The 57671-nt window shown below is 35.2% G+C and carries 54 protein-coding genes, 7 pseudogenes and 1 other annotated feature (1 of these 62 cut by a window edge); of the genes and pseudogenes, 54 read left to right on the top strand and 7 right to left on the bottom strand.

The window, feature by feature from the left end; translation table 11 throughout:
• Positions 1-715 precede the first annotated feature (715 nt).
• From NSQ92_RS11590 to NSQ92_RS11450, 29 genes and pseudogenes are all read left to right on the top strand, one after another.
• Positions 716-1075: a recombinase family protein gene (locus NSQ92_RS11590; RefSeq protein ID WP_341152801.1), complete on the top strand. Its 360-nt coding sequence runs from the start codon at positions 716-718 to the stop codon at positions 1073-1075.
• Positions 1047-2336 carry an IS21 family transposase gene (istA, locus tag NSQ92_RS11585; RefSeq protein WP_061801336.1) on the top strand — a complete coding sequence of 430 codons (1290 nt, stop codon included), beginning with the start codon at positions 1047-1049 and terminating at the stop codon, positions 2334-2336. Before NSQ92_RS11590 ends, istA begins: the two co-directional genes overlap by 29 nt.
• Positions 2336-3094: an IS21-like element helper ATPase IstB gene (gene istB / locus NSQ92_RS11580; RefSeq protein ID WP_061801337.1), complete on the top strand. Its 759-nt coding sequence runs from the start codon at positions 2336-2338 to the stop codon at positions 3092-3094. Before istA ends, istB begins: the two co-directional genes overlap by 1 nt.
• A 52-nt stretch (positions 3095-3146) precedes the next feature.
• A pseudogene (locus NSQ92_RS11575) lies at positions 3147-3391 on the top strand (recombinase family protein); the annotation flags it as partial.
• A 293-nt stretch (positions 3392-3684) separates the two neighbouring features.
• Positions 3685-4605: a DNA/RNA non-specific endonuclease gene (locus tag NSQ92_RS11570; protein ID WP_341152800.1), complete on the top strand. Its 921-nt coding sequence runs from the start codon at positions 3685-3687 to the stop codon at positions 4603-4605.
• 5 nt (positions 4606-4610) lie between these two features.
• Positions 4611-5090, top strand: coding sequence for an immunity protein YezG family protein (locus NSQ92_RS11565; RefSeq protein ID WP_093726036.1), 480 nt, complete (start codon positions 4611-4613; stop codon positions 5088-5090).
• 643 nt (positions 5091-5733) lie between these two features.
• Positions 5734-5933 (top strand): annotated as a pseudogene (locus tag NSQ92_RS11560) (recombinase family protein); the annotation flags it as partial.
• A gap of 462 nt (positions 5934-6395) precedes the next feature.
• A pseudogene (locus NSQ92_RS11555) lies at positions 6396-6976 on the top strand (polymorphic toxin type 15 domain-containing protein).
• Between the two features lie 14 nt (positions 6977-6990).
• A complete protein-coding gene (locus tag NSQ92_RS11550) occupies positions 6991-7545 on the top strand; it encodes a T6SS immunity protein Tdi1 domain-containing protein (RefSeq protein ID WP_341152799.1) in 555 nt (184 codons plus the stop codon).
• Between the two features lie 429 nt (positions 7546-7974).
• Positions 7975-8753, top strand: a pseudogene (locus NSQ92_RS11545) (recombinase family protein).
• A gap of 153 nt (positions 8754-8906) precedes the next feature.
• Complete coding sequence (locus NSQ92_RS11540) at positions 8907-9182, top strand: hypothetical protein (RefSeq protein ID WP_235850450.1); 276 nt, start codon at positions 8907-8909, stop codon at positions 9180-9182.
• Positions 9183-9476: 294 nt separating this feature from the next.
• Positions 9477-9941, top strand: a complete 465-nt coding sequence (locus NSQ92_RS11535; RefSeq protein ID WP_061796299.1) for a hypothetical protein — start codon at positions 9477-9479, stop codon at positions 9939-9941.
• Between the two features lie 552 nt (positions 9942-10493).
• Positions 10494-11006, top strand: a complete 513-nt coding sequence (locus NSQ92_RS11530; RefSeq protein WP_061796297.1) for an Imm6 family immunity protein — start codon at positions 10494-10496, stop codon at positions 11004-11006.
• 222 nt (positions 11007-11228) lie between these two features.
• Positions 11229-11771, top strand: coding sequence for a T6SS immunity protein Tdi1 domain-containing protein (locus tag NSQ92_RS11525; protein ID WP_341152798.1), 543 nt, complete (start codon positions 11229-11231; stop codon positions 11769-11771).
• Positions 11772-12347: 576 nt separating this feature from the next.
• A complete protein-coding gene (locus tag NSQ92_RS11520; RefSeq protein WP_095257194.1) occupies positions 12348-12821 on the top strand; it encodes a toxin-antitoxin system YwqK family antitoxin in 474 nt (157 codons plus the stop codon).
• A gap of 70 nt (positions 12822-12891) precedes the next feature.
• Complete coding sequence (locus tag NSQ92_RS11515) at positions 12892-13431, top strand: hypothetical protein (RefSeq protein WP_341152797.1); 540 nt, start codon at positions 12892-12894, stop codon at positions 13429-13431.
• Positions 13432-13735: 304 nt separating this feature from the next.
• Positions 13736-14176, top strand: a complete 441-nt coding sequence (locus tag NSQ92_RS11510) for an SMI1/KNR4 family protein (protein ID WP_095320923.1) — start codon at positions 13736-13738, stop codon at positions 14174-14176.
• Positions 14177-14631: 455 nt separating this feature from the next.
• A pseudogene (locus NSQ92_RS11505) lies at positions 14632-14803 on the top strand (IS1595-like element ISSpps1 family transposase); the annotation flags it as partial.
• Positions 14804-14909: 106 nt separating this feature from the next.
• A complete protein-coding gene (locus NSQ92_RS11500; RefSeq protein WP_095257361.1) occupies positions 14910-15455 on the top strand; it encodes an SUKH-4 family immunity protein in 546 nt (181 codons plus the stop codon).
• A 435-nt stretch (positions 15456-15890) separates the two neighbouring features.
• Positions 15891-16103 carry a bacteriocin immunity protein gene (locus NSQ92_RS11495; protein ID WP_341152796.1) on the top strand — a complete coding sequence of 71 codons (213 nt, stop codon included), beginning with the start codon at positions 15891-15893 and terminating at the stop codon, positions 16101-16103.
• A 559-nt stretch (positions 16104-16662) separates the two neighbouring features.
• Complete coding sequence (locus NSQ92_RS11490) at positions 16663-17151, top strand: cytoplasmic protein (RefSeq protein WP_341152795.1); 489 nt, start codon at positions 16663-16665, stop codon at positions 17149-17151.
• A 252-nt stretch (positions 17152-17403) separates the two neighbouring features.
• Positions 17404-17889, top strand: coding sequence for a hypothetical protein (locus NSQ92_RS11485; protein WP_341152794.1), 486 nt, complete (start codon positions 17404-17406; stop codon positions 17887-17889).
• A 272-nt stretch (positions 17890-18161) separates the two neighbouring features.
• Positions 18162-18536: an immunity 22 family protein gene (locus NSQ92_RS11480; protein ID WP_061796294.1), complete on the top strand. Its 375-nt coding sequence runs from the start codon at positions 18162-18164 to the stop codon at positions 18534-18536.
• Positions 18537-19097: 561 nt separating this feature from the next.
• Positions 19098-20279, top strand: a complete 1182-nt coding sequence (locus NSQ92_RS11475) for a GTP-binding protein (RefSeq protein WP_235844419.1) — start codon at positions 19098-19100, stop codon at positions 20277-20279.
• Between the two features lie 35 nt (positions 20280-20314).
• Positions 20315-20464, top strand: a complete 150-nt coding sequence (gene rpmG, locus NSQ92_RS11470; protein ID WP_016203575.1) for a 50S ribosomal protein L33 — start codon at positions 20315-20317, stop codon at positions 20462-20464.
• Positions 20465-20532: 68 nt separating this feature from the next.
• Positions 20533-20802 carry a 30S ribosomal protein S14 gene (gene rpsN / locus NSQ92_RS11465; protein ID WP_047940556.1) on the top strand — a complete coding sequence of 90 codons (270 nt, stop codon included), beginning with the start codon at positions 20533-20535 and terminating at the stop codon, positions 20800-20802.
• A gap of 72 nt (positions 20803-20874) precedes the next feature.
• Positions 20875-21231, top strand: a complete 357-nt coding sequence (locus NSQ92_RS11460) for a hypothetical protein (RefSeq protein WP_047940557.1) — start codon at positions 20875-20877, stop codon at positions 21229-21231.
• Between the two features lie 325 nt (positions 21232-21556).
• The gene (locus tag NSQ92_RS11455) at positions 21557-22516 is read left to right on the top strand and encodes a LacI family DNA-binding transcriptional regulator (RefSeq protein ID WP_047940558.1); all 960 of its coding nucleotides are present in this window, start codon (positions 21557-21559) and stop codon (positions 22514-22516) included.
• 253 nt (positions 22517-22769) lie between these two features.
• Positions 22770-22968 (top strand): annotated as a pseudogene (locus NSQ92_RS11450) (transposase); the annotation flags it as partial.
• Between the two features lie 174 nt (positions 22969-23142).
• Here NSQ92_RS11450 and NSQ92_RS11445 read toward each other — a convergent pair.
• From NSQ92_RS11445 to murQ, 4 genes are all read right to left on the bottom strand, one after another.
• Positions 23143-24156, bottom strand: coding sequence for a MupG family TIM beta-alpha barrel fold protein (locus tag NSQ92_RS11445; RefSeq protein ID WP_172866202.1), 1014 nt, complete (start codon positions 24154-24156; stop codon positions 23143-23145).
• On the bottom strand, positions 24153-25517 hold the full coding sequence (locus NSQ92_RS11440; protein ID WP_144546345.1) for a PTS transporter subunit EIIC: 1365 nt from the start codon (positions 25515-25517) through the stop codon (positions 24153-24155). The genes NSQ92_RS11445 and NSQ92_RS11440 overlap by 4 nt, the downstream gene beginning before the upstream one ends.
• A 102-nt stretch (positions 25518-25619) precedes the next feature.
• A complete protein-coding gene (locus NSQ92_RS11435; RefSeq protein ID WP_047940562.1) occupies positions 25620-26474 on the bottom strand; it encodes a MurR/RpiR family transcriptional regulator in 855 nt (284 codons plus the stop codon).
• Between the two features lie 21 nt (positions 26475-26495).
• Entirely contained in the window at positions 26496-27395 is a 900-nt protein-coding gene (murQ, locus tag NSQ92_RS11430) for an N-acetylmuramic acid 6-phosphate etherase (protein ID WP_095322230.1), read from the bottom strand.
• A 202-nt stretch (positions 27396-27597) separates the two neighbouring features.
• Between murQ and NSQ92_RS11425 the strand changes: the two genes are divergently transcribed.
• The 9 genes from NSQ92_RS11425 (at position 27598) to NSQ92_RS11385 (ending at position 37554) form a co-directional block, all read left to right on the top strand.
• A complete protein-coding gene (locus NSQ92_RS11425) occupies positions 27598-27981 on the top strand; it encodes a PH domain-containing protein (RefSeq protein ID WP_061796286.1) in 384 nt (127 codons plus the stop codon).
• 92 nt (positions 27982-28073) lie between these two features.
• Positions 28074-28205, top strand: a complete 132-nt coding sequence (locus tag NSQ92_RS11420; RefSeq protein ID WP_341152793.1) for a hypothetical protein — start codon at positions 28074-28076, stop codon at positions 28203-28205.
• Positions 28206-28224: 19 nt separating this feature from the next.
• Positions 28225-28761, top strand: coding sequence for a DUF5694 domain-containing protein (locus NSQ92_RS11415; RefSeq protein WP_341152919.1), 537 nt, complete (start codon positions 28225-28227; stop codon positions 28759-28761).
• Between the two features lie 127 nt (positions 28762-28888).
• On the top strand, positions 28889-29791 hold the full coding sequence (locus NSQ92_RS11410; protein WP_095320918.1) for an alpha/beta fold hydrolase: 903 nt from the start codon (positions 28889-28891) through the stop codon (positions 29789-29791).
• Between the two features lie 122 nt (positions 29792-29913).
• A complete protein-coding gene (locus NSQ92_RS11405) occupies positions 29914-30759 on the top strand; it encodes an alpha/beta fold hydrolase (protein WP_047940565.1) in 846 nt (281 codons plus the stop codon).
• Positions 30760-30818: 59 nt separating this feature from the next.
• Entirely contained in the window at positions 30819-32912 is a 2094-nt protein-coding gene (locus NSQ92_RS11400; RefSeq protein ID WP_341152792.1) for a class I SAM-dependent methyltransferase, read from the top strand.
• Positions 32913-33051: 139 nt separating this feature from the next.
• Positions 33052-33234: an H-type small acid-soluble spore protein gene (locus tag NSQ92_RS11395; protein ID WP_371000768.1), complete on the top strand. Its 183-nt coding sequence runs from the start codon at positions 33052-33054 to the stop codon at positions 33232-33234.
• A 357-nt stretch (positions 33235-33591) separates the two neighbouring features.
• Entirely contained in the window at positions 33592-34953 is a 1362-nt protein-coding gene (locus tag NSQ92_RS11390; protein WP_341152791.1) for a 3' terminal RNA ribose 2'-O-methyltransferase Hen1, read from the top strand.
• Positions 34954-37554, top strand: coding sequence for a polynucleotide kinase-phosphatase (locus NSQ92_RS11385; protein WP_341152790.1), 2601 nt, complete (start codon positions 34954-34956; stop codon positions 37552-37554).
• 91 nt (positions 37555-37645) lie between these two features.
• Here NSQ92_RS11385 and NSQ92_RS11380 read toward each other — a convergent pair.
• Positions 37646-38199 (bottom strand): annotated as a pseudogene (locus NSQ92_RS11380) (class I SAM-dependent methyltransferase).
• Positions 38200-38413: 214 nt separating this feature from the next.
• Here NSQ92_RS11380 and NSQ92_RS11375 point away from each other — a divergent pair.
• The 12 genes from NSQ92_RS11375 (at position 38414) to NSQ92_RS11320 (ending at position 50529) form a co-directional block, all read left to right on the top strand.
• Entirely contained in the window at positions 38414-40396 is a 1983-nt protein-coding gene (locus NSQ92_RS11375) for a methyl-accepting chemotaxis protein (protein WP_061796274.1), read from the top strand.
• Positions 40397-40460: 64 nt separating this feature from the next.
• Positions 40461-41378, top strand: a complete 918-nt coding sequence (locus NSQ92_RS11370; RefSeq protein ID WP_095320913.1) for a CobW family GTP-binding protein — start codon at positions 40461-40463, stop codon at positions 41376-41378.
• A 207-nt stretch (positions 41379-41585) separates the two neighbouring features.
• On the top strand, positions 41586-42509 hold the full coding sequence (locus tag NSQ92_RS11365) for a permease (RefSeq protein WP_341152789.1): 924 nt from the start codon (positions 41586-41588) through the stop codon (positions 42507-42509).
• A gap of 18 nt (positions 42510-42527) precedes the next feature.
• Positions 42528-43307: a TIGR03943 family putative permease subunit gene (locus NSQ92_RS11360; protein WP_341152788.1), complete on the top strand. Its 780-nt coding sequence runs from the start codon at positions 42528-42530 to the stop codon at positions 43305-43307.
• Between the two features lie 472 nt (positions 43308-43779).
• On the top strand, positions 43780-44598 hold the full coding sequence (gene thiM, locus NSQ92_RS11355; RefSeq protein WP_341152787.1) for a hydroxyethylthiazole kinase: 819 nt from the start codon (positions 43780-43782) through the stop codon (positions 44596-44598).
• A 4-nt stretch (positions 44599-44602) separates the two neighbouring features.
• Complete coding sequence (gene thiD, locus NSQ92_RS11350) at positions 44603-45403, top strand: bifunctional hydroxymethylpyrimidine kinase/phosphomethylpyrimidine kinase (protein WP_061796266.1); 801 nt, start codon at positions 44603-44605, stop codon at positions 45401-45403.
• A 12-nt stretch (positions 45404-45415) separates the two neighbouring features.
• Positions 45416-46075, top strand: a complete 660-nt coding sequence (gene thiE, locus NSQ92_RS11345; RefSeq protein WP_095257213.1) for a thiamine phosphate synthase — start codon at positions 45416-45418, stop codon at positions 46073-46075.
• 199 nt (positions 46076-46274) lie between these two features.
• A complete protein-coding gene (locus NSQ92_RS11340) occupies positions 46275-46409 on the top strand; it encodes a YjcZ family sporulation protein (RefSeq protein WP_082138229.1) in 135 nt (44 codons plus the stop codon).
• A gap of 316 nt (positions 46410-46725) precedes the next feature.
• Positions 46726-48009, top strand: coding sequence for an ammonium transporter (locus NSQ92_RS11335; protein WP_047940575.1), 1284 nt, complete (start codon positions 46726-46728; stop codon positions 48007-48009).
• 175 nt (positions 48010-48184) lie between these two features.
• Positions 48185-49168 carry a DUF294 nucleotidyltransferase-like domain-containing protein gene (locus NSQ92_RS11330; protein WP_095257214.1) on the top strand — a complete coding sequence of 328 codons (984 nt, stop codon included), beginning with the start codon at positions 48185-48187 and terminating at the stop codon, positions 49166-49168.
• A 1-nt stretch (position 49169) separates the two neighbouring features.
• Positions 49170-49898, top strand: coding sequence for an exonuclease domain-containing protein (locus tag NSQ92_RS11325; RefSeq protein WP_047940577.1), 729 nt, complete (start codon positions 49170-49172; stop codon positions 49896-49898).
• A gap of 43 nt (positions 49899-49941) precedes the next feature.
• Positions 49942-50529, top strand: coding sequence for a GNAT family N-acetyltransferase (locus NSQ92_RS11320; RefSeq protein WP_095257215.1), 588 nt, complete (start codon positions 49942-49944; stop codon positions 50527-50529).
• Positions 50530-50851: 322 nt separating this feature from the next.
• On the opposite strand, the gene NSQ92_RS11315 is transcribed toward NSQ92_RS11320, so the two are convergent.
• Entirely contained in the window at positions 50852-51205 is a 354-nt protein-coding gene (locus NSQ92_RS11315) for a hypothetical protein (RefSeq protein ID WP_095257216.1), read from the bottom strand.
• 421 nt (positions 51206-51626) lie between these two features.
• Between NSQ92_RS11315 and NSQ92_RS11310 the strand changes: the two genes are divergently transcribed.
• The 3 genes from NSQ92_RS11310 to NSQ92_RS11300 all read left to right on the top strand — a co-directional run bounded on the left by NSQ92_RS11310 (position 51627) and on the right by NSQ92_RS11300 (position 55234).
• A complete protein-coding gene (locus NSQ92_RS11310) occupies positions 51627-52379 on the top strand; it encodes a DeoR/GlpR family DNA-binding transcription regulator (RefSeq protein WP_047940581.1) in 753 nt (250 codons plus the stop codon).
• Positions 52376-53284, top strand: coding sequence for a 1-phosphofructokinase (pfkB, locus tag NSQ92_RS11305; RefSeq protein ID WP_047940582.1), 909 nt, complete (start codon positions 52376-52378; stop codon positions 53282-53284). Before NSQ92_RS11310 ends, pfkB begins: the two co-directional genes overlap by 4 nt.
• Positions 53285-53356: 72 nt before the next feature.
• On the top strand, positions 53357-55234 hold the full coding sequence (locus NSQ92_RS11300; RefSeq protein WP_095257217.1) for a PTS fructose transporter subunit IIABC: 1878 nt from the start codon (positions 53357-53359) through the stop codon (positions 55232-55234).
• An 82-nt stretch (positions 55235-55316) separates the two neighbouring features.
• Here NSQ92_RS11300 and NSQ92_RS11295 read toward each other — a convergent pair whose 3' ends face one another.
• Positions 55317-56606 (bottom strand): MFS transporter, encoded by a 1290-nt coding sequence (locus tag NSQ92_RS11295; RefSeq protein ID WP_095257218.1) that lies wholly within the window; start codon positions 56604-56606, stop codon positions 55317-55319.
• 168 nt (positions 56607-56774) lie between these two features.
• Here NSQ92_RS11295 and NSQ92_RS11290 point away from each other — a divergent pair, with 168 nt between their 5' ends.
• Positions 56775-57416: an MOSC domain-containing protein gene (locus tag NSQ92_RS11290; protein WP_144546363.1), complete on the top strand. Its 642-nt coding sequence runs from the start codon at positions 56775-56777 to the stop codon at positions 57414-57416.
• Between the two features lie 59 nt (positions 57417-57475).
• Positions 57476-57671: a binding site (T-box leader), on the top strand (it continues 53 nt past the right edge of the window).

Here is a 57671-nt window from a genome sequence, read left to right as displayed (position 1 = left end):
AATTTTAAACATGCTCGATAGCTTAAAATTAGGATTAGTAATAGATTACTCTATATAGCTAACTATAAGCACTTGATTGCCTTATTAGGCAACAGGTGTTTTTGTTTTTTTGTTAGAATTTTAACTTTAGACGACATTGGATTATTCTTTACTGAAATTCATAGCTCATGAAGGTAGTACCATCATGGAGTATTGATTTAATATTTGGATTTTGTAAGATGTACGATAAACAGGCGAGATGACATTTTAAGTGGTAGGAATACTTATGATACTGCAAAGCACTTAAACTAAAGAGAATGACAATGCTCGTAATGCTAAAGATGGTATCGATACGGATACATAAAGATAGTGAATAATAAAAAGTGAAGATTTTTGAGTGAGACAATAAGAATATGATTTGTTTGAGAATCGAAAGCTCATGATGGTTGTACCGTGATGGAGTATCGTTTTAATACTTGGATAGTAAGAAAAGTACGATAAATAGGCGAGATGACATTTTATATGGTAGGGGTAGTTATGACATGGATTGGCTAACAAACTAACGACAATGACAAAGCTCGTGGCGATAACCAATGGGTAACGTAAAGAGGTGCTGTTTTATTGTATAAGAAAATTAACTTATGGTTGTATTTTTACTAGAGACGGTCGGATAATACTCGCTATTCGTTAAAAAACGTTACAAAAATTAAAATTTATGTAACGGGAGGGGGAAAAGTTGAACGTTGTTGGGTATATACGAGACTCCACTCAAAGGCAGGCAAGAGATAGGGATAGCTTGAAATATCCAGAAGATGAAATTAAAACATATTGTGAAGAACAAGGTTTTAACTTGGTACATATTTTTAGAGAGGAAGGAATAAGTGGCGCAAAACTGAATGAAGAAGCATTTGAAATAGACAGGGTGGGCTTACAGGAGATGTTGGCTCACCTTTCGTCTGTCCAAATTAATTATGTTAGAAATGCTATTTTAAATATGTACAATAATGCTTGGATAAATATGTACAAATTTGCTTTCATTTTACATACTAGTCTTGAGGTGACTAGTCATGTATATATCATTAAATGTCGATGTTAATTTTGAGATTAATAGTCTTTCAGACTTACCAAAATTCAAACAAATAATGGAGCATATGAAAATGAAAATTAATAAGAGTAAATTGGCTGAAGAACTTGGAGTAGATCGACGAACAGTTGAGAAATATCTAAATGGTTTTGTCCCCAAGAGGACAAGAAAAAAGTCCTCAAAAATTGATGAATATTATGAAGTGATCGCTGCTCTTTTATCTGAGGATTCTAAACAGGTGTTTTATTATCGGCGGGTGCTTTGGCAGTACTTAAAGGATAATCACGGTTTAGACTGTGGTGCTTCGACCTTTCGAGCCTATATCGCTCGAATACCTGAATTTAATGCTTACTTTGTGGAGGACAAACGTATTGCTTCTCCGAAGGGGACGGTTCGCTATGAAACTCCGCCAGGTAAACAAGCTCAATTAGATTGGAAGGAAAATATTCAATATGAAACAAAAGATGGCGAGCAGGTCGAGATCAATGTAGCTGCGCTTATTCTATCTACTTCAAGATTGCGAGTATTCCACTTGAGTATTTCCAAGTCACAAAGTACGCTGTTTTCCTTTCTAACAGAAGCTTTTGAAACGTTTGGCGGTGTTCCTGAGGAACTCCTTACGGATAATATGAAAACAGTGATGGATGAAGCAAGAACGGAACATTATCCGGGTAAAGTGAATGCAAAGTTTGAGCAATTCGCAAAAGACTTTGGCTTTAAAGTGAAAGCCTGTATCGCTGGCAGACCAAGGACAAAGGGAAAAGTCGAAACGACAATGAAATTGTTAGACGAAATTCATGCCTATCAAGGACAATTCTCTTTAGAGGAACTGCATCAATTTATACAAGAGTTAGCCAACAGAGTGAATCACCAGATTCACCAAGGGACAGGAAGAATACCAATGATTGAATATAAAAAAGAAAGGAACCACTTACTCCAGCTACCAACTGATAAAGTAAGAGATTCCTATCGCATTAAGCACACACAAGTAAAAGTCAATGCATCCAACATGATCTCCTACAAATCAAACCAGTATTCCGTACCACCAGAATATCAAGGAAAGAAAGTAGGTTTACAAGTGTATGATAACAACTTATGGATTTATTATAACATGAAACTTATTGCACAGCATCCAATCAGCAAAGCGAAGCTAAATTATCAGGAAGCACATTATAAAGCAGGTTTGGCTGTTTCAGCCCCTTACTATAACTATCCGGAAATCGATGATTTGGCAAAGAAAAATCTAGCAACGATTGGAGAAGTGTATAAATAATGAATCTATCCACTAATTATCAACAATTATTAAGAAACCTAGAGTATCTAAAGCTGAAGCAAATGACTCTACATTTAAATGAAGTAATTGATTTCGGAGTCCAGAACCAGCTGTCATTTATTGATACGTTAATCAAGTTAACCAACTATGAAATTGATGTGCGAGAACAAAATATGACGCAGTCGATGGTAAAGGTGGCTGCATTTCCACATATGAAAGAAATAAAAGATTTTGATTTCACTTTCCAAACCTCAGTCAATCAGCAACAGATTCAAGATTTTCTAACCTTTCGCTTTATTGAAGAGAACGAGAATATTGTTTTCTTAGGACCAAGTGGTGTTGGCAAAACACACTTGGCCACCGCCATAGGGATTGCGGCAGCAAAGAAAAGAACAAGTACCTATTTCATTAAATGCCATGATTTAATTCAGAATTTAAGACGAGCACGATTGGAGAACCGCTTAGAAACTCGTCTAAAACATTATACAAAATATAAACTATTAATCATTGATGAGATTGGTTATTTGCCAATTGATCAAGAAGATGCGAAATTATTTTTCCAACTGATTGACATGCGATATGAAAAGCGCAGTACGATCTTAACAACGAACGTAAACTTTAAGGCATGGGATGAAGTATTTCAGGAGCCTAAGCTGGCAAATGCCATCTTAGATCGCATCTTACACCATGCGAAGGTTGTGACAATGGTGGGAAATTCCTATCGTTTAAAGGATCATTTAGTGCAAGAAAACGAGTGATTTTGTACATCCTTAAACGAGCGAAAATGTACATATTTGTGTTGACATTTATAATTATGTGGTGGTGCTGAACACAAGCTGATTATGGCGGTCAGACATTGTAAAGGTGTTGATACAACGAGAGCTAAAGAAATATGGATGTGATATTAAAAGCATTGAACATCATTTTACAGTATCCATAAAAAAGATCCAAACGACTTTTTGGTAAACAGCTTAATGGAATTGTTAGATCAATACCAACGATTTGAAATTGCCCTTAAATTAACGAAAGGAAGAAACAAGAAGGCAAAGGAAGGTATTCCCCCTATTTCCAGAAACAGCATGATGAGAGTCGATCGGAACGATATTTGGGGGAATCTCACCCAAATTATATGGGGAGTAAGCTATAGACTTAGCCGCGTCATTCGGGAAACGTATCGGTCCCCCAGCCTTCTATTTAGTCTGTTTGACGATACAGATCCGGAAGAAAAAGAGCGAAGCAGATATAATAAACAACAGCTGGAAAGCATTCGAAATGTAGTTATAAAACGATCCCGTAATCGTCCTTGAATCGATGGAGCAGTCTATAACCCGCCGAAAAAGAAGGGATCATGTATGTATCGGGAAGTGCAGCCACTTCCTTCCTCCCATATGTCGGCCAAGCCAAATACCTTAAGCTGTTAAAAGGAGAAAAAAGTAAAAATAAAGCCAACGGAATCCGTTCAGCCGTCTCACGAAAAACAACAGAATCGCTCCAACGGATCGATGGAAGTAAGAAAGAGAACAGCCTATGGCCTAATGGCATAAAAAATAGTGGAAAACAATATGTCCAAGAAGTTACCCACTTCTTTAGACAAAACTTTATGCCCAATCCGTCCTTGCAACTAAGTACAGCGAATCAGGCTCCTATCAATGTGTGGAGCAGAGTCACGATAGAAAATCGGATAGATTCAATCGTTCCAGCCTCTTTGAGGAAAGTGGAAGGGAAGGGGACTACTAAGGGTACGGGTAATGGTAATATAGTCAACGAAGTTAAAGAAATTGATTTTGGAAAGCACATAATAAAAGGTGAAAATGGTAAGAAACAACTACTCCCAAATACTAAGTACGTAACCAATGATAACTACAAATATACTACCGATGAACTTGGACGTATTGTAAATGTAGATGCTCCCGAACTTGTATTGAAAAAGGCTAATAGAAATAAATACGCTCAGGCAAATGTAGGGGGAAGAGACAGATTACCAGATGATGATGGCGGACATTTAATAGGAGCACAATTTAATGGTCCTCCTGATATTGATAATCTTGTACCACAAAATAGTCAAATTAATAGGAGGGGGGGAGTTTGGTACGAAATGGAGACTGAATGGGCCAATGCATTGAAAGAGCTACCACCCAAGAAAGTCTCTGTTAGTATTGAACCGATCTATTCTAATAATTCAATGCGACCAGATTCCTTTATGGTCGAATATGAAATTGAAGGCCAATTTCCAGTGATCCACGAGATTGCAAATAAATCAGGAGGCTGATATTGATGAGTTTTGAAACAGAATTAAACGAGTTATATAAAGAAATTGCACAACAGGTTAATGATATGATTCCAACTGAATGGGATAATTTCTATTTTAATGGTGAAGTTAAGGAAGGAGAAGGAGGAGTTTTCTTCTTTTTTACGCCAAAAGGTGAGGAACAACACATTTTTTCACATTATATTCCAAAATTATATAGTGTAGATAAGAGGGCTTATAATAAAGAACTACATAAATTATTTCAACTTACTGTTGAACTCCAAAAAGTTTTTACTGATAATGACCAAGAACCTTGGTTTTCAGTGACATTAATATTAAATGATACAGGTAAATTAAACGTACATTTTGATTATACAAATTGGCATGAAAGTGAATTTGGTCCAACAGATAGAATTAAGTATTTTGAATATAAATATATAAGTCAAAACAAAGAACAGCTAGATTTTGATTTATTAGAGAGAATGAAGGAATTTGAAGAAAAGTAAACTATAAAGCACTTGGTTGCCTTTTAGGCGACAGGTGCTTTTGTTTTTGGTGAAGTAAGAACAACATGAATGAGACCAGTTTGAAATTCAAAGCTCATGAAGGTAGTACCATAATGGAGTATTGATTTAATATTTGGATTTTGCGAGAAGCACGATAACCAGACGAGATGACATTTTACATTCCAAGAGGACTTATGATACTGCAAAACACACAAACTAATAGTATGACAAAACTCGTAATGATAAAGGGGTAACGATACAGATACATAAATCTAGTGAATAAAAAGAAAGTGAGAATTTTTGAGTGAGACAAAAAGAAAATGATTTACATGAAAATCGAAAGCTCATGATGGTTGTACCATCAAGGAGTATCGTTTTAATACTTGGATAGTAAGAAAAGTACGATAATTAGGCGAGATGACATTTTATATGGCAGGGGTAGTTATTACAGGGAATGGCTAAAAAACTAACGAGAATGACAAAGCTCTTGGCGATAAAAGGTAGGTTACGTAAGAAGGTTACTAGTTTAGCATCAGGCAGACAAAAATTGGGTTGTATTTTTACTAGAGAGGGTCGTATAATACTCGCTATTCGTTAAAAAGCGTTACACAAATTATAATTTATGTAACGGGAGGGTGAAAAGTTGAACATTGTTGGGTATATACGAGTCTCAACTCAAGGTAAGGCAAGAGATGGATATAGCTTGAGATATCAAGAAGATGAAAATTAAGCGTTTTGTAAAGAACAAGGCCTGAACTTGATTATATTTTTAGAGAGGAAGGAATTAGCGGCGCCAAATTGAATGACGAAGCATTTGAAATAGACAGGGTGGGCTTACAGGAAGAAAGAGAGCGAAGCAGATATAATAACAGCAGCTGGAAAGCATTCGAAATGTAGTTATAAAACGATCCCGTAATCGTCCTTGAATCGATGGCGCAGTCTATAACAGACACCGCCGAAAAAGAAGGGATTATGTATGTATCGGAGAGTGCAGCCACTTCCTTCCTCCCATATGTCGGCCAAGCAAAATACCTTAAGCTGTTAAAAGGAGAAAAAAGTAAAAATAAAGCCAACGGAATCCGTTCAGCCATTTCACAAAAATCAACAGAATCGCTCCAACGGATCGATGGAAGGAAGATAGAGAACAGTCTATGGCCTAATGGCATAAAAAATAGTGGAAAACAATATGTCCAAGAAGTCACCCACTTCTTTAGACAAAACTTTATGCCCAATCCGTCCTTCCAACTAAGTACAGCGAATCAAGCTCCTATCAATGTGTGGAGCAGAGTCACGATAGAAAATCGGATGAATTCAATCGTTCCGGCCTCTTTGAGGAAAGTGGAAGGGAAGGGGACTACTAAGGGTACGGGTAATGTAAAACACTTAGATGATGTACCAAGAATAAAAGAAGTTGAAGTTAATTTTAAAAGAAATGATAAACATGACTTCGAAGAGTTTGCAAGACAATTGAAAGACCAGAAAAAGGTATGAATGAACTAACAGTTGATGAGTATTTAAAAAATCGTGAGAAGTATATTGAACAAGGGCGTGCAATTGAAGGTAACGCTGCACAACAAGCGACTCGAGAAAAAGCTTTAAATAAAAAAATAGAAGAATTATTTGAAAGTGGTATGTCTTGGGAAGAAGCTGAGATAAAAGCAAATAGTTGGTTGAAAACGCAAGCAGCACTTCACAATCCAGACCAAATAGCTGGAGGTAATCCGCTAAATATTGGTGGTATGGGAGATAAAAGAATAAACTCATCAATTGGATCACAGTGGAAATATAGAATCGATATTGTGGATGAACAAATAGGGGAACTAGCTAAATTAATGACACCTGAGCAGCGAAAGAGTACCTATTTAAATGTTAAGCTTACACATTAGAGGAGGTTTGTAATTTGAGCTTATTCAAAGATTTTAAGAAAGTAAGTGAAGTAAAGGAGTGTACAATTAATAAATATAAAAATATACTTCCAGAAGCTTTGATTGAAGCATGGAAAACATATGGGTATGGTACATTTATGAATGGGTATTTAAAAATAATTAACCCGGATGAATTTAGCTCTTTAGTAAATGACTCTTATTTAAGAAGCAAAGGAACAATACCTATTTTCAGTACATCCATGGGTGATGTTATACTTTTTGAAAAGGATGAAAACCAAGAGTCCTATCTTGTAATGATTAACTATCGAAAAGGTAAAACAAAAGTGGTAGCTTCAAAATATTCCTTGTTTCTTAGATTTTTAGAGGAAGAGACGTTTGGACAGAAGGCATTAGATTGGCTTCCTTATCCAGAAGCAATAGAAAAATATAAAGAACCAGAGTATGATGAATGCTTTGGCTATACACCTTTACTAGGTTTAGGTGGAGCAGAAAAAGTAGAGAATCTAAAAAAAGTCAAACTGAAGGAACATATTCTTATTATTACTGAATTTATGGGACCAGTTCAGTAATATTCGGGAGTATGTTATAGAATTTACCATAAGCACTTGATTGCCTTATTAGGAATCAGGTGTTTTTGTTTTTTTATAAATTTTAACTATGGACGATATTGGATATTGCTTTACTGAAATTCATAGATCATGAAGATAGTATCATCATGGAGTATTGATTTTATATTTGGATTTTGTGAGAAGTATGATAAACAGGCGAGATGACATTTTAAGTGGCAGGAAGACTTAATGATACTGCAAAACCCACAAACTAACGACAATGACAAAGCTCGTGGCGATAAACAATTGGAAACGTGAAGGGGAGTCCATAAGCTGCGTTGGTTTAATAAATTGTGGGTTGAGTTTTTATTAGAGAAGAACCTATAAATACTCGCTAGTCGCTAAAAAGCGTTACCTAAATTTAAATTTTCGTAACGAGAGGGTGAGAAGTTGAACGTTGTTGGGTATATACGAGTCTCGACACAAGGGCAAGCAAAAGATGGATACAGCTTGAAATATCAAGAAGATGAAATTAAAGGGTATTGTAAAGAACAAGGCTGGAACTTGATCTATATTTTTAGAGAGGAAGGAATTAGCGGCGCCAAACTGAATGACGAAGCATTTGAAATAGACAGGGTGGGCTTACAGGAGATGTTGGCTCACCTTTTGTTTGTCCAAGTTGATTATGTGGTAGTACTGAACACAAGCCGATTATGGAGGTCGGATATAGTGAAGGTACTCATACAACGAGAGCTGAAGAAATATGACTGTGACATTAAAAGCATTGAACAACCTATGTACAGTATCCATAAGAAAGACCCCAATGACTTTTTGGTAAATGGCTTAATGGAGTTATTAGACCAATATCAACGGCTTGAGATAGCGCTAAAGCTAACAAAAGGAAGAAACAAGAAAGCGAAGGAAGGTGGATATGCAGGAGGAAGGGCGACATTTGGCTATACCAAACAAAAGGGGGAAAAGGAACTAAAAAAAATACGCAATGGGCATGCAGAAGTAGTGAAACGGTTATTTGAATTGAAAAACTTACACAGAAAATGGTCACTGTCTAGGTTGACAGAAGCTTTGAATGAAGAAGGGTATCAAACAACCCAGGGGAAAGCATTTACGAAAGAACAAGTGAAGCGAATATTAGACTGAGAAAGTTTTTTATAAAGGGATATATATACGGACAAATACAAGCAAATGGTAAACATGAAGCAATAATTTAAATGGTTACTTAAGAGACTCATTTTCTTATATATTCCTATGTAAAGGTGAAAATGGATAGGCTTTCGTACCAAAGCGCACCGATAGGTGAACGCTCGAACTAAGGTTGCCGGCATTTTTATTCAATCATTGACAACTGAATAGGAGGATGAACCATGCATGAAAAACAGAAACACATTTATGTGGGTGTAGACTTACATAAACAGCACCATGTGGCAGTGATTATTAATTGCTCCCATTCTTTATTAAGTACTAATTTAGATATTCCTAAGGGTACGGGTGATGTTACTCCTAAAAAGAAATCTGTACCAGATTTGCTTAAAGAGCGTTGGGAAGCAGGTAATAATTTTAATAAGGAAAATCGTCCTCGTTTCCCTTATAATGATGAGGTAGAGTTGGAAGCAAAAGAAGTAGGGGTAAAAAGTAAGTAGTTGTCTCAAATGCACCCAACAAGGAAATAGTATCGAGAAAATTTACTCAACTTAGTGAAGTGCAAGAAAAAAACAGCTAAGTGTTACTTAAATGAAATCACAAAAAACATTCTTCGGGTTCTAAAATAACAAATGGGACTTTTAATTCTAACGCTTTCAAAGAAGGGCGACTTAAAGTGAATTAATATTAGAAATACCTGTACAAAATAAACCAATTCAGCAAACAATTCTTGATGAGGCAACAAAAAGCAGGATTATTATTAGGGATATTAAGGGGAAGGTGTATAATTGACTATGAAAATTTATTATTGTGACGAATGGTCGGACATCAAAAAGAAGCCTTGGAACATACTTGATGTCCGTACTGCATACACATACCATCAAAAACAAGAACCATATACGGCGGTATTATTAGAGGATGAGAAACCTAAGTATATTGTAAATGTTACAAATGAATGGGTTTCGTTAGGGTTTTATGATGACCTGATTCGTAAATATTTAAATTATGATTTTGAAGTTATGAGTGATGGTAAGATTTTTTTAAGAACAGCCATGTATTGGGAATATGATGATGAAACTGACATAGAAGTAAGCACCTTGATTTTGGGCTTCCGAGAAGATGGCTTTATAGCAATGGAAAAGAGAGATTTAAAGACCGGTTCAGTCGAGGAGCGCGAAACTAGCGATATCCTTGAAAGAAACTGGGATGTATTTCCTGAATTTGGTCATTACAATTATTTGTGTAAAGAGGAAAGATAACGTGTTTAGAGTACTCTAATGCTTAAATTAGTTATACGAAAGGGGTTTACGTGTACATAAAGCAAGTGAATTAAAATACAATTAAGATATTTGAGTTGGACAAAAAGAGCAATGATATGTTTGAAAAATAGAGACTTCATGAAGGTACTGCACATCATGGAGTTTTATTTTATATAGGATTGATAAAAAAGTACGAAAATTGGATGATTTGACATTTTACATGGTGTGGGGGACTTATGATACTGCAAAACCCGCAAACTAAAGACAATGACAAAGCTCGTGGCGATAAACAATAGGGTAACGTGAAAGTGTGTTCTGTTATTAATTTAGCTTAGCTTATTAATTATAAGTTGTATTATTACTAGAGATGGTCGTATAGTACTCGCTATTCGTTTAAATAGCATTACGAAAATTAACATTTATGTAATGAGAGGTTAAAATACGTTAAGATAAAATCGAAGTAACATCAGAAATGGGTGAAAGCATAAAAATAACTAGTAGGCTTAATTTAATGATTAAAAATGGAGAATAATGATTAGTGGGAGGTTAATTATGGAAAATGCTAACTTTAGTAGTTTAACAGAAGATGGTAAAGTAATATTTTTCCTTGGACTCTCAGAAAAAGTTTTGTCGGTATTTTCTCGCAAGGAAGATCAAATGTTAGCCCAAGAAGTTATATATAAATGTTGGGAATGGCTAAAAGGGAAAGAAAATATAGGGGTTATTCTTTATGAATTATTAGATAATGAGGAAAATGGTATAACAATAATTCAAGAAATGTCAGATAATGAAACAGACGTCATAGCTTGGAATTGTGTTATTGATGCAGTTGCTTATATTAGTAGAAAAGCATTTGAAAGAGAAGGTGTCAAATATTATCCAGAACCAATAGCTTTAGTTGATGATACATTAGTAGACCATTTTATGGATTGTTTTGGAAAATGTGTAGAGAATGCAGATAGTTATATTCAAAGAATAAATTTTTTATTGGATAATTATAAGAATGGGAATATTGCGAATGATTGGCGGACAGAAATTTTAAAGGAATTACAACTATACAATTAACTATGACTCTATTATTATATGAACTTTCTTGAAAAGTGGTACAGAAACGGTCGATGCGATTATACACGATCCAGTAATCGTTCTTGAATCGATGGAATCAAGTAAGAGAACATCCTATGGCGTAACGACATAAAAAATAGTGGAAAATATTATGTCAAGAAGTCATCAAAGAATACTTATTTGAATATAAAGTTGACACATTAAATTAAGGGAGCATTTTAATTGGATACCTTTGAGAATTTTTTAAAACATCATACTGTTGATGAAAGGATTATCTTAAAATATAAAGATAAACTTCCGGGAGAACTGATAGAAGTATGGTATAAATATGGTTTTGGAACATTATTAAACGGTTTTTTAAAATTAATTAATCCAGATGAGTATTTGGATATTTTAGAAAGATGTTATAGAAGGTACGAGCAAGCAATTCCAATTTTTACGACCTCGATGGGTGATATTATCGTGTGGGAAAAAGATAAATATGTTAATTTGTTGAACTTTAGGAAAGGACTCGTACAAATTGTTTCATCTGGCTTTAATTTCTTTTTTGATGATTTAAAGGATAATGACTTCATAAATGATGAATTACGGTGGGAACCATACCCTAAAGCTTATAGTAAGTATGGTAGACCTGATTATGACGAATGTTTTGGATACACTCCTTTACTAGGTCTAGGTGGATCTGAAAAAGTAGAAAATCTAAAAAAGGTAAAAATAAGAGAACACATTCTTATTATTACAGAATTTATGGGACCGATTAAATAGAACCAATCTCAAGATAAGCACTTGATCACATTTAAGGTATCAAGTGCTTGTTTGTATGTAATATGCTTAGTTAAGCGAATGAATAATACTGCTTGAAATAGAGACCCCATGATGGCAATACCATTATGGAGTACGGTTGTAATACTAACTAAAGATACGGGCTCCTTTTTGTAAAGCACTTAAACTAAAATGAATAATAATGCACGTGCGCTAAACAATGGATAACCAAAAAAGGTTACATAATTTACAATTTCTGCAACGGTAGGGTGAAGAGGTTGAACGTTGTTGGGTATAGACGTGTTCAACGTAAGTACAAGCAAGAGATGGATAAAGTTTTAAATATCAAGTAAAGGAAATTAAAGCCTACTGTGATGAAAACGATTTGATGGATGTTTTTAGAGATGAAGGAATTAGTGGCGAGGTCTGATGCGAAGCTGGAAGAATTTATGGTATATTTAATCCGTGCAAGGAAGCTCAATAATTTCATGCCAAAAGGGTACAAAAAGCAAAAGATAAGATATCCACACTATGCATACATCATAGCCTGATCTTAATATATACTAGAGGTGCTTAATTATGGAAAATGATAGTAAATATACAAAGGATTTTGTCTTGAAAAACGGTGTAAACTTTGATGATTTATGGTTTACTTCATATAGTGACGAGATTCTTGATAACCCTGAAGATGAAGGTGGAAAGCCATTTACCGGATTAGCATTCGAACTGTACGAAAATGGGAATCTAATTTATTTTTGTTTCTATAAAGATGGATTAGCTCATGGTTTAAATCGCGAATTTTATGAAAGTGGAAAAATAAAATGTGAAGAGTACTTTAAATATGGACTAGTTAATGGAAAAAGTATTTGTTGGCATGAAAATGGAAATGTTAAATCGACAAGTGAAGTCGAGTTATCAATTGAATTGAACTATAAAGAATGGGACGCCAATGGAAAACTTATAATGGAAAAGGAATTAGAACAAGATAAAGAAAATGCGCAATATGCTATTTTATTAACAAGAAGAGAAATAAATCGTAACTTAGGTAGGTAAGAAATCATTGAATAATAGATTTGTTTCAATTTAGAATATAAACATTTTGCAAAAATAGAATGAAAAAGTGGTGTTTTCGTTGTTATTAAAACCGGAGTATGCCCAAAATATAATAGTCGGGGTAAAAACTTCTTCTCAATTCTCATGGTATCTAACAGAAAGAGATGTTTGGATACTAGATATAGTAAAATATAAAAAATTATATGAAAGAAATGGATTTAGTTTTGATATGGACTTTGCTCTTTCTCTAAGAAATAACATTTCAGTTGTAAATGAAAAGACTTATCGTCTCTATTTACAAGAATATACTGATTATATCGTACCGTCTTCAGAATTAAAAAAGTTAGTTGATCATCAAGATTATGGAAGTACTATTCTAGAATTGAGGCCATCATTATTTATAGACTTTAATCAAAAAAAGCTTCTCTCCCTTTATCCTGAGCTATTACCTTTTGAAAATTATGTTCCTAATAATTGGACAGGGATTCGTGATGATTTTACTAGTTATATTCCTGAAGAGGATAGATACTGGATTTTTGATAATATTAATTACATAGACAAACTTTTTAATGAGAAAGAGAGTAAAGGAAAAATAAACCTCAGAAGATGATAGGTAATAGATAAAATTTATCACTTCTGGACATTGACAGTAATAGGGAGGCCAAATAAATACTTACTAACAATTTTCAAGATACTTTTAAAAAACACAGAAGATTCTATTCTAAAGTATTAATTAGATATAGTTATAAAGAAGGGTTGTAAACAAAAGCTAGGAATTGAATTTGCAGATGAAATACAAAAGAAGAGTTAGCTAAATGATTGTACTAACACAATTAATATTCCTAAATGCGCATCAAGCTGGTATACATGAAAAGCCCAAAAGCAAATACCCTATGTATAGGAGGTAAAAAATAATGAGCTATGAATTTATTAAGACAAACCAAGAAAATAGTTTTTATCCAGTGGCTGAAAACAAAATAAAAGAGGCTGAGAAGGCACTTAATTTAAAATTCCCTAATGAGTTAGTTCATTTTTATAGAGAGGTGGGCTACGGTTTTATTAAAGGTTCAGAATTTAATATTAATCGAATTATGGGTCCCTATTCTGTAAGAGATTTTCGATTAAGAGTTAATGATTTTGAGTTTTATCCCGACATAGAAATCTATGAAGAATTTGAGAATAATAAACTAATATTTTTTGAAGGCAGTGAATCAGCATTAATGTCCATCGAATTGAATGATAATAATAGAAATCCAGTTTATTATTATGACGTTCAAATTGCCACTTCTCTTGAAGAATTTTTAAGAAAGATGGAAGAAAATGATAATTATTACTTGGAGTTACTACCTGATTAAAGAACGGTAATAAAACATATCTTGAATGTTTTTACGCCTTCTTTAATTTATAATAAATTAACTGGTATTTTAGGCATTACAATGGAAAAATTCAGCAAACAAAATTTGGTCATAGAATAAGTCATTTATTGGTGGAGAGTATTTAACTATCCACAAGCAAAAATTGATAAAGTAAAAAGCAATTGCAGATGGAATGGAATTTGGTTTAGTAGTTTTCAAGGGTGCTGGACTTGTGGTAGAAACTAAAGATGTACCAGAAATTCTCTGGTTAAAGTAATGTCAAGGCACAATTTGAATGGCTAAGATACCCTAATTGGAAGAAGACCAGAAGGTATGATTTGGCACCAGATAAAATGAACCTAGTACCTTTTGGAATACACAGAATAATTATTCATAATGATGGCAGATTCAATGGAATGTAGGCAGATGCCCGAGATAATCAAGATAGTTGGTATACTCATGTTACTGCTTTTTATTGGGGGCATAAAGTGTTTTCTGCACGCGCTAAAGAAAAATATAGGTTTATTTAAAGGAATAGTAGAAATGGATGAAACCTATTTCTGGGAAAGTCAAAAAGGTCAAAAGGATATTAAAAATCACAAATTTAGAAAACGTGGTGGTTCTTCTACTGTTGGTATCCATAATATGGAAAATAGATTAGGGGCTGGAATAGATGATGAAACTGCAAGAAGGCTGGATACCTTTATAAAAGATTCAAGAAGGTGAGAGAATGGTGATGACACCAGAAGAATTTATTAATAAATGGGATTGTATTAAGAATGGCCCACTGAACAAATTTAAAGAAGTAGATTTAATGAATACATATTTTTCGGATGAAGTTAAGAGGTTTTTGTCTATAGGAGGTCTACCGGAGACTCCACCGCCGTATTTGGAATTTACTTCGTCCCAATTTAAACCTATTACCGATGTATTTGATATGCCAGAACAGTTTCAAAAATATTGGGTTTTAGGGTCAACTGGTTCGGGGAATCCAATCTGTATAACGGAGAAGGATGAAAACATAGTGTCACTTACTAATGGGGATAATTATAAAGTGATATTTGTTAATTCATCTCTGAATCAGTTTGCAGAATGTATATTAGCTTATGTATCCATGATTGATAAAGCAATAGAGATTAACGGAGAGGATGCCTATATTGATAACGATATACCTAAAGTAGTAATGGAGTGGCTAAAAGGGGAACTAGAGAAAATTGATAGTAAGTGTATGGAAGCAGGATTCTTTTGGTCTACTGAGTTTGAAAATCTATTTGAATAACCTCTCGCGTATAGGAAAATCCTTAAAATGTAATAGCTTTAAATTAGACAGAAGTCTTCAAACCCACACCAAACTTATATAAAAAGAGTCAATTAGTGTAATGCCAAGGAGATAAAACTGTTAGGTAAGCAATTTAATTCTTTGATAATTTTAGAAAAAGAGATTTAGAAGACTGTGGAAAATCATAGACTTACAAAGGAGTCTAACAACCGTAATATTTCAAGGATGTTAGAGGGAAATACCTCTATTGCTCCTATAGTAGAACATTATGGTAAACATAAATCATATATACTTACATAAAAGCTTATAGATAAGGGTAAAGAAGTGTTCAAACTTGATAATTTAATGATTACTTCATCAAAAATACACTAAAATATTTAAAAAACTGCTTATCAATTTGGAAAGAAAGGGCAGTAATTTAGGAATGGTAGAAAAATGAGTAAAAAGTTATCTAAAGATGAGTTAGTTGAACTAGTAAAAAAATTATGTAATCCTAAGCAGTCAGATGAAAAGGTAAATGAATATATAGAAATTTTAGAAGAAAATGTTCCTCATCCTGCTCCGAGTGACTTAATTTTTTGGAATGATGAGGATTTATCTCCAAAAGAAGTAGTAGAGATTGCCTTAGCATATAAAAAAGAGAACTAATCGGTAAAGGGGTTGATTGCATCGCAAAAGCCCCATACAATGATTTGATTAATATAGAGGCTAAGCGTTACGGTAATCCTAAATGGCATAACATGTAATGAAGTTATCAGAAATATTCGAGTATCTACACAAGGTCAAGCAAGGGGTGGATATAGCATTGCATATGAAACGATGAAGAAGACGAAACAAGGTAATCGAAAGTGATATGACATCGGCCATTATTTTTAAATATTCCTAAAGTTATAGATAAGGCAAATAGACTTATTCCATGTCCTTCTGGAAACCCTATCTCACACGATCCTAGGAAAAAATTTACTAGAGTTAATGGGGTTACCCGGCTCTATAAGTTGGCTAGGTTATCAAGCAAGATATAAAATTCCTACTCCATAAAATAAACTTCCAGTTATTAAAAATGAAAATGAATGACTTTACAAATGGTGTATTTTTACCTATACCTTTTGACGATGTTAGTAGTCTATCTAGACATAGTGGCTTTCAAAGCAATTTATAACAATATTGTAAGAAAAATAGAAGAATTAAGGGAAAGGTGGTTATCTAAATGAAATTGGGTGAAAACACTCAATTAGTAGAAGAAGTAATGGATTTTATTCGTCATAATAAGATGTTTAATATGATTAACTTTCATGTAAATAATTTAGAGGTAATAAATAATTTCAAGGAAGCACAAAACCTTGCCTGGTCTCAGGACTCAAGTGAAGTTGATACTGTATGGGAAAATGTTAAATCACAGGAAGCAGGAAGTATTGTTCAAAAGGTATATGATTTGGATTTAGTAACTGAACAAGATGATTTATATGATTTTTTTAATGACTATAACAATTACTCGAACGACTTTCTTCCTTTTGATTATATTGATATTAATGAGGAAGTTGAGGGTGACCTCATGATGTGTGCATTAAATCGATTAGTTAATGGGAAAACAGACAATTTTTATGAAAAAATCTTTGAGATTTATAAGCAAGGAGGGTGGCCATGTGGGTGGAAGGGGTCATACCCGATTGGTGAAATTATTGTGTATGTGCCTTAAAATAAAAAAATTACAAATCTTGATTGGCAAAGTGCCTTTTCAAGGTTTTTTTTAATTTATAATAAATTAAACTGATATTTAGTGAAACGAAAAGAAAATTTTGTTTGAGAACGGAGAGCTTAGAATCCTAGTACCATCAAGGCATTATATTTTAAGTGGTTTGTGAAAATAAGACGATAATTAGGTGAGATAACATGGTACATGCAGGTGGATGGGGTAACCGTTGACTTTGAGAAAGGTGGTATAAAAGTAATGAACTATGGTGTATTTAATAATTTAGTTGAAGAGGTAATTCGGTTCTCGAAAAATTTCCAGAGCGAACTTACTAATAATATTACCAATAAAATTGTTATTATTAATGATATAAAAAAAGCAGAATATTTAGCTTATGATGAGATTTTTGGTGAGGAAGAGTATAATTGGAAAGATATCAGAGAATTGGAAATGAGTGAAGTTTGGGAGACTTATTACGCAATGTCAGAAAAGGAAAAGCCTAAAGGATTGGAAGAATTATTAGAAGTTATTGCTGGTAATGTGAGCAAAAACTCATTTAAATATAGTATATTTTATAACGATGTTGTAGCTGATCTTACTAATTGTGCGATTAATCGAGCGATAAACGGAAAGAATAAATCTTTTTTTGAAGATTTGTTTGAGATATATCAACTTGGTGCCTTTTCTTGCGGTTGGAATGGTGCTTATCCAGAAGGAAAAATTATTGCTTATAAATTGGATTAAAAATAAAAAAATAGAAAGAAAAATGCACGTTAACATAGAAAATCAGGAGATTTACATGAGTAGAACTTAGTTTAAAGGGTTCCTCAATTTAAGTGTGGATATATTTAATACTGAAGAGATTAAAGATATAAGAACAACTATATCAGATGTCAATCCCGATTATGTAGGGGGAAGCCCCGTTAGAGCACATGATAAATGTTAGCAGTAATAGATTAGAGGGTGGAGTTATGTCTCTGCCTCATACTTTAAGACTAAAATAGGAGGCTACTATAATGGAAAAACAAGGGTGGGTTTCAGTTTGGTTAGGGAATATAAACGATGAGGACTCAATAGGAGAGTATGTAGATTTAACTTATGATGAGGATGGCGAGTCTGTCCCATCCCAATTCTTTATCGATTTTAAGATTGATGTGGATGAAACAGATGAGGATACGATAGAAAAAGAAGTGTATAAGAATAGTAGTAGTGATATTGCAGCATTATTAGATGGGTGTTCGTATGAAGAAATTGTCATCCCAAAAATCCAGAAAAGTATAAATCTAAAGAAATCATATAATGCTGTGATTTTAATATATAATTTTCAATATCAAAATGAAATTAGCTCAACAGGTGCTTTTGATTTTATTACAGCTACAAATTATGAGTAAGATAAATTTTAAAGATATGGAAAATTGATTTAGTTAATGGTCAACTCAGAAATTACTTATCTCTTTTTAGTAGCCCTATGTTTTACCTTACTACATTAGAAGTTAAAAGAAGGAAGTGCAAAATGGTATGTTGAAAGATATACCGACTTATATCATGCCAGGTCAACCACAAACATAGCTAGTTAATCGTTTTGGTGGAGGTTGAAATTAGCAGACAAGTCATGCTGATGGTTCCTATAGAAATTGCGGTTTTTCTATCCCAATTGCTTACTTTTTTGATCAAGAGGGAAATGATTTATTGCTTTCTAAAGATGATATTCGCACTAGAATTTTTGATACAGAGACTAATAGTATAAAGATAGCAGAAGAAGGGGAATTTAACATAAATTTTAACTTCCCTTCCGTAACTAAATGTCACTCCTAATAAAAAAGTATATAATAAACACTTGCAAATCGTAATCATTTCGTTTTATTATAGAATAGTTATTACTTCATCAGAAATAACTAAAGTGTAAAGTTTAAATCGGAATGATAACGATTTGTTTTTTAGGAGTGAGAGTATTGAATAATAAGAAAATCCCTGTTACTGTTTTAAGCGGTTATCTCGGGTCAGGCAAAACTACTTTGCTAAATCATATTCTATCCAATAGGGAAAGCCTAAAGGTGGCTGTGATTGTCAATGATATGAGTGAGGTAAATATTGACGCTTCATTGGTGAAACAGGGCGGTTTTTCAAGAACGGATGAAAAATTGGTGGAAATGCAAAATGGTTGCATCTGCTGTACACTTAGGGAGGATTTAATAATTGAAGTGGAAAAGCTTGTGCAATTAGGTGATATTGATTATATCGTAATTGAATCAAGCGGAATTAGCGAACCGATTCCGGTTGCGCAAACATTTACATATGTAGATGAGAGTGTAGGGATTGATTTATCGCGATTTTGTCAGTTAGATACGATGGTTACAGTCTTAGATGCTCATCGTTTTTGGCATGATTATGCATCTGGTGAAAGTCTTTTAGACCGAAAGCAAGCAGTGGGTGAAATGGCTGAAAGAGAAATAGCAGATTTGTTAATTGATCAAATTGAATTTGCGAATGTCATTTTGTTAAATAAAACGGATTTAGTTTCGGAAAGCAAACTACAGGAACTGAAAGCAGTTATCCAAAAATTTAACCCGGAAGCCAAAATTATAGAAAGTGAATATTCCAGAATTCCTTTAAATCAAGTTTTAAATACTCAGTTATTTGATTTTGACGCTGCTAGTCAAGGTGCAGGCTGGATAAAAGAATTAAATGAAGAGCATATTCCAGAGACAGAGGAATATGGAATTTCTTCCTTTGTGTATCGTAGCAATAAACCTTTTCACCCTGTGAGATTAATGCAGTGGTTGCAAGACTGGCCAGTTGAAGTAGTTCGGGCGAAAGGATTTATTTGGCTGGCCACGAGAAATGATATTGCCGGATTACTTTCCCAAGCTGGACCGTCCTTAACCATACAAGAAGCGGGCATGTGGGTAGCAGCTTATTCGGAAAGCGAGCAGAAAGAAGTTTTAGAGGAAGATGCAGATTTACAAAAACGTTGGGATCCTCTTTACGGAGATCGCATGACAGAGTTAGTGTTTATTGGGATTGGCATGAATCAACAGCAAATGGAAGAAGAGCTAGATGCTTGTTTATTGACTGATATGGAAATGAAAAAGGATTGGACTAAATTTATTGATCCACTGCCTGCGTTTTTTTGAGTAAAAAAATTCAATTTTATTAGGAGGAAGAAAAAATGAGAGTGAAAATTACCTTAGCATGTACAGAAACAGGAGATAGAAATTATATTACAACCAAAAACAAACGAAATAATCCAGACCGTATCGAGTTGATGAAGTATTGTCCGCGTTTAAAAAAGCGCACTTTGCACAGAGAAACAAAATAATTTTTTTATAGTTATTAAATCGTAATCATTTCGTTTTATGTAATTCAAATGTATTGGAGGAAGCAGAAATGGCAAAAAAGTCGAAAGTAGTAAAAGAAAAGAAACGCCAAGCCATGGTTGAAAAATATGAAGCGCTTCGAATGGAATTAAAAGAAAAGGGAGGCTTGGAAGCACTTAGAAAGCTACCAAGAGATTCCTCACCGACTCGTTTGAAAAATAGATGTGAAGTGACTGGTAGACCAAGAGGGTACTTAAGAAAATTTAAAATGTCCCGCATTGCTTTTAGAGAATATGCCCATAAAGGACAAATTCCAGGAGTGAAAAAATCAAGCTGGTAATGAATAGAAAGAAAAGTCGTCAGCTTATGGGTTTGACGACTTTTATCTACACAAAAAATGGAGGAATCAGAAATGAATTCCGTTAATCCTGTATTAGTGCAAATTTTTTATCGAAGCGCGATTGCAAATATGCCAGAAAAAAAACGGGAAATTTATCAATACATAACGACTAAAGAAGAAGAGTTAGAGAAGATAGCTGTGAGCGAGAAACAGTTTATGGAGCTAATGGTTAACCATTCCCCATTTAAAGAGGCGTCTAGTTATTTTTCCCTCAGTTTGTCAGCAATTAAGGAGATTATGGATGAGGCCCAAGCAGAAATCGATTTAATGATTATGACCAGAATTAATCAAATGAGATGGATTAATTACTCCAAGACTGATAGAAAAGCACGAAAAAATAAAAAATGGACATTTGTATTTGTATCCTAATTTTTTTATAATGGCACTCTTATTTAAATAGGATACATTGGAAAAATATACATAGATCTACCATGCTTATCTGTTTTTTCACATTAACCTGGTATGCGTTTCATCCTTTACACTTTAAGCAAATAAGATAAGCGGGGCAGAAATTTATTTTGCTTCTATTTTATAGCTTAGCTTATGTTTGCTTAAAGTCGTCTGGACAATCAATGGATGTAACATAAATTTCATCTTTTGCAGGCTATTTCATTGGGGTATACAGAAAAGACCAGAAACTGTATTCTTAATATATAAGGTAAAAAAGATATTGGGTTTTGAAAAGGTGAAAAGTATGACAAACATTAAAGATCTAGCAAAGATGGCTGGTGTTTCTGTAACAACTGTTTCCCGTGTCCTTAATAATCATCCATATGTAAGCAAGGAAAAGAGAAATGCTGTACTAGCGGCAATTAAAGAAAGTAATTATGAACAAAATATTAATGCAGTTCATTTAAGTAAAGGAAAAACACAAATGATTGGTGTTGTCCTTCCTTTTTCTGACCATCCTTATTTTGCGTTGCTGTTAAAAGGGATAGCAAAACAAGCGCTGGAGAATAATTATAAACTCGTATTGTTTCAGACGGATTATATGGAAAGCAGGGAATTAGAGGCATTACAAATGTTGAAGCAAAAGCAAATTGACTCCCTCATCATTTGTTCGCGAACTTGCGAATGGTCTGTAATTCAAGAATATCTTTCCTATGGAACAATTGTTTTGTGTGAAGACACAAAGGGGAAGGAAGTTTCTTCTACATTTGTTAACCAGTATAAAATTTTCAAAGAAGCATTAGCATTTTTATATAAAAAGGGGCATCAAAGAATCGGCTACTGTATTGGAAGAAAAACTGGTCCAAGCAGCCAATTACGTGCAAATGCCTATAAAGAGTTTCTTTCGGAACATCAACTTCCTTATTGTGAAGAATATATTATCGATCACTGTAATTACTTTGAAGATGCCAAAATAGTGATGGATCATTTACTGCAAATGGATAATCGTCCGACTGCATTAATTGTGACAAGTGATCAAGTTGCAGCAGGAATTGTTATCTATTGTCAAAAACAAGGAATCAAAATTCCAGAAGAGCTTGCGATAATAGGTTATCATAACGAATCTATTGCAAAACTGATGGAAATATCTACAATGGAAATTCCGCTTTTAGAGATGGGAAAGAACTTATTTCAACAAGCTATTAGCAAAGAAATAACGAAAGAGGAAATGTTTTTTCGTTTTATTGAAAGAACTACTGTATAAACAAGTTGTTCTTTAGCTGCAAATAAAAACATCTTAAACAAGCATTTTGGGATGTCAGACTGTAGACAAACTCCTTGAAATTTGAGGTTTTGCCTATGGTCTTTTTTGTGTCCTCTTCTAATAGGGTATTGATTTCTTCTACAGGGGTTCGCTTTTCATGGGGCGAGTTCTGGTTTTAAAATATAGGTAGATAATTTTTAGAGGTGAAGTCATGCTTTCCAAACATTCTTCTATTCAAAGAAATCTTGCTTTAGATCACCTTCGACATAAACAAGTTATCAGAAAAATTTATGCAAAAAGAAACGATTGAATGTGTTTTCGCAGATGGAAAAGAAAAGCATGGTATGCGATGGACAACTTTAAGGGGGCTTAAAAAATTGTCTATGCAGGCGATGCTTATTTTTGCATCCATGAACGCCAACTGGACTTGGGTGAGTCTGGTAACAGCTTAAGAAGAGCATAAAGAAGAAATCAAAATACAATAAAATAACGAAAAAGACCCTAAATTACAAAAGGGTTCAGAATGAAAACATTCTGATTCCCTTTTGTCGACAAACTGTCACCCCAAGCAAGCATTTGGGATGTTTTTATATTTTGTAACTTGCCTCTTTACAATTTTGCTCTAATTAGGAGTAAACAGGAACAAGTTTTATTTTTTGACTAGGTTTTAGTAAGGATAGAAGCGGTATATCTGTATCAACCACCTTTCCGATAACGTTGACTCGCTCATCTGCTGGAAGATCACACAGGGTGATTTGTATTTCTCCGCGATAGCGTCCATAAAGGTCATTATCTCTTGTGATTGTGCCGGCTGGACGTGCTTCTGTGTTCTCCGGGTAGATATTTTCTAGACTTCTCGTATCTAGGAAGCGGAGAACATCTCGGGAAAGATCAGGACGAAGCTGGAACTCGCCTTCTTGGTAACCCTGGATGCGGATGGAGACATAATGATGCTGGTCAAAATCGATTAATTTATGAAGTAGTGCTTCACTGACTCCATAATCACCAATGTAAACATCCTCAACCCCTGCTAGAAATAACTCTAATGCAGCATGATATGGCTCTAAGTGCCGATGATTTTCCAATGTCGGCAGACCGTCAAATAGGGGGCCGCGTTTTTCTTTATCACCTGGAATATATGCACTAATAGGTATTCCAAAACGCTGGAAGATTTCATTTTGTGATTGAAAAAAGGAAATGGATAATCCTGTTTCTTGTCTTGGGTAGAAATTATGCCATGCTATCAATTGATTGGCGTTCAGACCAGCTTTTATAAGTGCAGACAAGTCCTCCTCTTGGAAAGTACTAGCATTAAGAGCCAGTTTAAAAGCTTTGGAAAGGGTTAAAATCATTTCATTATCAAAACCATCATCTAATCGAAGGCCAATAACCCCTAGCTTTTTTAACTCCATTAAACTGTTTAATCCTAAATGACTAGGCGTTTTTAAGGAAACATCGGCAAAAACCTCTATTCCTGCTTCAGCAGCCAGAGTCATAAGCGCTTTGGCTCTAGTCGCTAATTCCCCAGACTCTTCCGGAATATGGAGAGAGGTGAATGCCCGCTTTACTCCTAATTTTCCAGCGCGGATAATTCGTTCTTCCGCTATAGGATCCATTAAATAAAAGGATATGCCAATCATTCAAACTCACCAGCCATTTCATCTTTGAAGCCAAATAAATACGTAAAAACAAATCCAGCGGCATAAGCAATTAATACCCCTGCTAAATATAGAAACACTTGACCAGTAACAACTAGGAATGCAAGTGGTATACCAGATACGCCGACAGCTACAGTAGCAACTCCGAATGCAGCCTGAAATGCTCCGCCGACTCCAGCTCCCAAACATGCCGTTAAGAAGGGACGCCCTAACGGAAGGGTAACACCGAATATCAATGGCTCTCCAATCCCAAGAATTCCTGCAGGAAGACCACCAGCAATAGCTCTTTTTAATCGTTTTTTCTTTGTTTTAAAGTAAATCGCAAACGCCGCACCTACTTGGGCAGCACCACCCATTGCAAGAATTGGCAGAAGAGGATCATCACCAATTGTATTAATTAACTCTAGATGAATTGGTGTTAACCCTTGATGTAACCCAGTGACAACAAGGGGAAGGAAGGTTGCTCCAAGAACAAATCCTGCAACTACGCCCCCAATATCCAGTAAGGAGGTTAATCCTTTTGTAATAATATCGGAAATAAGACCACCAAGCGGCATAAATATAAGATAAGTCAAAATACCAGTAAGCAATAAAGCGACAGTCGGTGTAATAAAAAGATCTAGTGAGGTTGGCACATATTTACGAACTTGTTTTTCAATTAATGCGATAAAGATAGCTGCGAATAGCACGCCAATTAATCCGCCTCGACCAGGCAGTAAATCTGTGCCAAATAAATGAATGCCAGCAACAGCGGGGTTTATTATCAAAATACCGGCAATAGCTCCAAGCGCTGGCGAACCGCCAAACTCTTTTGCTGCATTTGAGCCGACTAATATGCCGAGGTATCCGAATAATCCACTGCCAATCACAGATAAAATGATGGCAAGTTGTGATTCTTCTGCCAGCACACCGGCCTGGACAATGGCTTTTGTAATTCCTGTTATCAATCCCGAAGCTACAAGAGCAGGAATTAAAGGAATGAAGATACTAGCAATTTTGCGCAAAAATAATTTGAAAGGTGTTGCATTCTTTTTGTTAATCTCAGCTTTTTTGTTTGCTGCCTTTTCTTTTAAATTAATCCCGCCAGCATCATCGATTAATCTACTAAAGGCTTCTGTAACTTTATTTACTTTTCCAGGGCCAAGAATAATTTGCAGTGTTTCTTCTACTACAACTCCTAATACTCCATCCACTTTTTTTAATTCTTCTTTATTGATTAAGGAAGAATCTTTCGGTGTGACACGAAGTCTTGTCATACAATGTGTGTAGCTAACAATATTTTCAGGACCACCTAATTGTTTGAGAATCTTTTCTGCTAAAATTTTGTTGTTTTCACCAGCCATCTTAAATTCCCTTCTCTCCACTATTATTTATTTTTGCAATCCCATCAAATGTGTCCAGGCACCATGTTGTTTCTAGATAGGGAAGACACATTTAAGCGAATGCTACTTTCCTTCTTTAATAAATTGAATAGCTTCTCTTGTTTTATCAATAGAGGTAATAGTGTCCTCATATTGAGCTGTTGCCATTGAAAGAAACAAAATATCCATGATATATAGCTGAGCTAGACGTGACGATGTGGCTGCACTTCGAAAGGGAGCTTCCGCTGAATAGGAAGTAAACAGCTTAATATCTGATAATGAAGCAACAGAGGATTGACCGTATTTTGTTAGACTGATTGTTTTTACACCATGTTTTTTGGCAAGTGACATGACTTTAATTACTTCAGGAGTTTCGCCTGAATGGGAGATTCCAAAAACAATATCATCCTTGCCAGCATTTCCGATTAATGTAGCGACAAGATGTATATCAGTAAAGGCAGTAGCGTTTTTATGAATTCGCAGAAGCTTTTGCTGAGCATCTTTAGCGATAATATTGGAAGCGCCAATCCCAAAAAAATGAACATTTTTTGCAGCAGATATAGTGTGGACAGCGCGCTCCAATTCTTCATAATTAATTATTTCTTCAGAATCACGGATACTCTGAATGCTGTTACTAGTTGTTTTTTGAACAATAGAGTAGAAGGATTCATCAGGTTCAATATCGCGATATCCTTGTTCAAGGGGCTTCACTAAATCGCCAGCAATTCTAACTTTTAAATCTTGAAAGCCATTTAAGCCTAAGGATTTACAGAGTCGAATAACTGCGGCTCCGCTTGTACCTGCATGTGCGCCAATTTCATGAACGGTACTGTTTAAGAGCATATTTGGATTTTCTAGTATAAACGCAGCAATCTTTCGCTCGGAAGCGGGGAGCTGCTCCAACATGCTTTGAATAATTTTTAAACCACCTGCTACCACATTCTAAACCACCTTTTCAGATTACTTTTGAATTGCTTTTTTTACATAACCATTAGCATTTGCTAAAAGCTGCTCTGCTTCTTGCTTGCTTGAATTTGTTTTTAACATGACGATTGCTGTTTTGACTTGTAAGTTTGCCTCTTCCAATGTTTCTAATGCTTGTTCATAGGAGACATCTGCAATTTTGCAAATAATAGCGATTGCTCGTTCCTTAAGCTTTTCATTGCTTACATGAACATCTACCATTAAGTTTTCGTATGCTTTTCCTAGCAATATCATGGAGGAAGTGGAGATCATATTTAAAATCATTTTGTGTGCAGTGCCTGATTTTAACCGGGTTGAACCGGTAAGCACCTCAGGACCGACAATCACTTCGATTGCTTGCTCTGCTTCTTTACTGATGGCAGCATTTTTATTACAGGATAAGGCAATTGTTTTTGCTCCAACTGCTCTTGCATACTGCAATGCTCCGATAACATAAGGAGTCCTTCCACTGGCGGCAATACCAATCACCGTATCATTTTTTGAAAGACTTATAGCTTTTAAATCTTTGATACCAAGATCTGGCTGATCTTCTGCTCCTTCGACCGCTTTAAAAAAGGCTGTTTCTCCACCAGCGATCAGTCCTTGCACCATTTCGGGATCTGTACCAAATGTTGGTGGACATTCTACAGCATCGAGAACACCTAATCTTCCACTCGTTCCTGCGCCCACATAAATAAGGCGACCGCCTTTTTGGAAGGATTCAAAAACGTATTGGACGGCTACCTCTATATCAGATAAGACTTCCTTGACTGCAAGAGCCACTAGTTGATCTTGTTCATTCATTAACCGCAATATTTCCATTGGTTCAGCCGTATCGATTTGCATTGTTTGCTCATTTCGAGATTCTGTTGTTAATAGCTCAAGCTTTTCTTCCATTGTAAATACTCCTTCTCCAAGTTTGTTTAGATTTGAAAGCGATTTCCTTGAGATGATTATAATAAAACTAAAATGAAATTTCAATAATTAATAACAAATAATAAAATGAAATTTTATTTCAACGTGCTTACATAAAAGAAAAGACAATTGACTGAAACTTACTATTATCCTTATACGTATGGTAAGAGGAGTGGGGAAAAACATGATTTTCCGTTCGAAAGTAGATCGCTTCTTTATTATCATGTTGTTAGTCGTTATTTTTAGTATGGGGCTTGTTACGTTAGGTCCATTGTTTATAGAGAAGGAACGAACCATATTGCCTAGTATTATTATGAGCACCATTTTTATCTTATGTACTTCTTTTTTTGCATGGATTACATTTGGGAATAAGTATGTGTTTACTGATGAGTATTTACTAGTAAAAGGGGGGCCTTTTCCCAGTAAAATCCGCTATGAAAATATTACTAAAGTTGCTAAGACGAATGATATATTTACTGGTTTTCGACTTAACATGCGAACCAGCAATCGAAATATTTTACATGACAGCAAGCCTTGGCAGTGTAAAAATATCGCCGCAGAACGCTGAATTATTTTTAATAGAATTAGAAAATAGAATTTCAAAAAAGAGGCAAAAGCAATAATTAACGATAAATTATTTTTAGCGATGGTGGTGAGTATGTGAGGAAGAAGATAATATTAGTAGGCACTTTTCATTTCGCGGAAAATGCTGATATGATAAAAAGGAAAAACGAAGAGATCGAAGAATTAGTTCAATTATTAGCAGAATGGAGACCTTCCAAAATGGGATAAAAAAGATGAGCAGCTTCTTATTGAAAAATTTCATCTAGAAAGTAATCAATATTCTACAGATGAGATTGAACAAATTGGTTTTAGATTAGCGAATAAATTACACCATGATAAGGTATATGGGGTAAATTGGGAAGGGGAATTAGGGCAAGAAGATGTTCAAAACCTATTTAATGAAATAAAGGAAAATTATCTAGAAATATCTGAAAAAATGGAAAGTTTAAATAAAGCTAGTCCCGTATTGTCTGCAACAAGTTCATTAATAGAGGCATTTCGCCGATTGAATGAGAACGCATATATACATAGACTTGAGGATCTTTATTTATCTTTTGTCTTAGTTGAAAATAAACAGGGTGTAAAAATTGGTATTCCATTTCTAGATAAATGGATGAAAAGAGAATTGTATATATTTAATAATGTGCTAGAGATTACAAAGGATAATGATCAAGATTGTATTTTGCTTCTTATTGGCAGTGACCATTTGTGGCTGTTAAGAAAGTTTTTTGAAGGAATTGGCTGGGAAGTGATAAATCCTTTTTCCTGTACAAACAAAATATAAGGAGTAGGAGGAATATTTATGTATTTAATTGAAGGCTTCCATTAACGTTCAAGGTTATGGCCATTTCCACGAGCTCCTCCCTTTTCAATAGGCATAAGAAGAATGGAAAAAGGGAGGATGAAAATCGATGGCAGTAAACTACTTGCACATTAATAGTAAAGAATTATATGTGGAGACGCATGGGAAAATCACAGGAAAAGCTATTCTATATTTGCATGGCGGCCCAGGTGAAGGGTGTTTTGACTTTTCCATGAATCAAACACATCGTCTAAACAATTTTTTTCGTTTAGTTGTTATAGATCAGAGAGGAGTATGTCGCTCTGAAGAAATCTTTAAGAAGGAGTCTTTTGGAATAAACCATTTAATAGAAGATTGTGAAGAACTACGTGTCCAACTAGGTATTTCTAAATGGTCGATTATAGGGCATTCTTTCGGTGGATATTTAGCCGTCCTATATGCAAATCGCTATCCATATGCTATCGAAAAGTTAATTTTTGAGTGTCCTACATTTGATTTCGAATTAACAGCAAAATCCTTATTAAAAAGAACGGCTAGCTTATTTGCAAGATATAATATGATGCCATTACAGAAGAAAGTCAATCGTTTAATTGCTAAAGCTGTGTCACCAAAAGAATTGGTAGAAGGCTATTTGCAGCTAAGCTCTTATTTGCAAGAAAAACGAATGGAAATATATAGTTTGCATTCTATTAATCTAGAAACAAGTATTTATACAGACGAACAATGGGATCGTTTTTATGATAAGTCTGAAATCCATTTTGCAAGATTAAGGAATGAAGGCAAGATCTTCGAATCTGTTTTACCACTATTAAAGAAGATACAAGTACCAAGTCTTTTAATAGTAGGTGAATATGATCCAGTAACCTGTGAAAAGCAAATAGATTTTTTTGATAAGAATGTTCGACAAGGAGAAATTCAAATAATAGAGCAGTGTGGGCATACGCCTCATAATGAAAGTCCAGAATGGTTTAGTAAAATGGTAACGGAATTTTTATTAAGGAAAAATCATTGAAGCAAGCATCATGAAACTAAATGGTATAAAGGTCTATGTTTTAATTTGTTAGCACATTTTTATTGCTGAAGCGCTATCGAAAGACTTCATAAGGTAATTTGCTGTAAAAGGAGAAGACAATCATGTATGTAAAAACAAGTGATGGCTTACAAGTATATTATGAAATGAGTGGAAACGGAGATCCATGCCTTTATCTGCATGGAGGTCCAGGATATTGGAGCAAACCTTTCCAGCTATTTGCCCATGGGCTTTTAGAAAAAGATTTGCAAATGATATATTTAGATCAGCGGGGATGCGGCCGATCTGAACATTGCCTATCTCAGGATTATTCATTAAATAGATTAATCATGGATTTAGAAGAATTAAGAATTTCGCTAGGAATTAATAAATGGTATATTATGGGGCATTCCTTTGGCGGCATTCTTGCAGTTAACTATGCTGCTCGATTTCCGGAACATACCATTGGGCTAATATTAGTCAATGTAACACTGAATATGTATGAATCGTTTGAGTATCAAATAAATAGAGGACTTGAAATTTTACAAGAACAACGAAATATCTTCCCGTCTGACCCACAGGAGGATTATATAGAATTATTCTATTCGATTCTTTTTAAATTAATCGAGAACGGAAGTTACAATCATTTTCAATATACCGATATAGACAAGAAAAAAGAAGTAGATAGGATAGATAAGGAATTAAGAACTGACCCCTATTTCCAAAAGAAGGTTTTCTCCTTAAAAGAATATTTTCACGATTTTACAGAACTTATGAAAGAAATAAAAAAACCGACTTTAATTATAGCTGGTACATCTGATCACGCTGTTGGACCAAACCATCATTTAACTTTTCCATGTAAAGATGCGGTCGTTCACTATATTAATGGCGGGCATCATCCATACATAGAGAATCAAGATGCGTTTAAAGAGACAGTATTAAGCTTTGTAAATGATAATAAGACTGTTTAGAATTAACTTAAGTCCGGTGATAACATAGTATACATCATTTTCGTCAGGAGGGAAATGAAATGCTGGCCTCTCTACAGGCAATTCAAGAAGTGAGACAAGGAAATAAAGAGGTATTGCGACAACAGAAATGGCTGCAATATCTTTATATAACAAAAGAAAAGAATGTGAACTTAGAACAAGTTCCTTCGTTAGAAGGGTTAGAAAGCAATCCGGTTTTATCCTATGTGGAAAAGACTCTATTAATCTTAGATAATTGTACAAGTTTAAATGATGCTGAAAAACAAATAATTGAACAGGTTTTAATATGGAGCGATGTAGCAAAATGCGGCTCTACTTCTCAGCGTAAATATTGGAGAGAACGGGGATTTCAATTAGGCATTCATAATATTGGTTCTGCGCAAATTTATGCCGAAGAAGTAAGAAAGACAGCAAATAGAGAACGCAGGTTGGTTTTAGAAGAGCTTATTTTTACACTTATTTATACACATGGATTAATTGGTCAATTTATAAGAGGAGAAGTTCGCTATTGTCAATTAGAACCTTTAATTTTATCTATGAATAAAAACATCGTAGTAGATCAAAATGATAAGTACCGTTTATTATATGTCTTGAATCAATGTATCATCGAAGCTGTTTCACCGCAAATATGGAAGGAAGTTCAAGAGGAAGTTAAAGAAGTTATTAGCTCTATTTTGGAAGGGAAAAGAGAGCAAGAGTTACCATTAGAGGAAAGAATTAAGAGGCTGAGAAAAGCCGCTATCCAAAACGGAGAAAATTTTGATGAAGAGTATAGTCGTTTTTTAAAAGAATCGAAAAGAATTGAATTGCTTCAATTATTTTTTCATAAAACGGATATGTGGTATGTGGAGTCTGCTCTGCATGATTTCTCCTTGGAAGAATTTTTGAAAATCTTCCTATTAATCTATCAAAAAGTCGATCCATTAACGATAAAGCAAATCAGCTTTGAACCGTTTATGAAAGACATCTATTATGACTATAAAGGTAAAAAGACAATTAACTTATACAAAAAGAGAATCATTGAGGCATTTTTGAAAGAACAAACGATTGATGATTTAATTGCCGGCACAGAGTGCGCAAATGAACATGTCGAATTAGTGATTATTCCGCTTGACTCTTTAAATGAAAATATTAGCGTAACATTTGTTTATTCAAAGGCTGGGGAGAAATTAATTGAATTTTGTCAGGAAGCAGAAAAATCACCCCTTTATGAACGGGCAAGCATTCTTTTATATGATTTTTTTGGTTTTCGAAAGGATGGCTTTGATCGAATGCAGAATGAACAAAACTATCTTGCTGATATGAATAATGCTGAAGACCATAAAAAGATGATTGCTGACTATGCAATAGGAAATAAGCTGCTGGATATAGGGGCAGGCGGTGGAATTATGTTAGATATTCTATCGGATTGCCACCCCGATGCAACTGTTATCGGCATTGATATTTCTACCAATGTTATCGAGGCATTAGAAAAAAGGAAGATAAGAGAAAAGAAAACATGGCTTGTTAAACAGGCAGATGCTCTGCAATTAAAAGAAACTTTTGCGGTGAATAGCATGGATACCATTATATTTTCTTCGATTCTTCATGAGATGTATTCTTATATTCCGTATAAAGGGATGAAATTTAATCCAGAGGTTATTTTGGATAGCTTGACAAGTGCATTTGAAGTCCTTAAACCAGGTGGCAGAATCATTATTAGAGATGGTATCATGACCGAGCCGAAAGAAGAATGGAGACAAATTGAATTTAAGCTGCCAAATGGCTTGAATTTTTTTAAACGCTATGTAAATGATTTTAAAGGCAGACAGATCGAGTTTGAGCAAATTAACGAGAGCACTGTTCAATTGCCGATAAATGATGCGATGGAATTTCTATATACTTATACATGGGGAGAAGAGGCCTATCCGCATGAAGTACAAGAGCAGTTCGGGTACTTTACCCCTGCTGAATATAAAGATGTTATTAAAAGGGTGATTGGCAATAAGGGGAAAGTGCTATTGTTTGACCATTATTTACAAGATGGCTATGCAGAGCATCTATTATCGAAAGTAAAATTGATGGATTCCTCTCAAAACGTGGTTAAACTTCCTGACAGCACCTGTTTTATTGTGATTGAAAAACATCTTAGATAGAGCTTTAAATAGTTTTCAAGCAAGGCAAAAAAATGGAGAGAATAGATTTCCGCCTACTTTCACATAATGAAAAAGGATCTATTTTAAAAAAGGAACCCTATGGGGAACTTAACATTTCTTTATATAGAAAGTAGGTGGAATGATGGATATTAACAGAGCAAAACAAATACTTTCCTCATCAGCAGAAATAGAAGTAAAGTATAACGGTGCTTCAGTTTGGCTGGAAGATATTAAAGAAAAAGATGCAACCGCAATCGTTCATCTGGTAGGCGGAAGTCAAGAACAAACAGAAGTTGACATTGCAAGCCTAGAAGAAGCTTAAAATCTCTCGCAAGACAACCACGAGGATAGAGGTTCCAGTTTGTCGACAAAAGGGGATTAGAATGTTTTCATTCTGAACCCCTTTTTAACATTTGTAGCGGAAAACAACATCTCTATTAGAAGGGATTACAAAAAAGAGTATAGGCAAAACTCCTAATTCAAGGAGTTTGACCTCATTCTGCAACCACTCGTAATAGTGGTTCTTTTTTATGAAAAACAGCCAATTATCCCTATTAAAAATCTGTATTGTTTTCAAAAAAAGTCATTATTTAATTATAGATAAAATATGCACAATTCTATAAAGAAAAATATGGTAAAATAGTATTCAAATGGTTTTAAGAGAAAAAGAGGTGAGTATATGCAAATAAGTCTAAAGGTATATGGCGAGCATGCTAGGATGGTCTCCCATCTTATTGCTAAAAATCCCCATAACCTATATGAAAGAAAAGAAAAGGGCGGGTTAGTGCGCATTGTTTTTACCAAAAATGAGAAGCGTGAAGTCCATATATTATTTTTCGTTACAGTAGATAATATGGAACTAACGAAAAATCAAACTAATTTTTCGTCTATTACGCATTATATTAATGATAGAGAAAGTGCTGTCAGCAGTATTTTCTGCTCGGTTTTACGAAAAGCAGTTGGAACTGCATTGAATGGAAAGCCAAAAGATGAATTCAAAGAGTGGGTGAACTATTCTTTTCCATTAGAAATTACATTTGGACCGTTATCCACCAAGTTAACCAATCATGAATTAGCAGGACTCTTTGAACCATTAGGATACGAGCTTACGATCGAAAATGGAAAGGTACTTTTACCAGCGTCATTCGCGAAAAAGAGTTCAGCAAAATTTATTACGCTGAAGGCAAATCAGACGATTCAAGACTGTTTCCGCCATTTGTTTGTGCTGATCCCGGTAATGGACCAATATAAACATTATTATATTGATGAAAAAGAAGTGGATAAGCTGAAGCGATATGGAGAAGGATGGCTTTCCTTCCATCCGAAAAGAAATGAGATTATAAAGGAATCGCTTATTTTTTCAGATTTAATAGAAAAATCAAGGTTAATAGAATCAAAGCCTTCAAAGGAAAAACAAGCATCTTTGACAAAAAAGAAAAGCTTAAATCAGTGGCGTTATGAGAAAATTATAGAAACTGTAAAAGGGCTTCCGCATAATAGCCGAATTGTGGATATGGGGGCTGGAGAAGGAAAGTTAACGGCCCAATTAGGCTTTATAAGGGGAATAGAAGAACTTGTCGCACTAGAACCTTCTGAACGAGAACAGTTAAAAGCTAAAAAAAGAATCGAGGCATTAGTGGGTAAGTCTGAATTTCTTCTTCCAACTTTTAAATGGGGCTCTTTATTTTATTATGATAGTGAATTGGAAAAGAAAGATATCTTTATTCTCTGTGAAGTCATCGAGCACATTGACGAAAATCGATTAGGGAAGATATTTGACACCATTTTTACAAAATACAAGCCTTATCATGTAATTGTGACAACACCAAATCAAGATTACAATGCTGTATATGATATGAATGAGGCAAAAAGGCACAGCGACCATCGCTTTGAATGGACGCAGCAACAGTTTAAAGAATGGACCAAGTATTGGGAAAGTCATGCTAATTATAAGGCGCAAATCGATGGGATTGGCGAATATGTAGAAGGTTACGGCTATCCTACACAGATGGTAATATTTTCGCAGAAAAGAGGTGGATAAATGAAAACGATTCTAATACCCCATAACAGTATTGTTTTACTAATAGGACCATCAAATAGTGGCAAATCTACAACATTGGAAAATTGGATAAACAAAGGCTTTCTGCAAGCGGAAGAAGTAATTAGTTCCGATCATTTTCGGAAATTAGTCAGTAATATTGACTTTTTAGACTGGACAAATCAGCCTAAAGAAGTAGCTGCCAATTTGATGGAAGAATATAGCCAAATCTCAAGAGCTGCCTTTGAAATGATGGAAAAAATGATTAGTGCAAGAGCGACATTGAATAAGCGAAGCTATATCGATGCAACCCATTTAAAAGAGGCAGAACGGGAAAAATATCGAATTCTTGGAAAAAAATATCATGTTCCTGTAGTAGCGATTGTTTTTGATCTCTCTTTACCTGTTCTCCTTGAAAGAGACGAAAAGCGCACCCATTCGAGAGGAAAAGGGAAGGTAAAAAGACAATTTGAAATAATGCGTCAGGAAATCCGCAAAATCCACAGGGAAAGCTATCACGCAATATATTATATTAGAGATCGGGACGAGTCAGTGAATATCGAAACAGTAGAAGCTTCGTACTATTTAAATGCTGACAATGGCTTAGATATTATCGGAGATATTCATGGATGTATGGATGAATGTTACGAATTGCTAGAACGTTTAGGTTATATAAAACATGACGATGGGTTATATCGCCATCCAGAAGGTCGGAAATTTGTTTCGGTAGGGGATATTATGAGCCGCGGCCCAAAATCAGCAGAAGCACTTTTCTTTTTCTCTGCCCACCTTAACCATAATCTTGCGTATATGATTGATAGTAACCATGGTTGGAAAATAGCAAGATGGCTTGATGGGAAAAAAGTGACACTAAGTCATGGGGATGAATGGATTAAAGAAGCGTTTACTTCCTTTTCCATTACATATACAGAGGAGCAGATAGAAAAAATAAGAGAAGATTGGAAAACTATGCTTCTTCATTCACCTTCCCATTATGTCCTGACAAGAAATGGTGTGAAAACAGCAGTTGTTGCCCATGCAGGGATAAAAGATCATTATATTGGCAAACAATCAAATACGATTTCTGATTTTACGAGATATGGAGAAACATTAGGTATGGACACAGACGGGAAGCCGATCCGTGGAGACTGGTACCGAAATCATCTATCGAAAGAATTAATTATTTGGGGACATGATCCGAAACCAGAGCCGCTCTTTGTGAATAATACAATTAATATTGATCAAGGGGTTGTTTTTGGCGGAAAGTTAACGGCCTTTCGTTATCCAGAAAGGGAATTTATATCGGTTAAGGCTCAAAAGGATTATGCTCAAATAGAAGATAATCCATTGAAAAAATGGCAGGAAACAAGGCTTGCCCTGCCGAATATTCAGCGATTTATTAATGGTTATAGTGTTTGGACAGATACGTTTGGAGAAATTAGCTGTCCGCAAAATAATGTGAAAGCAGCGATGGACAAAGTGTCTCATTTTACAATTCCCATGGAAGAGTTAATCTATATACCGCCAACGATGAGTCCTCCGCCGCAAACTTCCACAATCGAAGGATATCTGGAACATCCGATCGATGCCTATCATTACTACAAAGATAACGGGATAGATCAAATGGTTGTCGAGAAAAAGCATATGGGCAGCAGAGGGATACTTTTGTTATTTAAAAATCCAGAAGCAGCAGAAAAGTATGTTGGGAAAAGAAGCATAGGCACAATTTATACAAGAACAGGGAGAGCCTTTTTTTCTAAAGAGCTCGAAGAAAAAATTCTGACAAAGCTCCATTATGATCTAGCAGCTGTAAATTATTTTGATAAGAATCAGACAGATTGGGTATTGCTTGATGCTGAAATTCTTCCATGGAATTTAAAGGCAAAGGATTTAATTATTCAGCAATACGCACACGTGGCTGAAATGAGCGTGATGGATAGAGACAAGATTTACGAGCAGCTTCTTTGTGCGCAGCAAAATGGCATGGCTGTTCATGGCTGGGTAGAAGAATTTGCACAAAAGCGACAAAATGCGCAAAGTTTTAGTGAAGTGTACAATCAATATTGTTGGGAAATTCAACAATTAGAGGATATAAAAATCGCTCCATTTCATATCCTTGCACATAGCAACGAAAGTTATTTTCATCAAACACATCAGTGGCATATGGAGCAGAACGAATATTTCAGCACAATTAGCAGTCTTTTTATGAAAACAGATTATCTGATTGTAAATGATGAAGAATCATTAAAGAAAGCTGTCAGCTGGTGGGAAGAAATTACGACAGATGGTCATGAAGGGGTTATCTTTAAACCTTATCATTTTCTTGCGAGAAATCCAAAGGGAAAATTACTTCAACCAGCCATTAAAGTAAGAGGACAGAAATATCTTCAAATTATATATGGCATGGATTATTTAGAAAAGGATCAATTAAGACGATTAAAAGACCGCAAAACAGGTAAGAAGCAGCGTAATGCATTAAAGGAATTGGCTTTAGGAATAGAAGGTATCAATCGTTTTATTCAGTTCGAGTCATTGGAAAGAATTCATGAATGTGTCCTTGCAACATTGGCTTTGGAAGAAGATCCGATTGATGCAAGATTATAAGATGAAAAGCAAATTCAGAGGATATTTCTCGATGAATTTGCTTTTTATCCCAGCTTGATATTTATAAGGGAATGCACTGGTTAATTTTTCATTATCTTTTCCATGCATCGAGTATAAGAGAAGGAAATAAAAGCTTTTCCCCGTTATTTCTTGGATCATATTTTTTGGACCTGAAAATCACGCCATCTTTTCCGTGCCATTCATTTTCATGAAAAATACCTTCTTCATCACAATACTCCAATAAATGTACTTCGAATCCTGCTAATTCAAACATTTTTGACAATGTTTGATAATTATGAACAATCTTATGAGTGAAGGCAGGATGGTGTTTAGGCCCTGGCCCTCCGATTTGCACTATTCGTTGATACGATTCATCCGGAAAGAAGCCATCTGGTACAGCACAGCGAATATAACTTCCTGGGTTCAAATATTGATAGCAAAGTGAGGCTGCTTGAACGCCTTCCTTAAAGGTGAGATGCTCCCATACATGTTCCGCTAAAATAGCGTCTATGGAACATTTTACAAACTGTAGCCAAGTTGAATCGTCCATAATAAGTTAAGCTCATCTTCCTGAGTATGAATCCAGCCAGGATTATTCCTGTATTCCCCAGCACCAATACCAATCTTTATCGTTTCATCCTTCATATGAATTCCTCCAATATTTTAAGAGTTTCCATTAACGTACAATTAAACATAAAGATTACATTTATGACAGGATAAAATGTTAACGAGTAACAAATAAAAAACAGGTCAAATGACATAGGAATCATCGCCTATCTATTGTAAAATAAGAGTGCAGAAAGAATTACCTTTTTTTTTTAAAAGAATGTATGCGTATACAAAGAGAGGGGCGATTACGTTGAAAAAAATTCTTATTCATAAAAGAAAAGGAGTTCCGTTAAAAAAGAAGCTTATTATTTCCTTTTTAGCAATGCTATTAATTCCGAGTATCTTAATTGGTGCATTTTCTTTTTTATATGCAAACAAGCAGATGGAAAAAGATTTTATAAGCAATGCGAGTACTAATTTAAACATGCTGGATAAGAGTATAACCAATTTAATGTCTGAAAAAATTTATGATGTGTCAGCATTAACAGAAACAATGACGAAAGAACTATTGGAAAAAGATCCGGAAAGTCTGCAGAAAACCATTGAGCAGTATAGCCAAGTCCATCCTGAAGTTTCTAGTATCTATATTGGAACAAATGATGGAAAGCTTTTTCAGAAGTCTATGGAGGAAAATAATGATCATATGGATCCAAGGTTGAGAGATTGGTATAAAGCGGCTGTTAATAAACCAGGAGAAGCAGTTATCATGGATCCTTATCTTTCCCCAGTTTCTAAAAAGATGGTTATTACCATTGGAAAAACGATTGCAGATAATGCAGGCGTTATGGCAGTAACCATGAATTTAGATTACTTAGCAGAACTCGCAGGTGAAATAACATTTGGAAAAGAAGGCTATGTCATCTTACTTGATCAAAAGAAACGGTTTATTGTTCATCCCGATGAAAAACAAGGGGGTGTGGTGAAAGCCTCCTATTATGAAACACTTTATGACCGACAAGCTGGCACATTGGATTATTCAGCAGACAAGATTAGTCGGAAAATGGTTTTTCAGACAAATAAGTTAACTGGATGGAAGTTAGCAGGAACGATGGAAAAATCAGAAATTGTCAATCATACAAAAGGTCTTTTGTATGCGATAACAGGGATATTAGCCGTCTCTATTATTATTGGAGGGATCATGATGATGGTGATTGTTTCCTCTATTATCAAACCAATTAAAAAATTGAAAGAACAAGCCATTACAGTGAGTAAAGGTAATTTAACAACGGCCATTAACATGGCCGCTAAAGATGAAATTGGCGATGTGGCAGCAGCATTTCATACGATGCAGAATAATTTACGAGAGCTTATTAGCAATATCGAGCAAAGTTCCGAAAATGTAGCGGCAAGTGCTGGTCAGTTAACAGCAAGTGCGAATGAGGTGACTATTGCATCAGAGCATGTAACCAATACTATTCAGCAAGTCGCTGGTGGTGCCGAAATTCAGACTAAAGGTTTGGATAATAATGTCGATAGTCTTAAGTCTGTTTTAAAAGGAACAAATCAAATCGTTGTTTTTAGCAAAGAGGTTTCAGATCTTTCGACAGGCACGATAGAAAAAGCATATGCAGGAGGGAACTCCATAAAAGCAACACTGGAACAAATGCATGTAATCAATGGGACAGTTGCTGAATCAAATAAAATGATTAAAGAACTCGTAGAACAATCTAAGCATATCGAAAAAATAACAGAAAGCATTACTACTATCTCCGAACAAACGAATCTTCTGGCACTAAACGCAGCGATAGAAGCAGCAAGGGCGGGGGAGAAAGGCAAAGGGTTTGCTGTTGTAGCGAATGAAGTACGTAAACTTGCGGAGCAGTCTGGACAATTTGCGAGTAATATTTCGCAATTAATTACAGATGTACAAAAAACAACTGAGAATACAGTTCAAAGAATGGCAGAGGTGTCACGAGCTGTTCAAGCAGGATTAGAAGTAACGGATGAATCTCATACAAGATTTCAAGAAATTGTACATAGTATGAAGGAAATGACACCACATATTCAAAAAGTTACGGAAACTTCAAATGATATGGCAAGCACACTAAAAGAGGTAAGCATCACAGCAGGAGAATTAGCAAAGATTGCCTCTGATAATTCGACTTCTTCTGAAGAGGTTGTATCCTTAACGGAAGAACAGCTGGCTGCTATCGAAGAAATTTCAGGTTCTGCAAAGAATTTATTGAATATGGCGGAACAACTCAAACGAAATCTTCATCTATTTACCTATTAATCGTCATATGAAAAGTACCTCTTGCATAAAGTAGCGTTAGGCTTTATATGCGGGAGGTATTTTCATGAAAAAAATCAAAGTTTATTTAATAAATGGGTTCCTTGGGAGCGGAAAAACGACAACTCTATTAAACTGTATGGAGTATTTTAAAGGGAAAAATAAAAAGTATGCCATTATATTGAATGAACTTGGGGAAACAAATATCGAAAAACATCTTTTTAAAGAGGAGTCACTCTATGAATTGTTAAATGGATGTGTCTGTTGTTCAATCAAAGAAGATTTGAGATCAACACTTGATGAATTAACTGTAACATTGCATAAAGAGAACATTGAAATTGTGTTGCTAGAAGGGACTGGAGTAGCAAATCCTTCCGAAATAATGGAGACATTCAAGGAACAGCAATATAAAGATACTTTTGAGATCGTTGAAAGTATTTGTTTAATTGACAGCTTGCATTTTACGGAATACACAAGTATTTTTTCAAGCAGCAAAGAAGTGAGGCAGCTGCAGAAAGAGCAAATTGAGAATGGAACAGTATTAGTCCTAAATAAAATCGATCAGCTTTCAAGCAAGCTTGCTGTTGAAAAGGTGGAAAAGCGAATTAGAAAGATAAATCCTGATGCTCCATTATTACATAGTAACTATGGCCATGGAGTAACAGCATATTTGGAAAAACAGGAAGGTACTAAAATCAAAGACCAATCTATTTCGCGTCATCATCACCATCATCATATTAAAGCAATGAAAATAGTTCAAACAACCCCTATGACGAAAAGCGAATTACGAGATTTCTTAAAAAATAATCAAGATAAGTTACTGCGAGCTAAAGGAACAATCAAAAATAGTGATGATCATTCTTGGTATCATTTTCAATATGCTTCTGGTTTGCTAGAATGGCAAAAAGTAAAGGAATATCTTCCTAATCGAAAAGGAGAGATCATTTTAATAGGTGAAAAATTACCTGAAAAAGTAATTCTATAATACTTTCTTTGTGTATCTTATCGAATCTATCATAAGATACACTATTTTTGCATAGATAGGATAGGACAAGCATAGATATAAACTATATAAGGATAAATGATGGAAGAAAAGGAGTATGCTATGTCTATCCCAACTCGTATGAAGGATATTTTTATCTTTTGCTTATTTATCGCTTTAATGTATCTATTTTTTTTCGGGGATCTTTATGTGGCAAAGCAATGGAGCTTCGCATTGCCAGATCAAATAAAAACTATTTTTGTGTTATTTCTTGGGATTTTGCTTGAGGCACTTCCGTTTTTATTATTAGGTGCCATCGCCTCCTCTATAATTAATATTTATATTTCAGAAGAGTATATTGCTAGAATTATGCCGAAAAACCCAATAGCGGCCATTGGTGCTGCTTTAATTGCTGCAGTGATTACACCAGTCTGTGAATGTGCCATTATTCCAGTTGTTCGCAGATTAATTCAAAAAGGAATTCCTGTCCATATTGGTGTTGTCTTGTTAATGGGAGCGCCAATTCTTAATTTTATCGTTTTTGGCAGTACATACTATGCCTTCCAAGATAATTTATCGATTGCATACGGACGTTTTATCATTTGCATATTGGCAGCCATTATAGTGAGTCTCATTATTTATCTCTTTTTTTCGAAACAAAAGGTATTAAAAACACAAAGGGAAGATTTAATGGCAGCCGTTCCTATTAATGAAAACAAAGGAGATTCTAAATGGAAAGGAATTTTGCATCATACTTGTCATGAATTCTTTACGATCGGGAAATATTTCATTATTGGAGCAGTATTTGCAAGTGTTGCTCAGGTATATTTAAAGGATAGTTATATCATGCAGGCGGGGGAATCACCAATTGAAGGTACAGCAGTAATGATGGGGCTAGCGTATGTGCTGTCACTTTGCTCAGAGGCAGATGCTTTCGTAGCAGCTTCCTTTGCCAAGATGTTTACCCCTGAAGCGATTATTGGTTTTTTAGTTTTTGGACCAATCCTTGATTTTAAAAATACATTTGTCATGATGGCTTCTTTTCGCATGAAATTTGTATTCGTATTTATTATGATAGTTACAATAGTTGTCTTCTTACTTTCGCTAGCTTCACGATTCATTTTGTTTTCATGACACATATAAGGAGGAAAAATGGTGAAAATCAAATGGAGTCCAACCTGGCAGTTAGCAAACGAACTGCAAGGAATTGTACTGATTGGCTTCAGTCTCCTTATTTTTAAGTTATTGCTGACAGGAGATGTAGGACAGCTTGTTGCCCCCAAAATGGTGCCATTACTAGGTATAACGATGATATTGATGTTTTTTCTTGGATTTTTCCGGTTGTTAAATAGTAATTTAAAGGGGGCCGATTGTGATTGTGATGTATGTGATGAGAATGCCTCTTTCCTGAAGCTTACTTTTTCCTATCTTCTATTTATTAGCCCCTTGATGTTGTTTTTTACCTTACAAGACATGTCGATTGATAAAAGTATACTTCCAAATATTCAATTTGAGCAAGGACAAACTTTTTCTGCTAGTCAAGGTCAGCTCAAGACCTTAGGGGAAGAAGATATGATTACAATCGAAGATGACAATTATTTGCAGACAATGGACATGATTCATACAAATTTAAACGATATGGCAGGAAAAAAAGTGATGATTACTGGTTTTATTCATCGAGAAAAAGCCTTTCCCGATAATCAAGCAGTTATTGCAAGATATGTTATGACCCATTGTATTGCAGATTTAGGATTGTTTGGTTATATGATGGAGGGAGATGTTGGTGAATTACAAAGTAATCAATGGTATGTGATAACAGGAACCTTGGAAAAGAAAGAATATGAAGGTCAAATAATGCCTATTATTAAGCTGGAAAAGGCCGAAGAAACGATAGCACCAGCGGAAGATTACTTATATGCATTAGACTATTAGGCTGCCATTCTTGCATTATTCCTATTTTTTCGTTAAAATTTAAGAGAATTCAATTAAATATAAAGCGGGGGCTTGTGGAAACAGGCTGAGAGTATGGCTAGTCTGCCATTGACCGAATGAACCTGTTGGATAATGCCAGCGTAGGGAGGTGTAATGGAATCAAAACACTTTGCTTAGGCGTAGTGTTTTTATTTTTGCCATAATTGCTGAAAAATCGCACGGCGCTTCCTTCGTATCCGTGTTAGGAATTCAGTTAGTTATGGCTTTTTGTATGTATGTAATGTATTTCGCTTTTATAACTAGAGCACTTAATTGTAAGGATAACTGAATTTGAGAAGACTGGACATCAGAAAATACTATCCACAATGGTGATGAAAGGGAATTTCCATGTGAGGGAGGATTCACTTTACCTATCAAAGGATAGTAGTCTTAAGAGTAATAAGGAACTTTAGAAAGGAATTGATTTTAAGAGATGAATGAAAATGTTGACATGGTAATTCCGGCGATATTAACAAAACTTCGAAAACATGTGCCATTGGTTCACAATATTACTAATGTTGTTGTTACTAACTTTACGGCAAATGGGTTACTAGCATTAGGAGCGTCACCAGTAATGGCATATGCAAAGGAAGAAGTTGCGGAAATGGCAGCAGCAGCGGATGCTCTTGTCTTAAATATTGGAACACTAACAGCTGAAAAAGTAGAGAGTATGATTATAGCTGGGAAGGCTGCAAATCAGGCTAATACACCCGTAATTCTAGATCCTGTTGGTGCAGGAGCAACTAGTTATCGTACGGAATCTGTACACCGCATTATGAAGGAAGTAAAAATAAGCTTGCTTCGCGGAAATGCAGCAGAAGTAGCGAATGTAGCTGGAATTAAAGCAAAAATGAGAGGTGTAGACTCTGTCAGTGAACATAATAGCCAAGGAATCGCAATGGAAGCTGCAAAGCTATTACAAGTACCAGTTGTTATAACAGGTGAACAAGATATAGTTGCTGTTGACGGGAAACTTTCTATTATCCATAATGGTCATTCCTTGTTAACTAAGGTTACAGGTACAGGTTGTTTACTTTCCTCCATTTTAGGTGCATTTATTGCAGTAGAAGAGGATGTCTTTCTAGCTTCTATAGCGGGTTTAGTAACATATGGAGTTGCATCAGAACTTGCTTTTGAAAAGATGAGCGAAGAAAGTCCAGGAAGTTTTCAAATCGAATTATTAAATCAGTTAGCGAAAATAAAGGAAGAAAATATAAAGGAATCGATGAGAGTGGAGATTAAGAGGGGGTAATTATATGGCTACAGCGAAAGCATTAACAATAGCGGGATCAGATAGTGGCGGAGGAGCTGGAATTCAAGCAGATCTAAAAACCTTCCAAGAACTTAAAGTATATGGAATGAGTACCATCACCGCTATTACCGCACAAAATACCCGCGGAGTAGATGGGGTATACCCAATGACCCTTGAGGCGATTGAAAAACAACTAGAATCTATCGCAGTGGATTTACGACCAGATGCATTAAAAACAGGTATGCTTTTTAATAGTGAAATAATTGAATTGGTAGCGGATAAGATAAAAGAGTACCGTTGGAAAAATTTAGTGATTGATCCTGTGATGATTGCTAAGGGTGGTGCTAATTTACTGCAGCAGGAAGCAACAGAAGCTATGAAAAAAAAGCTCCTCCCGCTTGCAACTGTTTTAACACCGAATATACCAGAGGCAGAGGTATTAACTGGGAGAGATATTCGAAATATAGAGGAAAGAAAAGAAGCTGCCAAAAGATTAAATGCGATGGGTGTTACTTATGTCGTTATAAAAGGTGGCCATGGGGATGAGAAGGAAGCGATTGATTTATTATTTGATGGCAGTGATTTTTCAAGCTTGGTGGCAGAAAGGATTCCAACAAAAAATACGCATGGAACAGGCTGTACTTTTTCGGCAGCGATTACAGCAGCCCTTGCCAATGGCTTTTCTATTAATGATGCTTTTCAATTAGGTAAGGAATTTATTCATCAAGCTATAAAAAATGATCTTCATATAGGCAGCGGGCATGGTCCAACCAACCATTGGGCTTACCAAGAAAGCAAAAGATAACACGGGGGATATATGACAACTTATACAAAAGAGCAAATAAAACAATTGCTAAAAATTTATTTTATCATGGGAAGCAACAACAGTACATCTGATCCAGAATTTATTTTGGAAGAAGCATTAAAAGGCGGGATTTCCGTTTTTCAATTTCGCGAAAAAGGCGACGGAGCATTAATGGGTGAAGACAAAATTCAACTGGCAATGAGAATGCAAGAACTTTGCAAGCAGTATCATGTTCCATTCATTGTGAATGATGATATTGAATTAGCCTTGTCTGTTAATGCGGATGGAGTACATATTGGACAAGACGATGAAAATGCCATAAAAGTAAGAAAAATGCTAGGTAATAAACTATTGGGGGTATCTGCTCATTCCATCGAGGAGATTCAAGCAGCACTAGATGCAGGAGCAGATTATATTGGCATAGGTCCAATTTATCCTACAAGTACGAAAAAGGATGCTAAAGCAGTACAAGGCACCTCTCTTGTTGAAATAGTAAGACAAAAGAACTTTTCTATACCAATTGTTGGGATAGGGGGGATCACAGTTGAAAATGCACGTCCTGTTATACAAGCAGGAGCAGATGGAGTCGCTGTTATTTCAGAAATAAGTATGGCGGAGAATCCTTATAAACAAACGATAGAATTAAGAAAAGCAGTTTTTGACCAAGCATAAGCTATATACTTTTAAAAAATAAAATGGAAAGAGTTTAGGTTTTTTTGCGGAAAATAGACATTTACCCAACCCATACATATCTGCCTGCATACAATGATTTTGTAGAGGAGCTAGAATAAGAAAACATAAAGGCTCCTTATTCGTTAACCGAAAAAAGAAATGGTTAATTATACTACAAAAGAGAAAGGGAGATGTATATATGTACGGTTATGGTGGATATGGATGCGGATATGGTCCTGGAGCTGTTGGCGGCGTTGGCTTCGGTGGCGGATTTGCATTAATAGTAGTATTGTTTATCTTATTAATTATCGTCGGTGCGACATTTATTTGCTAATAGAAGATAAAAAGCTGACCTTGTGTCAGCTTTTTTTACATATATAAGGATTTTTGTTTCGTTCAGTAATAGGTACTTTTTAGATTATATATGGTAACGATTTCAAAAAAGCACCGAAAATAAATACAATTATCGTAATAAAACAAATAAAACAACAGGTATAAGAAAATAAATATAATATTTTAAGTTTTAAGAAAATTAAATTTAAAATTCTTATTGACAGAAAATTTAATATAGGTAAAATAAAGTTATTAGAGTGTTAGATTATATGACACTTGATGGTAAATTAACGTACATAAAGGGGGAAGGTAACTTAATGGAAAATTTAGAGTTTTTAATGAACAGCTTGTGGACAATGATTGCTGCAATTTTAGTTATTTTTATGCTTGGTGGATTTATCTTATTAGAAGCAGGTTCCACAAGAATGAAAAATGCAGGCCATATTGCTGGTAAAACAATTTTTACATTTGGGATAGCTTCATTAGTTTTCTGGGCTGTTGGTTATGGATTTATTTTTGGAGACAATGCTAATTTCTTTGTCGGAATGAGTGAGTTTTTCTACAATGGCGGTAGCGTTGGCCAAATAGATGGAGATGGATTACAAACTACTGTTTTCTTCGTCTTCCAACTAGCGTTTGCAGGCATCTCTTTAACAATTGCACTTGGTGGGTTTGCGGAGCGTGCGAAATTATCTGTGTACCTCATTTTCTCTGTATTATTTGGTATTTTGGTTTATCCTGTCATTGCCCATTGGATTTGGGGAAGCGGCTGGTTAGCAGAACATGGAAAGCAAGACTTTGCGGGCTCAACTGTTGTTCACTTAACTGGTGCAGCAGCGGCGCTAGCAGCTACAATGCTTTTAAAGCCGCGTATTGGAAAATACAATGCTGATGGTTCGGCTAACCCGATATTTGGTCATAACCAAGTTTATACAGCGTTAAGCGTACTAATTCTTTGGGTCGGTTGGTTCGGATTTAATGCAGGTAGTACAGTTTCTGTAGCGGACGGTTTCTTTGGATATGTTGCATTAAATACAAACTTAGCAGCAGCAGCTGGCGCTGTAGCAGCACTACTAATTTCCTGGATTGTTTTAGGGAAGTCAGATATTACAACCATGCTAAATGGTGCCTTAGCAGGTCTTGTTGCCATCACAGCATCTTGTGCATTCGTTGAGCCTTGGGCAGCAGTAGTAATTGGTTTAATTGCTGGAGTACTGGTATTTTATAGTGTACGCTTCTTCGAGAATAGAAAAATCGATGATCCAATTTTTGCATTATCTGTTCATGGTACTGCGGGAATTTGGGGAACACTATCTAATGGATTATTTGCAACAGCAGAGTTAGCGGAATATACGGGAGTAGGGAAAGCTGGTCTATTTTATGGCGGCGGCTTCGGGCAATTAGGCGTGCAGGCGCTTGGTGTTATAACTTGTGGGTTATTCGCTTTTGCAATAAGCTATGTCATTCTATTTGTTATCAAGAAGGTTAGCGGACTACGAGTAACAGAAGAAGAAGAAATCATGGGCTTAGATATTAGTGAACATGGTTCATATGGTTACCCGGAAGCATTCTTGTCAAAAGACGAAACAAAAAGCTTATAAAATCAGACGTTTATCGTCGCGATTAAGAAAATAGACTATAAACTTAATGAGGATAGAAGTCTCGCTGAAAAGTGAGACTTTTATCTGTTTTCATTAATCAATTGCAAATAAGAACATGTTATGATAGACATACAGATTCATATAAATATCGCTTATCGAAGAAGGAAGTGCATGGATGTGCTCTAAAAGTCATAGGTTAAATGAATGGAAAAGAGAAAAGGAACTTTTTTTACAAACACCCACCTATCAAAACACTCAGTTAAATAATTTTTACGATGAACTATTTATGGAGTTATTTCAATTTGTCCTTTGTGAATATAAAAAAAATTACGGTGAACCTCCATGTTCATTTGTCTGGTTTGTTACAGGAAGTGCTGGCAGAAAAGAACAAGGCATCTTTAGCGATCAAGATCATGGCATTATCTATGAAAGCAATGACGAAAACAGCAATCAATATTTTATCCAATTTGGAGAATGCCTAAGTGATGCGTTAAATGAAATAGGTTATCCATATTGTGAAGGGAAAGTCATGAGTAGTAATCCTACCTGGTGCAAATCCGTAGAAGAATGGAAACACCAATTACAGCAATGGATGGAAAAAGAAAACTGGGAATCAATTAGATTTTTGCAAATCTTTTATGATAGTAGACAACTGTTTGGAGAGGAAAATTATGTTCAAGAGTTGAGAAGTTATATTCATCAGTACTGCGTTCTTCATCCAATGTTACTAAAAAGATTTATGAATAATGTAATGCGTATAAAAAAGGGGGTCGGAATATTCGGCCAATTTTTTGTGGAAAGAACGGGAAGGCATAAAGGTTCCATTCATTTGAAGCATACGATGTATTTACCGTATGTTAATTCGATTAGGCTTCTAGCTATTAAGGAAAAAATCCAGGAAACATCGACGTTAGAACGTATTAAGACATTAAGAACGATGGAGACATATGACAACTGGTTAAGACTATATGAAAGCTCTTTTAGGAGAATATTAGATTATCGCATCGAATTATTTAAAGAGGCAAAAACATATGAAGATGTTCATTATTTGAATATAAAACAGTTAACAAAAGAACAAAGACAAGAAATAAAAGGATTAATGCGCCATGGTATCAAATTATATCATCAAGTACAAAGGATAATTGAAAAAGGGTGTTAAAATGGGAGTCGAATCGTTTCTACAATATATGAGAGATTTATATGGAAAAGTCAATTCGAGTGTATTGCACGCTACCTCGAGTGGGAGTAATTCTCAGCAAATTGCTTTTATGAGACAGCTTCAAAAAGATTTAAAGGTTGAAGCTGCCTCCAGGTTGCCATTAAATAATTTAAAAGCAGTTGTTTTTGATATTGAAACAACGGGATTTTTACCTGATAAAGGCGATCAAATTATTTCAATTGGTGCTATAAAGGTAGAAGGCTGCGATATCTTAGATGAGCAATTTTATACATTAGTTAACGCTGGAATAGATATACCAGAAGAAATAAGCTGTTTAACTGGAATTAAAACCGAAGATTTACATGATGCCCCGCCCCTATCCGATGTACTGGTGCAATTTTTTGGATTTGTTAAGGATAATACACTGATTGCTCATCACTCTTCCCATGAGAAAAGCTTTATGCAGTCTGCATGCTGGAGAAGTTTTAAAACACCATTTAAACATCGAATCGTTGATACTTCTTTTTTGTTTAAAATTGTTGAACCACAACAAAGAATATTGACATTAGAGGAATGGTGTGAATTTAGTGATATTCCTGTCATAAATCGTCATCATGCCTTAGGGGATGCTAAATTAACCGCTGTTCTATGGTGTCAGTATTTACAAAGGGCTGAACAATTGGGCTGTCGCACTTTACAGGATATATATGAAAGATTGGCATGGCGGTAAAATAGAGGACAAAGTTTTAATAATTAACTGGTGGTGAAAGTAAATGGATGTATTTGAGACAAAAAGACTTTTGCTAAGAGGGTGGAAGGAAGCGGATTATAAAGATTTATATGAATATGCGCAAAAGGAAGAGGTAGGTCCGTTTGCTGGCTGGCCACCCCATAAAAGTGAACAAGAAAGTAAAGAAGTAATCCGCTATTTTTTACAGAATGAAAATTCATATGCGATTGTGTGGAAAGAAGAGAATAAGGTGATTGGAAGTATTGGTTTTCATGAACGAACGCCTGATACTAAACTCTCTCATTTAGCACAGCGTGAAGTAGGATTTGCTCTTAATCCCCGGTATTGGGGAAGAGGGATCGTGCCAGAAGCAGTCAATTATCTGTTAGAATATGGATTTGAACACTTGTGTTTGGATTTAATATGGTGTGGACATTTTGATTTTAATACGAAGTCAAGACGAGTAAATGAAAAATGTGGATTTCATTATAAATTCCAGAAAACCAACCGCTATAAACTTTTTGATAACCAATTAATTACAAGCGTTTATTATTGTATGACAAAAGAGGAGTATTTTAAAAAGTTACAAGAACCTTCAGCAAGTCAAGTATATCCCATACAAATCAAGTAAGTAGCACTTAAGTGACCGCTTCCCGATAGGAGTAAGTGAATATTGAATAGGCTGACTCAAACTTTGGGCAGCTTTTTTTGTGTGTGAATTTTGGTAATTATAAAGCATTTCTATCAAAACGTTTAATTAATAGGGGGATATTAAAGTCGGAGAGCGGAAAATGATCCAAAAAAAAGTCGCTTCATAGAAGCGAAAAGAGACATTGGATTAAAGATTGAATTGTTTAACTATATATAGTGTAATTTTATAAAAAATTAACTATATATTGATTTGATAGTATCATACAATTCATTTTTACGCAATTATTTTCTATTAAATTAATCTAGGAAACAATAAGTAATACAATATAAAACAAGAGGATAAATCCTATGCCGAATAGTATGAAGTATTTAGTCCACATCGGAGAAAGCTTTTTTCGCTCTCGATCTTTAGTAAATCCAATAAAAGATAGACTGTTTTTGTATATCACAAAATAAATTAGGGCAAATCCTATATATTGTAAGATAAACAATCCTGTTAAAGCCTGTGTTCCCTTTAAAAAGTCCACATTAGGAAAGGAGTAACCAGTAATAAGTTTTATAATCGTATCGTTAACTGTTCCGAAAATGGCAAATAAAAGTACCGCAGAAAATAGTATTTTAACAAAGTCTAAATAATAATAAGAAATTCTCTTCATATATTCCTTCCTTTTCTTTTGTAAATATTTTCTCACCAGAACACAGAATACCATAAACAACGAGGAAATGATAAAGGAAATTCTGTCGGTGTTGAACATTTAGTGCCGCAATTTTCGTAAAATCGGTAAATTAAAAGAGATAATTTAGGGAAAAATAATGATAGTTTTAAAAGGAAGAACAATAAAAATATTCATATAATACTAAAAACGTTCACAAAACGTCAAAAATATGATAATATTTGATTGTTTTTGAAAGAAAATGCTTGAAATGTGAAATCGTTTACAGTATGATGTTCTTAAATTAAGTTGTTTTTTTATGAGGGTAAAAATCTTATTTATCGTAATCTGTTTAGTTAATGTTAATCACCTCAAAGAAAATGACATAATCCCAAGATATACCCTAAAAGGGAGCGTGATAATCTTGTTAACACCTGAAAGGCATGAACTTATTTTACAATTACTAAAACAACATAGTGTTGTGAAAATTCAAGATTTGATAGATGTTTTGAATACTTCAGAATCCACCATCAGACGCGATTTAACTCAATTAGAGCAAGAAGGGTTCTTGAAACGAGTGCATGGTGGTGCAGCTAGGCTTCAAGGGAAAATAACGGAGCAGAGTATGAGTGAAAAAGCGTTCAAAAACCTCCAAGAGAAAAAAATGATTGCGGCATACGCAGCAAAGCTAGTAGAAGATGGAGATAGTATATATTTGGATGCTGGTTCAACCATTAAAGAAATGATTCCATTCTTAAAGAATCGAGACATTGTGGTGGTAACGAACGGTCTTACGCATATGACAAGCTTACTAGAAGCTCGTATTCAAACCTATATTACAGGTGGTTATGTAAAAGAAAAAACAAACGCGTTAGTCGGTCGTGGTGCATTATTAAGTCTTGATAACTATCGATTTGATAAGTGCTTTATGGGTGTCAATGGTATTCATCCTGAATATGGGTATACTACTGCTGATCAAGAAGAAGCAATGGTGAAAAGCAAAGCAATATCATTGTCAAGAGAAGCTTTTTTTGTCGCAGATGATAGTAAATTCTCCGAAGTTTACTTTGCAAAGATAGCTGATTTGCACAATGCTTCTATTATTACTAACTATCTGGATGAAGAAGTAAACGATTTATATTCAAGGAAAACTAGCATAAAGGTTGTGAAAGAATGATTTATACCCTAACGTTAAATCCTTCTGTCGATTATATTATCGAAGTGAAAGAAGTGCATTTAGGAGAACTAAATCGGTTAGAAAAAACAAGTAAATTTGCGGGTGGAAAAGGAATAAATGTTTCTAGAGTGTTAAAAAAAATGGGCGTGCCAAGTAAAGCGTTAGGATTTGTCGGCGGATTTACTGGAAGTTTTATTGAAACACAACTATTGTCAGAAATGATTGAAACAGATTTTGTGAAAGTAGAAGAAGATACACGTATCAATGTGAAGTTAAAGACTGATACAGAAACAGAATTAAACGCAAATGGACCCACTATTTCTGAAGAAAAGTTTCAGGAGTTAAAAGAGAAGATTGCTTCTTTAACGTCAGAAGACCTACTAGTATTAGCTGGAAGTGTTCCATCTACTCTTCCTAAAACGACTTATGAAGAGCTAGTCAAGATCTGTCATGCGAACAATGTTTCTTTCGTCGTAGATGCAGAAGGTGAATTATTAAAAGCAGTCTTGCCTTATCAACCGTTTTTAATCAAGCCTAATCATCATGAACTTGGTGAATTGTTTGGAGTAACTATTTCGACTCCAGAAGAAGCGATTCCGTATGGAAAAAAACTATTGGAAATGGGAGCGCAAAATGTGATCGTCTCATTAGCAGGTGATGGTGCAGTCTTGATTACTCAACACGAAGAAATCATTAGTACGGTTCCAAAAGGGCAAGTGAAAAGCTCAGTTGGCGCTGGAGATAGCATGGTAGCAGGCTTCTTATCTAAATATAAAGAAACACAGGATATAAAAGAATCCTTCCGCTACAGTATTGCCTCAGGAAGTGCGACAGCTTTTTCAATTGGATTATGTACAAAGGAAAAAGTAGAAGAACTTCTTCCGCAAGTACAAGTCCAATCATAATGGTCACACACCATTTTATTAGAAAGATATTGGAAAGTGGATAAAAATAAAATTAAAGGGGAGCGTTATAAAATGAAAATTACAGAATTATTAACGCAAGAGACTATCCTTTTGAATATAGAAGGAAATGGAAAGCTTGATGCCATTAATCAGTTAGTGGATATTCTTCATTCAGCAGGAAAATTAACAGATAGAGAAACGTACAAGCAAGCGATTTTAAAAAGAGAAGAGCAAAGTACAACGGGAATTGGTGAAGGAATAGCAATTCCCCATGCAAAAACGAGTGCTGTAAAAACTGCTGCCATTGCGTTTGGGCGATCAAGCAGTGGTGTTGACTATGAATCATTAGATGGACAGCCGGCAAATTTATTTTTTATGATCGCTGCACCAGATGGGGCTAACAATACTCATCTTGAAGCACTATCAAGATTATCTACATTATTGCTTAAAGAAGAAGTGCGCTCGAAATTATTAAATGCGGCTTCTAAACAAGATGTAATATCAATAATTGACAGTTATGATGTAGAGGAAGAAACAGCTGACGAAAATATTGCTGATAAAAAGAATTTTATTGTGGCAGTAACTGCTTGTCCAACGGGGATTGCTCATACCTATATGGCAGCAGATTCATTAAAGGCGAAAGCAGCTGAAATGGGTGTTGATATTAAGGTTGAAACAAATGGTTCCGGTGGAGCAAAAAATGTTCTGACAGCAGAGGAAATTGAAAAAGCAACGGCTGTAATTGTTGCTGCTGATACGAAAGTGCAAATGGAACGCTTCAATGGAAAACATGTGCTTGAAACCCCTGTTGCAGATGGTATTCGTAAGCCTGAAGAATTAATCAATCGTGCTATTAAACAGCAGGCACCAGTATATAATGGTGGATCAGGTTCTAATTCCAGCGAAGAAAACGCAGGGAAAAAAGGAATCGGTGGTCAAATTTACAGACACTTAATGAACGGTGTTTCGAACATGCTGCCATTTGTTGTTGGTGGCGGAATATTAATTGCTATTTCCTTTATGTTTGGTTATAACTCAGCTGATCCGAATGATCCGAGTTATAATGCTTTTGCTGCGGTTATTAAATATATTGGCGGCGATAATGCCTTTGCATTATTAGTGCCTGTTCTTGCTGGATTTATCGCAATGAGTATTGCTGATCGTCCTGGTTTTGCTCCTGGTATGGTTGCAGGATTTATGGCTGCTCAAGGTGGTGCTGGTTTTCTTGGTGGTTTAATCGGCGGTTTCTTAGCTGGTTATTTAGTTGTCGGTCTAAAGAAAGTGTTAGAAGTACTTCCTAGATCATTAGAAGGTATTAAAACGATTCTGCTATATCCATTATTAGGAATTTTCTTTACTGGCATTATTATGAATTATGTGATTATGGAACCTGTTACAGCTATTAACACTGGAATGACCAATTGGCTGTCAAATATTGGTACTGGTAATGCGGTCTTCTTAGGAATTATCTTAGGGGCGATGATGGCATTTGATATGGGTGGACCAATCAATAAATCAGCATATGTTTTTGGAACAGGGCTAATTGCAAATGGTGTATTTGAGCCAATGGCTGCTATTATGGCCGGTGGAATGGTTCCGCCATTAGCAATTGCTTTAGCAACTGTTTTATTTAAAAAGAAATTTACAAAGCAAGAAAAGGATGCAGGTTTAACAAACTTTATTATGGGTCTTTCCTTTATTACAGAAGGTGCTATTCCTTTTGCAGCAGGTGATCCATTACGTGTTATTCCATCTGTTGCAATTGGTGCCGCAGTTACGGGTGGACTATCAATGTTCTTCCATATCGGTTTAAGAGCACCACACGGCGGTGTGTTCGTAGTTGGATTGGTTGATGGAAATCCATGGCTATACCTATTGTCTATTGTAATAGGTGCGATCATATCAGCCTTATTATTAGGACTATTAAAGAAGCCTGTTCAACAAAAATAAATATTGAAAAAGCTGTAAATTGACTTATAATCGTTAATTTACAGCTTTTTTAGTATGGTCAAAGAACCGATGGAGAATTTTTCTATTGGTTTATTTTATTTTCTTCTTGACCATCGACATACTTTAAACGAAAGAAGGCAGCAATCGCAGCGATTAATGTAACTGCACTTAATAAATAAAATTGTAAATGGTCGATATGCTTCATTAAAATCGCCATAATAGGCGGTCCTGCTGCGACTCCGATAAACCGCATACTACTATATATACTTGTAATGGTTCCTCTTTCTTTTTTTTCAATTCCCTCTGTAATAAGGGCATCTAGAGGTGGTAAACTAGCACCAATACCTATGCCAGCCAATGTTAGAAAGAGAATGATAAACCACATATTGTCAGAGAAGTTAAGTGCAATCGTACCAATAATGATTGCAAGCAATCCAATAAAAGTAATCCAGCGCATTAAGTTTTTGTCCTTTTTAATTTTTTTCCCGGTAATGTAGGAAGTAAGACATAAAGCTCCTAGCGGTATAGCAAGATAGAGCCCTTTTTTAACATTTTTTATATGATATTTCTTTTCTAATATATCTGATAGGTAAAACATTTCGGCAAATAATACAAACATAACGATTACACCAATAAAGAAAATGGCATAGAGCCATTTTTTATCTTTATGCATAGTTTCTTTTGTATGCTGTATAAATTCCTTAAATGGTACAGGTTTTTCATTACTTTTTGGAGATTTCACAAAGATTAAAATTAGAATGATGGAAACCAAACAGAAGACAGGAATAGACATAAATGGGATGAACCAAATAAATCCTGCCAAAAAAGCTCCAAGGATGGGACTAAGTACTTTCCCAAAAGTGTTTGCTGTTTCAATAACGCCTAAAGTACTACTAACTTGTTCTTCATCTTTAAACAAATCACCTACTAGAGGCAATACTATTGGGAAGGCACCAGCTGCTCCAACGCCTTGGAGGGCGCGTCCGATAAGGATAATCCAGTAACTGTTATCCATCAGCCATGCGGCAAAACCAGAAATTACTCCGCCAATACCAGCAATAATTAGGCTGGGAATAATCACCCTTTTACGGCCGATACGATCGGAAAGATAGCCTGCCACGGGAATTAGTATGATCGCTAAAACAGAATAGACTGTAATAATCATACTTACCTGAAAAGAAGATATATCTAGCTTTTTTTCAATAGCTGGCAATACTGGAATCAGCATACTGTTTCCAAGGGTCATTACTAATGGGATGGAAGAAAGTGAGAATATCGCCATTTTCGAAACCTTGACATTTTGCTTCTTCGCTGTCTTTTGTGCTTTGTTTGTAAGGTTTACTATGTTTTTATCATCATTTACATGATCCATTTTCATTCTCCCTGCTTTCAAATAGTTAACTATAGTTAATATGTACAGCCACGGCAAAAAATAAAGCATTTTCTATCATCCAAAAACTGGATTTAATCATTTTGTTTATTAGCACTTTTCGTATAGTTATATGGTATGATGTAATAAAAATAGTGGTGGTGTTTATACGTGGGAAAAATTATCACACTTAGTATTGGGAAGGAAAAAACATTTATATGGAAAAATAAAAGCGTTTCTTCCGCGATTGGCAAAGAAAAAGTGAGTGAAGTCATTCTAACGTTTGATGGTTTTGTAGGCGATGGTGTTGCTAATCCAGCTTTTCATGGTGGCAAGGAAAGGGCTGTCTGTTATTATCCTTTTGAACATTATAAAAAATGGGAAGAAGAATTTAAAACAAAAATAAATCCTCCTGCGTTTGGGGAAAATATATGCGGAACGGAATTTACAGAAAAAAGTACATATATCGGGGACATCTTTTCGTTAGGATCTGCAGTTGTTCAGGTAACACAAGGAAGAGTACCATGTTCAACCATTTCAAAATATAATCAGATTGATCCATTTTTAAGTAGAATAGTGGAAACTTGTTATACTGGCTATTTTTTTAAGGTGCTAGAAGAAGGAGTAGTCAGCGAAGATTCTACGATGGAGCTTATAGAACGTCCGCAGAACAAGATATCAGTTTGGGACGCAACAAAAGTAATGGTTCTTGATCGTAAAAATAAAGAAGCAATCCAATCAATCCTGCAAATCGACGAGTTAGCAGAAGATTGGAAGAATCGCTATAAAAAGGCACTTCAAAAAACTACATGAATTTTTGAAGAAAATGGTTGACTTTTATGTGAGAGTTCACTATTATGTAATTAACATATCGAACGGCAATGATGAAGAGTAGTATCTTTATTGAAAACGTCAGAGAGCTGGTGGTTGGTGTGAACCAGTGTGGACGATAAAGAGAATGGACTTCTGAGCTTCTAAACCGAACCAACTTTTGTAGTAGGCTTTAGCGAATGTCTCATCGTTACAAGAGACAGAAATTTGTCTTATAAGACTGATTTCTTAAAGTGA

It is taken from the genome of Niallia sp. FSL M8-0099, assembly GCF_038006945.1.
Taxonomy (GTDB): Bacteria; Bacillota; Bacilli; order Bacillales; family Cytobacillaceae; genus Niallia; species Niallia circulans.
Note: the sequence above shows the minus strand (reverse complement) of the source record. Positions and strands in the feature narration are given on the sequence as shown.

Coding starts and splice junctions, on each gene's coding strand:
- istA (WP_061801336.1), top strand. CDS start 1,047: ATGTATATATCATTAAATGTCGATGTTAATTTTGAGATTAATAGTCTT.
- istB (WP_061801337.1), top strand. CDS start 2,336: ATGAATCTATCCACTAATTATCAACAATTATTAAGAAACCTAGAGTAT.
- NSQ92_RS11570 (WP_341152800.1), top strand. CDS start 3,685: ATGTATGTATCGGGAAGTGCAGCCACTTCCTTCCTCCCATATGTCGGC.
- NSQ92_RS11565 (WP_093726036.1), top strand. CDS start 4,611: ATGAGTTTTGAAACAGAATTAAACGAGTTATATAAAGAAATTGCACAA.
- NSQ92_RS11540 (WP_235850450.1), top strand. CDS start 8,907: ATGCATGAAAAACAGAAACACATTTATGTGGGTGTAGACTTACATAAA.
- NSQ92_RS11535 (WP_061796299.1), top strand. CDS start 9,477: ATGAAAATTTATTATTGTGACGAATGGTCGGACATCAAAAAGAAGCCT.
- NSQ92_RS11530 (WP_061796297.1), top strand. CDS start 10,494: ATGGAAAATGCTAACTTTAGTAGTTTAACAGAAGATGGTAAAGTAATA.
- NSQ92_RS11520 (WP_095257194.1), top strand. CDS start 12,348: ATGGAAAATGATAGTAAATATACAAAGGATTTTGTCTTGAAAAACGGT.
- NSQ92_RS11510 (WP_095320923.1), top strand. CDS start 13,736: ATGAGCTATGAATTTATTAAGACAAACCAAGAAAATAGTTTTTATCCA.
- NSQ92_RS11495 (WP_341152796.1), top strand. CDS start 15,891: ATGAGTAAAAAGTTATCTAAAGATGAGTTAGTTGAACTAGTAAAAAAA.
- NSQ92_RS11490 (WP_341152795.1), top strand. CDS start 16,663: ATGAAATTGGGTGAAAACACTCAATTAGTAGAAGAAGTAATGGATTTT.
- NSQ92_RS11485 (WP_341152794.1), top strand. CDS start 17,404: ATGAACTATGGTGTATTTAATAATTTAGTTGAAGAGGTAATTCGGTTC.
- NSQ92_RS11480 (WP_061796294.1), top strand. CDS start 18,162: ATGGAAAAACAAGGGTGGGTTTCAGTTTGGTTAGGGAATATAAACGAT.
- rpmG (WP_016203575.1), top strand. CDS start 20,315: ATGAGAGTGAAAATTACCTTAGCATGTACAGAAACAGGAGATAGAAAT.
- rpsN (WP_047940556.1), top strand. CDS start 20,533: ATGGCAAAAAAGTCGAAAGTAGTAAAAGAAAAGAAACGCCAAGCCATG.
- NSQ92_RS11460 (WP_047940557.1), top strand. CDS start 20,875: ATGAATTCCGTTAATCCTGTATTAGTGCAAATTTTTTATCGAAGCGCG.
- NSQ92_RS11455 (WP_047940558.1), top strand. CDS start 21,557: ATGACAAACATTAAAGATCTAGCAAAGATGGCTGGTGTTTCTGTAACA.
- NSQ92_RS11445 (WP_172866202.1), bottom strand. CDS start 24,156: ATGATTGGCATATCCTTTTATTTAATGGATCCTATAGCGGAAGAACGA.
- NSQ92_RS11440 (WP_144546345.1), bottom strand. CDS start 25,517: ATGGCTGGTGAAAACAACAAAATTTTAGCAGAAAAGATTCTCAAACAA.
- murQ (WP_095322230.1), bottom strand. CDS start 27,395: ATGGAAGAAAAGCTTGAGCTATTAACAACAGAATCTCGAAATGAGCAA.
- NSQ92_RS11425 (WP_061796286.1), top strand. CDS start 27,598: ATGATTTTCCGTTCGAAAGTAGATCGCTTCTTTATTATCATGTTGTTA.
- NSQ92_RS11410 (WP_095320918.1), top strand. CDS start 28,889: ATGGCAGTAAACTACTTGCACATTAATAGTAAAGAATTATATGTGGAG.
- NSQ92_RS11405 (WP_047940565.1), top strand. CDS start 29,914: ATGTATGTAAAAACAAGTGATGGCTTACAAGTATATTATGAAATGAGT.
- NSQ92_RS11400 (WP_341152792.1), top strand. CDS start 30,819: ATGCTGGCCTCTCTACAGGCAATTCAAGAAGTGAGACAAGGAAATAAA.
- NSQ92_RS11395 (WP_371000768.1), top strand. CDS start 33,052: ATGATGGATATTAACAGAGCAAAACAAATACTTTCCTCATCAGCAGAA.
- NSQ92_RS11390 (WP_341152791.1), top strand. CDS start 33,592: ATGCAAATAAGTCTAAAGGTATATGGCGAGCATGCTAGGATGGTCTCC.
- NSQ92_RS11385 (WP_341152790.1), top strand. CDS start 34,954: ATGAAAACGATTCTAATACCCCATAACAGTATTGTTTTACTAATAGGA.
- NSQ92_RS11370 (WP_095320913.1), top strand. CDS start 40,461: ATGAAAAAAATCAAAGTTTATTTAATAAATGGGTTCCTTGGGAGCGGA.
- NSQ92_RS11360 (WP_341152788.1), top strand. CDS start 42,528: ATGGTGAAAATCAAATGGAGTCCAACCTGGCAGTTAGCAAACGAACTG.
- thiM (WP_341152787.1), top strand. CDS start 43,780: ATGAATGAAAATGTTGACATGGTAATTCCGGCGATATTAACAAAACTT.
- thiD (WP_061796266.1), top strand. CDS start 44,603: ATGGCTACAGCGAAAGCATTAACAATAGCGGGATCAGATAGTGGCGGA.
- thiE (WP_095257213.1), top strand. CDS start 45,416: ATGACAACTTATACAAAAGAGCAAATAAAACAATTGCTAAAAATTTAT.
- NSQ92_RS11340 (WP_082138229.1), top strand. CDS start 46,275: ATGTACGGTTATGGTGGATATGGATGCGGATATGGTCCTGGAGCTGTT.
- NSQ92_RS11335 (WP_047940575.1), top strand. CDS start 46,726: ATGGAAAATTTAGAGTTTTTAATGAACAGCTTGTGGACAATGATTGCT.
- NSQ92_RS11330 (WP_095257214.1), top strand. CDS start 48,185: ATGTGCTCTAAAAGTCATAGGTTAAATGAATGGAAAAGAGAAAAGGAA.
- NSQ92_RS11325 (WP_047940577.1), top strand. CDS start 49,170: ATGGGAGTCGAATCGTTTCTACAATATATGAGAGATTTATATGGAAAA.
- NSQ92_RS11320 (WP_095257215.1), top strand. CDS start 49,942: ATGGATGTATTTGAGACAAAAAGACTTTTGCTAAGAGGGTGGAAGGAA.
- NSQ92_RS11315 (WP_095257216.1), bottom strand. CDS start 51,205: ATGAAGAGAATTTCTTATTATTATTTAGACTTTGTTAAAATACTATTT.
- pfkB (WP_047940582.1), top strand. CDS start 52,376: ATGATTTATACCCTAACGTTAAATCCTTCTGTCGATTATATTATCGAA.
- NSQ92_RS11300 (WP_095257217.1), top strand. CDS start 53,357: ATGAAAATTACAGAATTATTAACGCAAGAGACTATCCTTTTGAATATA.
- NSQ92_RS11295 (WP_095257218.1), bottom strand. CDS start 56,606: ATGGATCATGTAAATGATGATAAAAACATAGTAAACCTTACAAACAAA.